General features: G+C 67.9%; 44 protein-coding genes and 1 tRNA gene (2 of these 45 running past the window's edge). 27 read left to right on the forward strand and 18 right to left on the reverse strand.

What is annotated here, in order from left to right; translation table 11 throughout:
* Positions 1–643, reverse strand: the 5' portion of a protein-coding gene (locus MRBLMD1_RS14940) for a TIGR03089 family protein (RefSeq protein WP_159632518.1). 59 nt of this gene lie to the left of the window's left edge; 643 of the gene's 702 nt are visible here — the first part of the coding sequence; it begins with the start codon at positions 641–643; its stop codon lies beyond the left edge, outside the window.
* 389 nt (positions 644–1,032) lie between these two features.
* Between MRBLMD1_RS14940 and MRBLMD1_RS14945 the strand changes: the two genes are divergently transcribed.
* The 3 genes from MRBLMD1_RS14945 to MRBLMD1_RS14955 are packed head-to-tail and all read left to right on the forward strand — an operon-like array spanning position 1,033 to position 6,717.
* Entirely contained in the window at positions 1,033–1,566 is a 534-nt protein-coding gene (locus MRBLMD1_RS14945) for a WhiB family transcriptional regulator (protein WP_159632517.1), read from the forward strand.
* 29 nt (positions 1,567–1,595) lie between these two features.
* The gene (locus MRBLMD1_RS14950) at positions 1,596–4,961 is read left to right on the forward strand and encodes a glycosyltransferase family 2 protein (protein WP_159632516.1); all 3,366 of its coding nucleotides are present in this window, start codon (positions 1,596–1,598) and stop codon (positions 4,959–4,961) included.
* Positions 4,954–6,717 (forward strand): DUF5719 family protein, encoded by a 1,764-nt coding sequence (locus MRBLMD1_RS14955; protein ID WP_159632515.1) that lies wholly within the window; start codon positions 4,954–4,956, stop codon positions 6,715–6,717. The genes MRBLMD1_RS14950 and MRBLMD1_RS14955 overlap by 8 nt, the downstream gene beginning before the upstream one ends.
* Positions 6,718–6,798: 81 nt before the next feature.
* Here the strand turns inward: MRBLMD1_RS14955 and MRBLMD1_RS14960 are convergent, their stop codons facing one another.
* Positions 6,799–7,311: a metallopeptidase family protein gene (locus tag MRBLMD1_RS14960; protein ID WP_159632514.1), complete on the reverse strand. Its 513-nt coding sequence runs from the start codon at positions 7,309–7,311 to the stop codon at positions 6,799–6,801.
* Positions 7,312–7,429: 118 nt separating this feature from the next.
* Here MRBLMD1_RS14960 and MRBLMD1_RS14965 point away from each other — a divergent pair, with 118 nt between their 5' ends.
* The 4 genes from MRBLMD1_RS14965 (at position 7,430) to MRBLMD1_RS14980 (ending at position 10,968) form a co-directional block, all read left to right on the forward strand.
* Positions 7,430–7,816, forward strand: coding sequence for a DUF3499 domain-containing protein (locus MRBLMD1_RS14965; RefSeq protein WP_159632513.1), 387 nt, complete (start codon positions 7,430–7,432; stop codon positions 7,814–7,816).
* Between the two features lie 79 nt (positions 7,817–7,895).
* Positions 7,896–8,123 carry a Trm112 family protein gene (locus tag MRBLMD1_RS14970; RefSeq protein WP_159632512.1) on the forward strand — a complete coding sequence of 76 codons (228 nt, stop codon included), beginning with the start codon at positions 7,896–7,898 and terminating at the stop codon, positions 8,121–8,123.
* Positions 8,124–8,198: 75 nt separating this feature from the next.
* A complete protein-coding gene (gene ahcY / locus MRBLMD1_RS14975) occupies positions 8,199–9,665 on the forward strand; it encodes an adenosylhomocysteinase (protein ID WP_364401006.1) in 1,467 nt (488 codons plus the stop codon).
* Between the two features lie 64 nt (positions 9,666–9,729).
* Entirely contained in the window at positions 9,730–10,968 is a 1,239-nt protein-coding gene (locus MRBLMD1_RS14980; RefSeq protein ID WP_159632510.1) for a L,D-transpeptidase, read from the forward strand.
* Between the two features lies 1 nt (position 10,969).
* Here MRBLMD1_RS14980 and MRBLMD1_RS14985 read toward each other — a convergent pair whose 3' ends face one another.
* The gene (locus MRBLMD1_RS14985; protein ID WP_159632509.1) at positions 10,970–11,770 is read right to left on the reverse strand and encodes an RDD family protein; all 801 of its coding nucleotides are present in this window, start codon (positions 11,768–11,770) and stop codon (positions 10,970–10,972) included.
* 88 nt (positions 11,771–11,858) lie between these two features.
* Between MRBLMD1_RS14985 and MRBLMD1_RS14990 the strand changes: the two genes are divergently transcribed.
* On the forward strand, positions 11,859–12,851 hold the full coding sequence (locus MRBLMD1_RS14990; RefSeq protein WP_275180406.1) for a stage II sporulation protein M: 993 nt from the start codon (positions 11,859–11,861) through the stop codon (positions 12,849–12,851).
* A gap of 124 nt (positions 12,852–12,975) precedes the next feature.
* Positions 12,976–14,208, forward strand: a complete 1,233-nt coding sequence (locus MRBLMD1_RS14995) for a TIGR01906 family membrane protein (RefSeq protein WP_275180405.1) — start codon at positions 12,976–12,978, stop codon at positions 14,206–14,208.
* Here the strand turns inward: MRBLMD1_RS14995 and MRBLMD1_RS15000 are convergent.
* Complete coding sequence (locus MRBLMD1_RS15000; RefSeq protein WP_159632507.1) at positions 14,199–16,028, reverse strand: AMP-dependent synthetase/ligase; 1,830 nt, start codon at positions 16,026–16,028, stop codon at positions 14,199–14,201. The two genes, MRBLMD1_RS14995 and MRBLMD1_RS15000, sit on opposite strands and share 10 nt — an antisense overlap.
* 67 nt (positions 16,029–16,095) lie before the next feature.
* A complete protein-coding gene (locus MRBLMD1_RS15005; protein WP_364401011.1) occupies positions 16,096–17,823 on the reverse strand; it encodes a dolichyl-phosphate-mannose--protein mannosyltransferase in 1,728 nt (575 codons plus the stop codon).
* Between the two features lie 45 nt (positions 17,824–17,868).
* Here MRBLMD1_RS15005 and rsmI point away from each other — a divergent pair, with 45 nt between their 5' ends.
* On the forward strand, positions 17,869–18,744 hold the full coding sequence (rsmI, locus tag MRBLMD1_RS15010) for a 16S rRNA (cytidine(1402)-2'-O)-methyltransferase (protein WP_159632505.1): 876 nt from the start codon (positions 17,869–17,871) through the stop codon (positions 18,742–18,744).
* A 193-nt stretch (positions 18,745–18,937) separates the two neighbouring features.
* A complete protein-coding gene (locus MRBLMD1_RS15015; protein ID WP_364401015.1) occupies positions 18,938–20,437 on the forward strand; it encodes an NAD-dependent succinate-semialdehyde dehydrogenase in 1,500 nt (499 codons plus the stop codon).
* Between the two features lie 61 nt (positions 20,438–20,498).
* On the opposite strand, the gene MRBLMD1_RS15020 is transcribed toward MRBLMD1_RS15015, so the two are convergent.
* The 3 genes from MRBLMD1_RS15020 to MRBLMD1_RS15030 are packed head-to-tail and all read right to left on the reverse strand — an operon-like array spanning position 20,499 to position 25,549.
* Complete coding sequence (locus MRBLMD1_RS15020) at positions 20,499–22,976, reverse strand: transglutaminase TgpA family protein (protein ID WP_364401018.1); 2,478 nt, start codon at positions 22,974–22,976, stop codon at positions 20,499–20,501.
* The gene (locus tag MRBLMD1_RS15025; RefSeq protein WP_159632502.1) at positions 22,973–24,439 is read right to left on the reverse strand and encodes a DUF58 domain-containing protein; all 1,467 of its coding nucleotides are present in this window, start codon (positions 24,437–24,439) and stop codon (positions 22,973–22,975) included. Before MRBLMD1_RS15025 ends, MRBLMD1_RS15020 begins: the two co-directional genes overlap by 4 nt.
* Before the next feature lie 9 nt (positions 24,440–24,448).
* Complete coding sequence (locus tag MRBLMD1_RS15030; RefSeq protein ID WP_159632501.1) at positions 24,449–25,549, reverse strand: AAA family ATPase; 1,101 nt, start codon at positions 25,547–25,549, stop codon at positions 24,449–24,451.
* A 163-nt stretch (positions 25,550–25,712) separates the two neighbouring features.
* On the opposite strand from MRBLMD1_RS15030, the gene MRBLMD1_RS15035 reads away from it, so the two are divergent.
* From MRBLMD1_RS15035 to MRBLMD1_RS15055, 5 genes are all read left to right on the forward strand, one after another.
* A complete protein-coding gene (locus MRBLMD1_RS15035; RefSeq protein WP_364401021.1) occupies positions 25,713–26,618 on the forward strand; it encodes a TatD family hydrolase in 906 nt (301 codons plus the stop codon).
* Between the two features lie 256 nt (positions 26,619–26,874).
* The gene (locus MRBLMD1_RS15040) at positions 26,875–28,065 is read left to right on the forward strand and encodes a ubiquitin-like domain-containing protein (RefSeq protein WP_364401024.1); all 1,191 of its coding nucleotides are present in this window, start codon (positions 26,875–26,877) and stop codon (positions 28,063–28,065) included.
* Positions 28,066–28,176: 111 nt separating this feature from the next.
* On the forward strand, positions 28,177–29,049 hold the full coding sequence (rsmA, locus tag MRBLMD1_RS15045) for a 16S rRNA (adenine(1518)-N(6)/adenine(1519)-N(6))-dimethyltransferase RsmA (protein WP_159632499.1): 873 nt from the start codon (positions 28,177–28,179) through the stop codon (positions 29,047–29,049).
* Positions 29,046–30,023 (forward strand): 4-(cytidine 5'-diphospho)-2-C-methyl-D-erythritol kinase, encoded by a 978-nt coding sequence (locus MRBLMD1_RS15050; RefSeq protein WP_224025475.1) that lies wholly within the window; start codon positions 29,046–29,048, stop codon positions 30,021–30,023. The genes rsmA and MRBLMD1_RS15050 overlap by 4 nt, the downstream gene beginning before the upstream one ends.
* 33 nt (positions 30,024–30,056) lie before the next feature.
* Positions 30,057–31,889 carry an ABC-F family ATP-binding cassette domain-containing protein gene (locus MRBLMD1_RS15055; RefSeq protein WP_224025476.1) on the forward strand — a complete coding sequence of 611 codons (1,833 nt, stop codon included), beginning with the start codon at positions 30,057–30,059 and terminating at the stop codon, positions 31,887–31,889.
* A 33-nt stretch (positions 31,890–31,922) separates the two neighbouring features.
* Here MRBLMD1_RS15055 and MRBLMD1_RS15060 read toward each other — a convergent pair whose 3' ends face one another.
* Entirely contained in the window at positions 31,923–32,549 is a 627-nt protein-coding gene (locus MRBLMD1_RS15060) for a TetR/AcrR family transcriptional regulator (RefSeq protein WP_159632496.1), read from the reverse strand.
* Positions 32,550–32,683: 134 nt separating this feature from the next.
* Here MRBLMD1_RS15060 and MRBLMD1_RS15065 point away from each other — a divergent pair.
* The 9 genes from MRBLMD1_RS15065 (at position 32,684) to sufU (ending at position 44,770) form a co-directional block, all read left to right on the forward strand.
* Positions 32,684–32,755 (forward strand) — tRNA-Gln (locus tag MRBLMD1_RS15065).
* Between the two features lie 103 nt (positions 32,756–32,858).
* Complete coding sequence (glmU, locus tag MRBLMD1_RS15070; RefSeq protein ID WP_159632495.1) at positions 32,859–34,337, forward strand: bifunctional UDP-N-acetylglucosamine diphosphorylase/glucosamine-1-phosphate N-acetyltransferase GlmU; 1,479 nt, start codon at positions 32,859–32,861, stop codon at positions 34,335–34,337.
* A 2-nt stretch (positions 34,338–34,339) separates the two neighbouring features.
* Entirely contained in the window at positions 34,340–35,320 is a 981-nt protein-coding gene (locus tag MRBLMD1_RS15075; RefSeq protein ID WP_159632494.1) for a ribose-phosphate diphosphokinase, read from the forward strand.
* Positions 35,321–35,611: 291 nt separating this feature from the next.
* Positions 35,612–36,235 carry a 50S ribosomal protein L25/general stress protein Ctc gene (locus MRBLMD1_RS15080; protein WP_159632493.1) on the forward strand — a complete coding sequence of 208 codons (624 nt, stop codon included), beginning with the start codon at positions 35,612–35,614 and terminating at the stop codon, positions 36,233–36,235.
* Between the two features lie 120 nt (positions 36,236–36,355).
* Positions 36,356–36,961 carry an aminoacyl-tRNA hydrolase gene (gene pth / locus MRBLMD1_RS15085; protein ID WP_364401031.1) on the forward strand — a complete coding sequence of 202 codons (606 nt, stop codon included), beginning with the start codon at positions 36,356–36,358 and terminating at the stop codon, positions 36,959–36,961.
* A 109-nt stretch (positions 36,962–37,070) separates the two neighbouring features.
* Entirely contained in the window at positions 37,071–39,806 is a 2,736-nt protein-coding gene (locus MRBLMD1_RS15090; RefSeq protein ID WP_414703695.1) for a helix-turn-helix transcriptional regulator, read from the forward strand.
* A 70-nt stretch (positions 39,807–39,876) separates the two neighbouring features.
* Positions 39,877–42,447: a LuxR C-terminal-related transcriptional regulator gene (locus MRBLMD1_RS15095; RefSeq protein ID WP_364401037.1), complete on the forward strand. Its 2,571-nt coding sequence runs from the start codon at positions 39,877–39,879 to the stop codon at positions 42,445–42,447.
* 524 nt (positions 42,448–42,971) lie between these two features.
* Positions 42,972–44,297 (forward strand): SufS family cysteine desulfurase, encoded by a 1,326-nt coding sequence (locus tag MRBLMD1_RS15100; RefSeq protein WP_364401040.1) that lies wholly within the window; start codon positions 42,972–42,974, stop codon positions 44,295–44,297.
* Between the two features lie 23 nt (positions 44,298–44,320).
* Positions 44,321–44,770 carry a Fe-S cluster assembly sulfur transfer protein SufU gene (gene sufU / locus MRBLMD1_RS15105; RefSeq protein ID WP_159632488.1) on the forward strand — a complete coding sequence of 150 codons (450 nt, stop codon included), beginning with the start codon at positions 44,321–44,323 and terminating at the stop codon, positions 44,768–44,770.
* 87 nt (positions 44,771–44,857) lie between these two features.
* Here the strand turns inward: sufU and MRBLMD1_RS15110 are convergent, their stop codons facing one another.
* Genes MRBLMD1_RS15110 through MRBLMD1_RS15120 form a run of 3 tightly spaced genes read right to left on the reverse strand, consistent with a single transcriptional unit; the run spans position 44,858 to position 47,131 of the window.
* Positions 44,858–45,079 carry an SCO4848 family membrane protein gene (locus MRBLMD1_RS15110; RefSeq protein ID WP_159632487.1) on the reverse strand — a complete coding sequence of 74 codons (222 nt, stop codon included), beginning with the start codon at positions 45,077–45,079 and terminating at the stop codon, positions 44,858–44,860.
* Between the two features lie 4 nt (positions 45,080–45,083).
* Positions 45,084–45,581, reverse strand: coding sequence for a DUF2505 domain-containing protein (locus MRBLMD1_RS15115; RefSeq protein WP_159632486.1), 498 nt, complete (start codon positions 45,579–45,581; stop codon positions 45,084–45,086).
* A 44-nt stretch (positions 45,582–45,625) separates the two neighbouring features.
* Entirely contained in the window at positions 45,626–47,131 is a 1,506-nt protein-coding gene (locus MRBLMD1_RS15120; protein ID WP_159632485.1) for an SDR family oxidoreductase, read from the reverse strand.
* 234 nt (positions 47,132–47,365) lie between these two features.
* On the opposite strand from MRBLMD1_RS15120, the gene mfd reads away from it, so the two are divergent.
* Together mfd and MRBLMD1_RS15130 are read left to right on the forward strand one after the other, a co-directional pair.
* The gene (mfd, locus tag MRBLMD1_RS15125; RefSeq protein ID WP_364401045.1) at positions 47,366–51,052 is read left to right on the forward strand and encodes a transcription-repair coupling factor; all 3,687 of its coding nucleotides are present in this window, start codon (positions 47,366–47,368) and stop codon (positions 51,050–51,052) included.
* A 6-nt stretch (positions 51,053–51,058) separates the two neighbouring features.
* Positions 51,059–51,871 carry a metal-dependent hydrolase gene (locus MRBLMD1_RS15130; protein ID WP_364401048.1) on the forward strand — a complete coding sequence of 271 codons (813 nt, stop codon included), beginning with the start codon at positions 51,059–51,061 and terminating at the stop codon, positions 51,869–51,871.
* Positions 51,872–51,951: 80 nt separating this feature from the next.
* Here MRBLMD1_RS15130 and MRBLMD1_RS15135 read toward each other — a convergent pair whose 3' ends face one another.
* The 6 genes from MRBLMD1_RS15135 to nirB form a co-directional block, all read right to left on the reverse strand.
* Positions 51,952–52,215, reverse strand: coding sequence for a hypothetical protein (locus MRBLMD1_RS15135; RefSeq protein WP_364401051.1), 264 nt, complete (start codon positions 52,213–52,215; stop codon positions 51,952–51,954).
* A gap of 52 nt (positions 52,216–52,267) precedes the next feature.
* A complete protein-coding gene (gene deoC, locus MRBLMD1_RS15140; RefSeq protein WP_364401054.1) occupies positions 52,268–52,987 on the reverse strand; it encodes a deoxyribose-phosphate aldolase in 720 nt (239 codons plus the stop codon).
* A 147-nt stretch (positions 52,988–53,134) separates the two neighbouring features.
* A complete protein-coding gene (locus MRBLMD1_RS15145) occupies positions 53,135–54,004 on the reverse strand; it encodes an FAD-dependent oxidoreductase (RefSeq protein WP_364401057.1) in 870 nt (289 codons plus the stop codon).
* A 224-nt stretch (positions 54,005–54,228) separates the two neighbouring features.
* A complete protein-coding gene (locus MRBLMD1_RS15150) occupies positions 54,229–55,377 on the reverse strand; it encodes a uroporphyrinogen-III synthase (RefSeq protein WP_324644597.1) in 1,149 nt (382 codons plus the stop codon).
* Between the two features lie 14 nt (positions 55,378–55,391).
* On the reverse strand, positions 55,392–56,423 hold the full coding sequence (cobA, locus tag MRBLMD1_RS15155) for a uroporphyrinogen-III C-methyltransferase (RefSeq protein WP_364401060.1): 1,032 nt from the start codon (positions 56,421–56,423) through the stop codon (positions 55,392–55,394).
* Positions 56,424–56,425: 2 nt separating this feature from the next.
* Positions 56,426–57,671, reverse strand: the 3' end of a protein-coding gene (gene nirB, locus MRBLMD1_RS15160) for a nitrite reductase large subunit NirB (protein ID WP_364401063.1). Its footprint extends 1,394 nt past the window's final position; the window shows 1,246 of its 2,640 coding nt (coding positions 1,395–2,640); the start codon falls outside the window, past its right edge; its stop codon occupies positions 56,426–56,428.

Below are 57,671 nucleotides of genomic sequence, written 5' to 3' on the forward strand. Positions count from 1 at the left end.
GGGTCAGCACCACCGACCCGTCCCGCAGCCAGGCACCCAGCGCACTGGACAACGCTGATTCGAGTCCCCGGTCTGCGGGGATATGAACCCTGGCGCCCTCCTCATGCTGCAGGGCAAAACCGGTCAACAAGTCCCGGTGGGGGATGGCATTCCCGTCGGCGGTCCGGAGGGCGCAGCCTGCCGGATCCGGATCGGTGTGCGGCATGAACACGTCCCCGTGGGAACGCACTTCGGCCGCGTAGTCGATCCAACCCGCGGGAAGACCGCCGGCCCACCGCATGGCGAGGGCGGGGAGCGCCACGGCGATGACAGCGTCATGCTGCCCGGTGGCCGCAGCGGGATCGTCTGTGGCGAGGAAGTCGGCCGGGCCGCCGTCGAATACTGTTTCCAGGCCAAGCTGCCAGCCGGCCAGCGCCCACACCATGGCTTTCCAGTGCGCCGGAAGGGCAAGCCGCAGCCGCATGCCCGGCTCCGCATCCAGTTCGTCCTGCAGCAGGTTGCTGGTCTTTGCCACCCAGTTGTCCAGGACCCGTCCGGACAATTCCACCCGCTCCGAGTCTGGGCCGTACCACGTGAGGCGTGGGGCCGTGGAGTTGCCCGAGCGAAGGGTGCCCATCAGGTCGATTGCGGGGGTTGTCGTCATGGGTTCATCCTGCCACTCCGGTTTGCCCCGGTCATCCGGCGGCAGCTGCCTTTTCTTCGCACGCAGCCATAAGTGATGTTAATCACCATGGTTGCTAAGCGTGCTTGCTATTTCCGCGAAGACCGGGTATTTTCCCCGCCAGCCTTGTGTTTTTGAGGGGTTTTGGGCCCTGGAGGCCGGGCTGCCGTCCACGCCACGCCGGGGCCGGGAAAAATCCCGGGCGTGGCGTGCGCAAGCTTCTGAAGCGGGACTGTCTATTATCCCGGCAACGGCTTGACTAGCCCTAGTTACACACGTGTAATTAGGTAACTAAAGCAATTGCGTAAATACCGGCACACAACCGAGTGTCCACGTATCCAGGCAGTGGCTGAAACATCAGGAGGGTCGCCGTGGGGCAAGCAGAGCGTATCCAGGAAGATGCCGTCGTGGCCGGTCAGGCAACGGCAAAGTACCGTGCGCGGGGGGTGCCCAGCGATTGGTACGTGGATCCCGCCGATCCTGATGCTGCGGAGCGGTACAACAGGAATTCCACCAGCGTCCTCGAAGACCAGGCTACGGCGTTCCTTGCAGCGCATGAAGCCCTCCTGGACGGCGGCGCGGAGCCGGAAGACGACCTCGATCCGCCCATGGAAATTGCTGCCGCCGGGACGGCCCAGCCGGTCTGGATCGGGCTGCCGCTCCAACAGGACTTCGACGACGAAGGCGAACTGGGCTGGCAGACGGACGCTCTGTGCGCACAGACGGATCCGGAAGCCTTCTTCCCCGAAAAGGGCGGCTCCACCCGCGATGCCAAGAAGGTTTGCGGCGCCTGCAACGTGAGGTCCCAGTGCCTTGAGTACGCGTTGGCCAATGACGAACGGTTCGGTATCTGGGGAGGCCTTTCCGAGCGTGAGCGCCGGCGGCTAAGGAAGCGAGCAATCTAATTCTTCAGGATGTCCATGTCACTGCCGTTGTGGTTGCCCACAACGGCAGTGCCTATCTGCCCAGAACCCTTTCAGCCCTGGCGGCCCAAACCCGCCCGGCTGACCGTGCCGTTGGCGTCGACGCCGGCTCCGGCGACGATTCCTGCAGCCTCCTCAGAGAGGCCCTGGGCGACGCCGCCGTTGTCAGCCAACCCCGGGGCAAAGGCGGCATGGGTGCCGCCGTCTCCGCCGCGCTTTCAGCGCTGGTGCCCTTCGACGGAAACGCTGACGGTGGCCGCACGGAGTGGATCTGGCTGCTGCACGACGACGCCGCGCCCGCGCCCGAAGCCCTCGCGGAACTTCTGGGCGCCGTGGAGCGCGCACCCTCGGTGACTGTTGCCGGCTGCAAGCAACTGGACTGGCATTCCCCGCGGAAACTCATGGACGTGGGCCTTTCCACCAGCAGGTGGGCCGAGCGGCTTACCCTCATCGACGCCGATGAGATGGACCAGGGCCAGTACGACGGACGCACCGACACCTTCGCCGTGAATTCCGCCGGCATGCTGGTCCGCCGCGACGTCTGGGAACACCTGGGCGGTTTCGATCCCGCCCTCCCGGGCAGCGGCGACGACGTCGACTTCTGCTGGCGGAACCGCCTGGCAGGACACCGCGTGGTGGTGGTGCCTGCCGCAAGAATGTTCCATGTGGCGCACCGGCCGCACGCCCTGGGCAACCCGTCCGCAGCCCGCAAGGCGCAGGTCCACCTGCGCCTGAAGCACAGTCCGCTGTGGATGGTTCCCATCCATGGCCTCGGCGCATTGCTCGGCAGCCTCTTCAAGCTGGTCCTGAGCATCGTGGTCAAAGACCCCGGCCACGGCATCTCCCAGCTTCTTGCCACGTCCGCCGCCCTGGGCCGGCCCAGGGCCGTGGCCAAGGCCCGGCGGGCAGCCAAACGTACGCGGCGCATCCGCCGCTCCGTCATCCGCAAACTCCAGACTCCGCGCCGTGAGGTGTGGAGCCACCGCCGGTCCTTGATGGAGGCGCTGGGATCCGACGGGTCGGGCGCCGACCACCTCGTGCAGGATCCGCTCGCGCACCAGCCCACCGGCGACGCCGCGGACGACTTCGCCGCCCTCGCCACCAGCAAGCGCGGCTGGGTGGGCAACGGTGCCCTGGCCGCCGTCATCATCGCATCAGTGGCCTCGCTGCTGGCGCTGGCAGGACTGTTCCGGGCCCGGGCTGTCACCGGCGGCGCCCTGATCCCCGTGTCTGCGGGGCTGGGGGACATCTGGCACAACGCCAACAGCTGGTGGATCAGCCTGGGTGCGGGCCTTCCCGGCCGCGGCGATCCCTTCGACTATGTCCTGTGGGTCATCGGCCTCGCCGGCGGAGGCGATGCCAACGCCGCCATGGCCTGGCTGCTTCTGCTCGGTGCCCCGCTGTCCGGACTCACCGCGTGGTTCGCCGCGGGCGGGGTGACCGAACGCCGCCGGCTCCGTTTCGCGGCCGCGATCTTCTGGGCCGCCGCACCGGCGCTCCAGGCCGCGCTGAACCAGGGCCGGGCAGGGGCGTTGATCGCGCACATCATGCTGCCGCTGGTGGTCCTGGGCCTGCTGCGCGCTACGGGATCGGCCATTGGACACGGACGGTTCAGCGCCACCGCGGCGTCCATCTATCCGGCTGGCGAGCAACTCCCGGCCAAGGCGGGCATCAACGGAGTGCCGTCGTGGACAGCGGCCGCAGCTGCCGGCCTGGCGCTGGCGGTCACCACCGCGTCGGCCCCCTCCCTGCTCATCCCCGCTACCGTGGTCATTGTGCTGTGCGGCCTCCTGCTGGGACGGCGCGGACGGACAGTGTGGTGGGCGCTGCTGCCCAGCGCAGCCCTGGTTGTCCCCTTTGCACTGTCCACACTCGACAGGCCGCGTGCACTCCTGGCCGACCCGGGACTCCCACTGGGATTCGACGCCGCTCCGCTGTGGCAGCAGATCCTGGGCCAGCCCCTGTCATTCGACCCCGCCGGCGGCCTCCAGGGACTGGCGGTCTTCACGGGCGGGACCGTGCCCTGGGCCCTGCTGCTGGCCGTGCTCATTGCAGGGCCGGTGGTGCTCCTTGCCATTGTGGGACTCTTCAGCGCCGGACGCCGCGCCCGGACAGCCAGATGGTTCTGGACCGGCTCCATCGTCGCCCTGGCCGGTGGATGGCTGGCAGGCCACGTTGCCACAGGGCTGAGCGCTGATGTCATGGTGACGCCATTCCCCGGACCCTCAGTGTCCGCCGCATCCTTTGCCCTCCTGGCTGCCGCCCTCCTCGGTGCCGAACAACTGCTGTCCGCGGCCGACCGGGCCTCCGGCGATGGTGCGAAGACCGCGACGGCGGCCCGCACCGTCCTGGCACTCGGCCTGGTGGTACTGCTGGCCGGGCCGCTGGCAGGCATGGCCGCCTGGTCCGCGCAGAACCTGCTGCGTCCGGCCACCACTGCCGCACCCGCAGCCCAGGCAGGCCCACCCGCTCCATCCGCGGCGGTGTCCGGGAACGGGGGAGCGCTGGGTGCTGCGCGACTGGTGGAGGCCGCGACCGGACGCTCCCTTCCCGCCACCGCCATCGACCGCGGAACCGGTCCGGAACAGACGCGCACCCTCCTGCTCAGCACCGGAGACGACGGCACCTTCAGCGCATCGCTGATGCGCGGGTCCGGCACCACGCTGGACAGCCTCTCCGCCATCGCCTCAGCCCGAAACATCGTCGGTGCCCCCGGTGCTGAAAAAGTGCGCGACGACGACGATGTCACCGCAGCCGTCCGACGCGTTGTCGCCACCATGGTTGCGGGGCAGGGCGTGGATCCCCGTTCCGACCTCGAACAGCTCGGTGTTGGCTTCGTGGTGCTCCGCTCCGCGGATACCGCAGCCCAGTTGACCGCAAGCCGGATGGACGCAGTCCCCGGCCTGGTGGCCGTGGGGCAGACCGACGTCGGCTGGCTGTGGCGGATCAGCCCGCTGAACCAGCGGAACCTCCAGGCTGCCGACGTGGCCCACCGTGTCCGTATTGTTGACGCCGGCGGTTCGGCCACAGCGCTGGTCGCTTCCGGCACCGACGACGTCGATGCAGCTGTCCCCGCGGGCCCCGAAGGCCGCCTGGCAGTGCTTGCCGAGCGGGCGGATCCCGGGTGGAGCGCCTGGCTCGACGGGCGCAAGCTGACCTCCACCACCTCCGGCTGGGCGCAGGCCTTCACCCTTCCCGCAACCGCCGGCCAGTTGACGGTCCGCTACGAGAACCCGTGGTCGTTCTGGGCTGCTGCCGGCCAAATCGTGGTGATAGGGCTCACCGTCATCCTCGCAATCCCCATGCCCGCCCGGCGGCCGCGGACCGGCCTCTCACGGGACGAGGGCTCCCTGCGTAAGGAACACCAACATGCATGAGCACACCCCACCGGCTGCCAAGGCGGGGGCAGGCGCCGGCGCACCGGATGCTGCCGAACCGTCGCTGCCCGCTGAACAGCCGGCACCGGCAGGGAAACCCGCTTCCGCCGTTGAGCCTGCCGTAGCGGAAACCGGAGCCGGGCAGGGCCGGAAACCGTCCGGCCGCGGCTCCACGCGCATGCCGGGCGGGAAGGGCCGTGCCGCTTCCGTCGCCGGAGTGGCGGCAGGCGTCCTGATTCTTGCCGGCGGCGGAGCTGTAGTGGCCGCCGGATCGCTGATGCCGGAGCCCGCCTCCAGCCGGACGGTACCGGCGGCCGAAGCCGCTGTTCCCGCGGGGGCCAGCCTCGGCGTGTGCCCGGGCCCTGCACGGCTGCTGGAGGGCACCGAGGCCGGCACCGATGCCCAGTTCCGGCCCGAGTCGGCCACTGCGGCAACCCGGGTCAGTGCGGCAGTGCTCAGCGCCGGAGGTGTGTTGCCGGGGAGCCGGCTGGCGCACCTGGATGGGACAGCCGCCGTCGACATCGCCAAGGACCCGGGTCCGGCGCCCACCCCCGGAGCCCCCCAGGAGCTCCGTGCCGCAGTGGTGGCGGACCGCACCGTGGACCAGGTGAACGTCCTGAGCGCCAACGCCGTGGCAAACCAGAATGCGTCCGCCGCGGGCGCCATGAAATACACGGCCACCGACGGCGACCTGCAGGGCAGTGCTGCGGCTACCTGCGTGCAACCCTCGAACGACCAATGGCTGGCGGGTGCCAGCACCACGGTTGGCCGCACCTCCATCCTCGCGCTGACCAATGCCTCCAGCACACCAGCCACGGTGAGCCTTGAACTGTTCGGTTCGGGCGGCCAAATCCAGGCGCCCGGCAGCCGGGGCCTGCTGGTGGCACCCGGCACCACACGCAGCGTAGTCCTCGCCGGCCTCGCACCCAACGAGTCCCAGCTCAGCGTGCACGTCCGCAGCGCCGGTGGACCGGTTGCAGCCTCCATCCAGCAAAGCTTCCTGCGCGGCCTTACCCCGGGCGGGGTGGACTACATCAGCCCCGGGACTGCCCCCGCGGTCCGCCAGGTGATGACAGGAGTGGACATCCAGGACCCCGCCGGACTCGCTGCCCTGACGGCACAGCCCGGCTACCGTGACGCCGGGCCGGCCCTCGAACTGACCGTTCCCGGCGCCTCCGATGCTGTGGTGGAAATCAAGCTGTACGGACGGGACGGCCAGCACGCGCTTCCCTCCGGCGGGGTCATCACCGCAAAAGCCGGTTCAACCACCGAGGTGTCGCTGGCCGGGGTTCCCGCCGGGCAGTACACGGTAGCCGCCTCATCCGACGTCTCCTTCCTCGCCGGCGCACGGATGAGCCGCGGGCTCCAGGCGGGACAAGCCTCGGATGTGGCGTGGGCGGCATCGGCAGTGCGGCTCGGCAGCCAGCACGTGGTTCCCGTCCCCAAGGGCGGCCAGCGCCAGCTGGTGTTCGGGGTCCTGGATACCAGGGCCACCATTACCTATGCCCCCATCACGGCTGACGGAAAGGTGCGTGCCGCGGCCTCGGCCGACATAGCGGGCGGCACCACGGCCTCCATCAGCATTCCTGCCCAGGCCGAGGGCGCGGACGTCGTTGGCTATGTGGTCTCTGCCTCCGGTGACGCCGCCTATGGAGCGGTGCTCGTGGGGCAGGATGGCCGCAACGATGTTTCCTCCCTGGCCTTCCTGGCTGCTGCTGCCGGCCAGGAAACGGTGCCGGTCACACTGGGTTACTAAGGCGGCCCCGGCTCCTAAGGCCGGGGCAGAGGTCCGGCTACTAAGGCCGGGGCAGAGGTCCGGGTTCTGCGTGGGGCCGGTTCAGTAGCGGCGGCGGTACACGGGATCCAGGGTCTCCGGTGCCACGCCAAGCATTTCCGCCGTGTGTTCCACCACCACGTCGTGGACCAGGTCCTGGAGCTCTTCGACGCTGGAGCACGCCTGTTCCACCACGCGCCGGTACACCGTAATCATGGGTCCGTCCTCGCCTGCGGCGGGGGTGTAGGAGCCCATGGGTGGCGTGGACGCATTCGCCGCCAGCTGCTCGAGGTCCGGCGGGATTTCATCCACGCCAAACCGTACGCCGTCCAGGGTCTTGCCCCAGATGTCGTGCAGCCGCTGGGCTGAGTCCAGCACCATGTCGTCGAAGCGGTCGGCGCGCGTGCGGTATCCGGGATGGGTGGGCAGCATCACCTCGCCGCGGAGGCCGCGGCCGTGCCGGTTCCGGCGCCGCCTGGAGAAGCTCCTGCCGGCGGTTTCCACGCCCGATGCCGCGGGGGCATCCGGGTCAGCCAACCGGACCGAAAAACCTGATTCATGGTTCGATGACTGCATACATCGACTGTAAACCCGGGGGAGCATTTACGCGATACATCCCCTCTGCTCCGGGGGCGCGTCGGGCCCTGCCCGCAATGCACGGGTTTTGGGTGCCGAAGGGGTAGTCTGTGATGTCGTGGGAGCTATCCGTCAATGTTCAAGGTCTGCCTGCCGCCAGTCGGCGGTAGCCACCCTGACGTACGTGTACGCGGACTCCACCGCCGTCCTGGGTCCGCTCGCCACCTATGCCGAACCGCACTGCTACGACCTCTGCGAGCAGCACGCTGATTCTTTGACGGTGCCCCGCGGCTGGGAGGTGCTGCGCCTTGCCATGCCGTCCACTCCGCAGCAGCCTGGACCCGATGACCTGCTGGCGCTGGCCAACGCTGTTCGCGACGCCGCAGCCCTCCCTCCGGAGCCCCAGGCGCCTGCCCAGCGGGCACACCATTCCGCCCTGGAAGCTCCGGCCGGCACCGAAGGCGCACGTCGGGGGCACCTGCGGGTCCTCCGGGAACCTTCCTGAGCCCCATCTGGCGGTAGGCTGGAAGCTGCACATCTTTTCCGCTACCGGCGCGAGCGCGCCCGCCAGGGAGCATGAACAAATGCCAAAGATCAGTCCCGAGCTGTTGTCCGTCCTGCGTTGCCCCGTGACCGGCTCGCCCCTGGTCCAGGAGGGGGAGGAGCTGGTGGCCACCGCCGCCGGGGATACGGGCGTCAGGAACCGGTACGCCATCGAGGACGGGATCCCTTTGCTGCTGCCTCCGGAGCTGCTGGCTGCAGCAGCCTCGGCAGGTTCCGACCAGCACGATCCCGCTGCAGCAGGGCACTAGTTCACCTGCCTCCGCACGCACAGAAACAGCAGCACGGGGACTGGACCAGGACCCGGACCAAGCAAAGGACCACCCATGACTTTTGACTACAAAGTTGCCGACATCTCCCTGGCGGAAGCCGGCCGGCACCAGATCCGCCTGGCCGAGCACGAAATGCCCGGCCTGATGTCCCTCCGCGAGGAGTTCGGCCCCACCCAGCCGCTCAAGGGCGCCCGCATTGCCGGTTCCCTGCACATGACGGTGCAGACCGCCGTGCTGATCGAAACCCTCACGGCACTGGGCGCCGAGGTCCGCTGGGCCTCCTGCAACATCTTCTCCACCCAGGACGAAGCCGCCGCGGCTGTGGTGGTGGGCAAGGGCACCGTTGAGGATCCGCAGGGCGTGCCGGTGTTCGCCTGGAAGGGCGAAACCCTTGAGGAATACTGGTGGACCGCCGAGCAGATCCTCACCTGGCCCGGAGCTGAGACCAACCCCGAGCTCGGTCCCAACATGATCCTGGACGACGGCGGCGACGCCACCATGCTGGTGCACAAGGGTGTTGAGTTCGAAGCCGTTGGCAACGTTCCCTCCGCGGATCCCCAGGATTCGGAGGAATACGGCATCTTCCTCGACGTGCTGCGCCGTTCCCTGGCCGCGGACGCGAAGAAGTGGACCCGGACCGCTGCCACGATCAGGGGCGTCAGCGAGGAAACCACCACCGGCGTCCACCGCCTGTACCAGCTGGCCGACCAGGGCAAGCTGCTCTTCCCCGCCATCAACGTCAACGACTCCGTGACCAAGAGCAAGTTCGACAACAAGTACGGCATCCGCCACTCCCTGCCCGACGGCATCAACCGGGCCACGGATGTGCTCATGGGCGGCAAGGTAGCCGTCGTATGCGGCTATGGCGACGTGGGCAAGGGCGCCGCCGAGGCCCTCCGCGGCCAGGGTTCGCGCGTGATCGTCACCGAGATCGACCCCATCTGCGCGCTGCAGGCAGCCATGGACGGCTACCAGGTGGCCAAGCTGGAATCCGTCCTGGCGCAGGGCGACATCTTCATCACCACCACGGGCAACAAGGACGTCATCCTGGCCGAGCACATGGCCGGCATGAAGAACAAGGCCATCGTGGGCAACATCGGCCACTTCGACAACGAAATCGACATTGCCGGGCTGGGACGCATCCCGGGCGTCAAAAAGGTCGAAATCAAGCCGCAGGTCCACGAGTGGGTCTTCGACGAAGGCACTGCCACCGAACGGTCCATCATTGTCCTGTCCGAAGGCCGCCTGCTCAACCTCGGCAACGCCACGGGCCACCCGTCCTTCGTCATGAGCAACTCCTTCGCCAACCAGACCATTGCCCAGATCGAGCTGTGGACCAAACGGGACCAGCACGAGTATGAGAACAAGGTCTACGTCCTGCCCAAGGTCCTGGATGAAAAGGTGGCGCGGCTGCACCTGGACGCCCTGGGCGTGGAGCTCACCGAGCTGAGCAAGGACCAGGCGGAGTACCTGGACATCGATGTGGCCGGCCCTTACAAGCCGGAGCACTATCGTTACTGAGACGTAAGGGCCCGGGCGCGTTCAAGCGCCCGGGCCGTTATTTTCTGCACGTAGGATCGAAAACATGGAGCCTGATGTAAAGCCCCGCCGCAGGGGGAGCGCCAAGAAAGTCCTTGCCGTGGCCGCCGTGTGTGTCCTGGCTGCCGTTGGCGGGGTTTTCGCAGCCGTCGCTCCAGGCCTTGCGGGCGGACCCCTGGAATCCGAGGCAGGCTCCGCACTGCGGACATCGCCGGGCATTGCATCGCCCGTTGTGCCGCCGGTCAAGCTTGACGCGGCCCCGGCCAACGGTGCCAAGCAGGTCAATCCCGCCGCCCCAGTGTCGCTGAAGGTAGGCAACGGGATCATCCAGCGCGTCACCCTCGCCAGCACCGCCGGGAAGACCATTGACGGCAGCATTGACGCCAGTGGGACGTCGTGGTCCGCCACGGCTCCCTTGGAGTTCAACACCGAGTACAGCTACACGTACGTGGTCAAGGACTCTGCAGGGCGCGAAACCAGCACCACCCAGTCCTTCAATACCGTCTCCAGCTCGCATGAGGCGGACGCCGCCATCTATCCGCTGAACGGCATGAAGGTTGGCGTCGGCCAGCCCCTGCAGATCATCTTCAGTGAGCCCGTGACCAACCGTGCCGCCGTCGAAAAGGCCATCAAGGTCACCACCACGGCAGGACAGGCCGGGGCATTCCACTGGTACAGCGACACCATGGTTCGGTACCGGCCCGAAAACTTCTGGGCGGCGAACTCCACCATCACCATGGACATGCAGCTCTTCGGCGTCGACCTTGGAAACGGGCAGATCGCGAACTTCAATAAGAAGGTGAACGTCAACATTGGGGACAAGAAGGTGGCCATCGCGGACGCCACCGCCCACACGTTCACGCTGAGCGTCAACGACCAGCCCGTCAAGACGCTCCCCGTCAGCATGGGGGACAAGCGCTTCCCGTCCGCCAAGGGATACGCGGTGCTGATGGAGAAGAACCGGTTCGATCACTTCAGGGCTGCCAGCATCGGCCTGAAACCGGATGACCCCGCCTACTATGGTGAGGCCGACGTCGAATACACCATCCGCCTCACGCTGAGCGGCGCCTACATCCACCAGGCACTCGAGTCTGCCTATCCGTATATCGGGAACACCAATGTGTCCCACGGCTGCATCGGGTTCCTTCCGGACGGGGCAGCCTGGGTGTTCGACAACATGGGAACCGGCGACGTCGTCCAGATCATCAACACAGAGGGTGACTACGCGGCGAACACCGACGGGTATGGCGACTGGAACATTCCCTGGAGCGAGTACGACAACTAAGTCACTCGGCGAAGGGCAGGCGCTGCAGCCGCTGGCCGGTCTCCGTGTTCCGCCGGCGTGACTGCGTCAACCTGGTGTACTCCCTGTTCCGGCGTTCAGCGACGACGGCGGCCAGGTAGTCATCGGGACCGGTCCCGGGCGGCGGGGCGGGTGCCACATGGGCCGAGAGTTCCTCGGCGATCGCCTGGGCCATTCCTGCCCTGGAAAACGGAGCCATCCGCCCGGCCTGGCGGATAAACTGGGCGGCCCTGCGCGCCGTGGCGTCGGGGATGCGCCCAATGTCCGCCGCGGCAGCCCAGGACTGCAGGTACGGCGGCACGAAAACCCGGACGGCCGCGTCCGCTGGAACCCGGCTGCGCACAGCGTACGTGCCGGCGAGCAGGTCGCCGAGCCGCCGGGATTTGTCGTTGAAGAGCGCCACGGCGAGGGCAAGGCCGCCAAACGTCAGGTAAATCTCAAGGAATCCGGTCAGCCCGCGGATCACGGCGTGCCGGAACCGGATGGCGCCCCCGTCCTCCCGCACCACCCGCAGGCCGGTGGCCAGTTTGCCGAGCGACCGGCCCCGGCTGAGTGTTTCCACCCCCACCGGCACCACCACCAGGCAAAAAACGACGGCGGCCAGGCCCAGGGCGCGCGCGGCAGCATCGTCCAAGTCAGCGCCGGCGGCGGACAGGCCAATCATGATCAGCACGAGCAGGACCACATGGACGACGACGTCGATGACCAGGCCAAGGGCCCGGGCCGCGAAGCTCGCTGGCCGCAGCTCGAGTACTACTGCCTCGCCGGTGATTATCTGGCTCACACTGCGTCCCCGCCCTTCGCAGCTGCTGGTATGGACCGTCCGATGGTGCGGACGGTCAAAGTCTAATGCCGGGCGCTAGGCTGTAGCCGTGGACATGGATGCCTTCGCCGCCGTTAACGCTGACAAATGGGCGCGGCTGCAGGAGCTCGCGGGAAAAGGCAGGCTCACCGGCGCCGAGTCTGACGAGCTGCTGGCGCTGTACCAGTCGACGTCCGGCCACCTGTCGCTGGTCCGTTCCGTGGCCCCGGAAAGCGGGCTGTCGGCATCCCTCTCAGCCACGCTGGCCCAGGCGAGGACCCGTTTTACCGGTGCACGGTCCAATGCCATGGCTGACCTTGCCAGGTTCTTCGTGGTGGCACTGCCGGCTGCGCTGTACCGACTGACCTGGCTGACGCTGGCGTGTGGAGCAGCCTTCGTCCTCATCGCCGCGGCGTATGCGGCATGGATCGGGACGTCACCGGAGGCACTCCGGGCCGTAGCCTCCGAGACCGATGCCGCCCAGTATGTGGAGCAGGACTTCATCAACTACTACTCGGAGAACCCTGCAGCGTCCTTCGCCGGAGCCGTATGGACCAACAACGCGTGGATCAGTGCTCAGGCCGTGGCCCTGGGGATCACCGGGGTCTGGGTGCCGATGATCCTGTTCGGCAATGCCCAGGGAGTGGGCATTGCCGCCGGAATCTTCGCGTCCGCCGGCAAATCGGATGTTTTCTTCAGCTACATCCTGCCGCATGGGCTGATGGAGCTGACCGCCGTCTTTGTGGCCTCGGCCGCGGGACTGCGGATCTTCTGGGCCATGGTCTCGCCCGGGCCGCGGACCAGGGGGCGGGCGGTCGCGGAAGAAGGCCGGTCGTTGGTCACGGTGGCCCTGGGGCTGGTCCTCGTACTGTTCGTCTCGGGGCTGGTGGAAGGCTTTGTCACGCCCAGCCCGCTGCCTGCCTGGGCCAGGATCGGCATCGGCGCGGCAGTCCTCGCCGCGTACTGGATCTACGTCCTGGTGTGGGGCAGGCGCGCATTCCTCGCCGGGGAACGCGGGGACCTCCGCCGGGAAGACGCGGGCTACACGGAAATCGCTGCCTGAATCGTTGTAATCCTGCCGGGGTGGTTCCTCGCCCAGCGGAAGTCCCTGACGGTAGGCTCGACAGCAGAATCAATCGCACCGGCGGCATGGGGCCGGTGCGGAACCCAACGGAAGTGACGCTGCTGTGAATGACGAAACACCGGTCCGCGCCAAAAGCGCTGCGCCGCAGCCGGAACCTTTGCTGGATACGTCCAGGGATTCCGACGAGCCCGCGTTCTCCTGGCTGACGCCCACTGATGGCGGCACGTCCGACGGCGACAACACCGACGGCGACACGTCCGGCGGAGAGAAGCCCGGCGGCGACAAGACCGACGGGGCAGAACCGCTCGGGGACAGGCCTGCGCGGCAGGAGTCCGCGGCAGAAGGCAACGCCGCCCAGCCCGAAAGCCGTGCCCACCGCAGGGCTGCGGAAGCCGCCGTCGAATCCTCCGCCACGGGGAATCCCGCCGCCGGTCCGTCCGCTGCCGGCCGGCCCGGCTCCGGCCCGTCGACCGCCACCGCCTCCACGGACGGGCATGCCGGCAGCAGTGCCTCGCCGGTTTTCAAGGAGCCCCTTCCCACCTCCGCCCTGCACGTCCGTCCCCCTGAGGAGGAAGTGGAGCGCCGCAACGCCCAGCGTGAAAGCGCCGCGAACGCCAAGCCTGTGGCACCCCGCGTCATGCAGGTCCTGCTGGCCATCATCTACCCGTTCATCCTCCTGATCCTTGCCGTCCGGGCGGTGACCACCCCGCTCTTCCTCTGGGTGGAGTACAACCGTCCCGGTTTCCCGGGCGATGGCTACGGCTTCAGCACCGACGACAGGATGACCTACGGCTCCTACGCCGTGGACTACCTCCTCAACTGGTCCGGCCCCAGGTACCTGGGCGATCTGGTGCAGCGCGGCGGCGATAAACTCTTCAAGGACGGCGAAGTCAGCCACATGGCCGACGTCAAGACGGTCATCCTGTCCACCTTCGGCGCCGGTGCGCTGCTGCTCCTCCTGGCGCTGATCGCAATCCTGTACCTGCGCAGGCGCAGCACCGGCGGAGTCCGGCGGGGCCTCTTCGCCGGCTCCATCATCACACTGGTCCTCATCCTGGGCCTGGGAGCACTGGCGGCACTGGGCTGGCAGCAGTTCTTCACCGAGTTCCACCGGATCTTCTTCGCTGACGGGTCCTGGACGTTCAGCCTGGACGACACCCTGATCAGGCTGTTCCCCAGCCAGTTCTGGATCGACGCGGGCATCGGCATCGGTGCCCTGGTGCTCCTGGCATCCATCGTGACGCTGGTGCTCACGTGGCCCACCCGCCGCCGCCGCGGTGTTGCGCCGCAGGAAAAGCGCGTGGACGGGGAGCAGGAAAAGGTGGATCAGCCGTAGATCTTGGCGATCTCCGCCTGGAACTCCTTGACGACGGCGGCCCGCTTCAGTTTCAGTGACGGCGTCAGGTGCCCGGACTCCACGCTGAATTCGGCGTCCAGGAGCCTGAACGTCCGTACCGACTCGGCTTTGGACACCATCTGGTTGGCAAGGTCCACTGCCTCCTGAAGGGCGGCCAGGACCTGGGGGTCGCCGGCAGCTTCACTGAGGGGGAGCGGAGGCAGGCCACGCTCGGACCGCCAGTCGGCAACGCCTTCCGGGTCCAGCGTCAGCAGGGCCGAGACGAACGGCTTGCCGTCGCCCACCACCACCGCATGGCCCACCAGCTGGTGGGCGCGGATCTTTTCCTCCAGCGGCCCCGGCGCCACGTTCTTGCCGCCCGCAGTGACCAGCAGGTCCTTCTTCCGGCCCGTGACGGTGAGGAAGCCGTCCTTGTCCAGGACGCCAAGGTCACCGGTGCGGAAGAAGCCATCCACGAATGCCTCGGCGTTCGCCGCCGGGTTGCCGTGGTAACCCCTGAAGACGCCGATTCCCTTCACCAGGATTTCGCCGTCTTCAGCAACGCGAATGGTGGTGCCCGGAATGGGGATCCCCACAGTTCCCACCTTGGTGCGGGACGGGGTGTTGGCGGTGCAGGGCGCCGTGGTCTCGGTCAGCCCGTAACCCTCCAGGACGGGAATCCCCACGCCACGGAAAAAGTGTGCATCCTCGGACGCCAGCGGGCTGGCCCCCGAAACGGTATATCCCACCTCTCCGCCCAGCGCCTGGCGCAGCCGCGGATAGACCAGGCGGTCATACACCGCATGCCGGGCCCGGACCAGCAGCCCGGGGCCCGGACCGTCGCCCCGGCTCTGCCGGTCCAGTTCCCGGGAGTACGCGATCGCGGCTGCTGCCGCGGCATCGAACAGCCTCCCCTTGCCTGCCGCGGCGGCCTTGTGCGCTGCCGTTGCCCGGACCTTTTCGAAGATGCGCGGCACCACCAGCAGGAAGGTGGGCCGGAACGTGCCGAGGTCTTCCAGGAGCTGCGCCGCGCCCGGAGTGTGTCCCAGGGTTGCCCCTGCAGCCAGGCAGACCACTTGGACGGCCCGGGCCAGCACGTGGGCCAGCGGCAGGAACATCAAGGTGCGGGCCTGGTCCTTTTGCAGGATTTCGGGCAGGAACGCAACGATGTTCCTGGCCACCAGGGCGAAGTTCCCATGCGTGATCTCGCAGCCCTTGGGCTTTCCCGTGGTGCCCGAGGTGTACACCAGCGAGGCGAGGTCGGCCAGCCCCGCGCGGCTGCGCTGCCGCTCCAGCTCGGCATCGCTGACTCCGGTGCCTGCAGCGGCGAGGCTGGCAAGGTCCGGGGCCTCGCCGTCGTAATCCATCCGAACCACGTTGACCAGGCGGTCGCTGAGCTCGGCGGAACCTGCCACCACGCCGGTGACCAGCTGCACCGTGGCGCGGTCGCCGGCGAAGACGCGGCGGACTCCTGCGTCCTGGATGATCCACTGCACCTGGCTTGCGGAGGACGTCTCGTAGATGGGTACCGTGACGCCGCCGGCGAACCAGATGGCAAAGTCCACCAGCGTCCACTCATAGGAGGTGCGTGACATGACGGCCACGGTGTCGCCGGGCTCCAGGCCGCCGGCGATGAGGCCTTTGGCCAGGGCGCTGACGTCCTGAAGGAACTTCTGCGCGGTGACATCCACCCAGCCGTTGGGGCCCTTCCGCCGGTACAGGGCGTGGGCCGGGTTGGCGGCGTGCTGCTCCAGCAGCAGGTCCGTTACGTTGCTGCCGGCGTCAAGCTCAACCAGCAGTTCGGTACTCGCTTCTCTCACAGCAGGTCTCCGTTTCCGCTGCCACGCCGCGGCAGCGGCTCCATCAGGTCTCTGTTGCCATCCTGCCCTAGATCCAGGATGGCATCCACATCCGGACTTTCCAGTCGACGTACGGGATCACTTCGGCGGTCCAGATCGGGTAGAAGAAAGCCGACAGCAGCAATACCGCGGCAAGGAACAGGCCCACCAGGTACAGTCCGGAGCGACGGCGCCACGGCGGATCCGAGGACCTTCCCAGCACCAGCCCCAGGCAGTACACCAGGGCCAGGACAAGGAACGGTTCAAAGGAGACCGCGTAGAAGTAGAACATGGTCCGCTCCGGATACATGAACCACGGCAGGTAGCCCGCAGCCACGCCGGCCAGCACGGCCCCGGCGCGCCAGTCCCGGCGGCCCGCCCACCAGAACAGCAGGACCACCAGCGCGATGGCCGCCGGCCACCAGATCAGCGGGTTCCCGACCGACAGGATGGCGGAGGTGCACTTCTCCACGTCACAGCCCGGGGTGCCCTGGGGCGGGGACTCATAGAAGAACGACGTGGGCCGCCCCATCACCAGCCAGCTCCAGGCGCTGGCCTGGTAGGGGTGCTCCGAACTCAGGCCCTGATGGAAGTTGTACGCCTCCAGGTGGTAGTGGACCAGGGACCTGACTGAGTCGGGGAGCCACCCCCATTCCGCCGAGGGGTTGCTTTCCGCCCAATGGCGGAAGTAGGCGTTGTCCGACAGGAACCAGCCTGTCCAGGTCGCCGAGTAGACGATCCCTGCCACGGGGACCATGCCGAGGAACGCCGGGATGCCGTCCCGGATGGCTCCGCCGCTGATCCAGCCCCGGATGCCCGCCACCCGCCGGGCATTGAGGTCCCAGAGCACGGTGAGGAGGCCAAAACCGGCCAGGAAGAACAGGCCCGACCATTTGGTGCCCACCGCCAGGCCCATGCAGACCCCGGCGGCAACCCGCCACCAGCGCACCCCCAGCCATGGGCCGGTCAGCAGCGTGCCGGCCGGTGGCTGTCCGCCGTTCGCGGCAGCGGCGCGTGCCAGCCGTGCGGCCAGGCGGCGGCGCCCGTCGTCGCGGTCCATCAGCAGGGCGCCGAAGGCGGCAAGGATCCAGAACGTGAGGAAGATGTCCAGCAGCGATGTCCGGGACATCACCAGGTGGTGGCCGTCGACGGCGAGGAGCAGCCCCGCAGCGCCCGCCAGGGGAAGCGAGCGGAACAGTTTCAGGGCGATCAGGGAGACCAGCAGCACGGTGAGCGTGCCCGTAAGTGCTGCCGCGAAGCGCCAGCCAAAGGGGTTCTCCGGCCCAAACAGCCACATGCCGGCCGCAATCATCCATTTGCCGACCGGCGGATGGACCACATATTCCGGAGTGTTCAGCAGGACGTCGGGATTCCCGGCGTTGAAGGAATCATTGGCTTTGTCCGGCCAGCTGCGTTCGTAGCCGCTGATCAGGTAGGAGTAGGCATCCTTGACGTAGTACGTCTCGTCGAACACCAGCTTGTGCGGCACTTCGAGGCGGATGAACCGGAGGAGGCCGCCGGCCACCGCCGTGAGCACCGGGACCAGGATGTACCAGAGCCGCAGCGACGGCGGATAGTCGCGCCAGGATAGTCCGGTACCGATCAGCCTGGTCGTCAGCGCCTCGGCGGTGAACGCTTCGTCCGGCCGGCTGATCCAGGGCCGGACTGCTTTCCCGCCGGGTTCCCCTGCAGTGGCGCCGGTGCCGGCTGGGGATGCCGCCGGGCTGGGTTTCCCGGCCCCGGCGGGCCGCGTCGAGGTCTGCGTCACGAGCCCCATGCTACCTTTTGCGGCTGGAAGACCCGGCAGCAGTAGGCTTGGTGGGTGGACCCGAACCCCAGCCCCCTTCCCGAGCCCGCCCCTTCGACGGCGGGACGGATCGTCCTTGCCGCCACTCCGATCGGGAACACCGGCGATGCCTCCGCCCGGCTGGTGGAACTGCTGGGCACCGCGGACATCGTGGCGGCAGAGGACACCCGGCGGCTGCACCGCCTGGTCCAAAGCCTGGGTGTCGCCGTTGCGGGCCGCGTCATCAGCTACCACGAGCACAATGAGGCCACCCGGACGGCCGAGCTCCTGGACCAGGTCCGTGCAGGCAGCACTCTTCTCATGGTTACGGACGCCGGGATGCCCGCGGTGTCCGATCCCGGTTTCCGGCTGGTGGAGGGGGCCATCGCCGCGGGGCTTCCCGTGACCGCTGTCCCCGGGCCGTCCGCGGTCCTCACGGCGCTGGCACTGTCCGGCCTGCCTACTGACCGGTTCTGCTTTGAAGGGTTCCTGCCCCGCAAGGCCGGTGAGAGGGCCTCGCGCCTCGCGGACCTTGCAGGGGAGCGGCGCACCATGGTGTTCTTCGAGGCGCCCCACCGGCTTGAAGCCATGCTGCGGGCCCTGCGGGAGAGGTTCGGCCCGGACCGGCCCATCGCAGTGTGCCGGGAACTGACCAAGACGTATGAGGAAGTCATCCGCGGCACCGTGGGCGAGCTCCTGCAGTGGGCTGAGGACAACGAGGTCCGCGGCGAGATTGCCGTGGTGCTTGGCGGCGCCCCCGAACAGGCAGCCGGCACCCCGGAGGACCACGTTGCGGCCGTCAATGAACTGGTGGCCCAGGGCATCCGGCTGAAGGAGGCCGTAGCCGCCGTCGCCGAAGATGCCCGGGTCAGCAAGCGGGAGCTCTACTCGGCGGTCCTGGCCGCACGGTAGCGGGCAGCGAAGCCGTTCGTGACGCGCTGCGCCCGTGCTGTGCAGCTGCACAGCACGGCGGCGATTCCGCAGTGCGCAACGGCGTAGACCATGGGGGTGGCCCGCAGTAGTCTGGCAGTTAATCAGCCCCATGATCCCGGTCACTCCGGCCGCGGCGACGGGCTGCCACAACCCTACCGACGAGGGAGTCATCGTGACTGTCACTGCACAGCCGGCCGTTACCGCCGAGCGCGAAACCCGGCTTTTGGCCTCCGTTCCCACTGGGCTGCTCATCAACGGTGAGTGGCGCGACGCCGCGTCCGGCAAGACGTTCGACGTCGAGGATCCTGCCACCGGGAAGGTGCTGCTGAGCATTGCCGACGCCGGCCCCGAAGATGGTGCGGCGGCCTTGGACGCTGCTGCGGCAGCCCAGGAGTCCTGGGCGAAGGTGCCGCCCCGTGAGCGGGGGGAAATCCTCCGCCGGGCCTTTGACCTGGTGACGGAACGGGCTGAAGACTTCGCCCTCCTGATGACCCTGGAAATGGGCAAGCCGCTGGCCGAAGCCCGCGGCGAAGTGACGTACGGGGCGGAGTTCCTGCGCTGGTTCTCTGAGGAAGCAGTACGTGCCTTTGGGCGTTACTCGGTGTCTCCGGATGGCAAATCCCGTCTCCTGGTGGCCAAGAAGCCGGTGGGCCCCTGCCTGCTGATCACCCCGTGGAACTTCCCGCTGGCCATGGCCACCCGCAAGATCGCGCCCGCCGTCGCTGCCGGCTGCACCATGGTGCTGAAGTCCGCGAACCTCACGCCGCTGACGTCCCAGCTGTTCGCCTCCGTCATGCAGGAGGCCGGCCTGCCCGCCGGTGTCCTCAACGTCATCCCCACCTCCACGGCCGGGGCCACCACGGGACCGCTGATCAAGGATTCCCGCCTCCGCAAGCTGTCCTTCACCGGCTCCACCGAGGTGGGCCGCCGCCTGCTGGCCGACGCCTCCGAAAACGTGCTGCGCACCTCCATGGAGCTGGGCGGCAATGCCCCGTTCCTGGTCTTCGAGGACGCCGACCTGGATGCTGCCGTCACCGGCGCGATGGCCGCAAAGCTCCGCAACATGGGCGAGGCCTGCACCGCTGCCAACCGGTTCATCGTCCATGAGTCGGTGGCGGCCGAATTCGCCGAGAAGTTCGCCGCGAAGATGAAGGAAATGACCACCGCCCGGGGCACCGAACCCGAATCCAAGGTGGGCCCGCTGATCGACGGCAAGAGCCGGGACAAGGTGCACGAGCTGGTCTCCGACGCCCTGGCCTCCGGTGCCAAGGCAGTCCTGGGCGGCGCTCCCGTGGAGGGGCCGGGCTACTTCTACCAGCCCACCATCCTGTCCGGCGTTTCCGAGGGGACCCGGATCCTGTCCGAGGAAATCTTCGGCCCGGTGGCCCCGATCATCACCTTCAGCAGCGAGGACGAGGCCGTCCGGCTGGCCAACAACACCGAATACGGCCTGGTGGCGTACGTCTTCACCAAGGACATCAACCGCGGTATCCGGATGGGCGAGCGGCTGGAAACCGGCATGCTGGGCCTGAACGCCGGCGTCATCTCCAACGCCGCGGCACCTTTCGGTGGCGTGAAGCAGTCGGGCCTGGGCCGCGAAGGCGGCCTGGAAGGCATCGAGGAGTACCTCTACACGCAGTACATCGGCATCGCCGACCCCTACGCCGGCTAGCCCCGGCAGTCCGCAAGACCACACGTGCCGGCCGGGACTTCCCCGGCCGGTACCTGTGTGTTCAGCCCCCGCCTGCCCTGCCGCCGCCGTCGTCCGGCGCTGACCTGAAGCGTGCCCGGGCGTGCGGCACCCGGCGGATGGCACGGCCGGCAGCGCTGAACGGCATCCTGAGCAGCCGGCCCAGCCGCAGGGTGACCGACGGCGGGACCCACGAAGCAGCCCAACGCCTTGGCAGCGGGGCATTGGCGCGCAGTGACGCCTCCACGGCGGCAATGCCGGCTGCAAGGTCCTGGACTGCTGCGTCGGCGGAACTGCCGGCGCCGGGACGTCCATACCTGTGGTGCTCAAAGGCTGAGGTGAGGGAGGCCACCGCCCCGTGGGCGTCCTGGTCCATACCGCCGGGTTCGCCCAGCAGGGTGCTGCGGAACCGGGCCGCGTAGGCCCGCGGCGTCTCGCTGTTCCCCGCGGGCAGCCCGTAGTCGGTGCCGAGGTCCCGGAGTTCGCTCCACGCCAGCGGGACGGCCAGGTCAGGGCGCTTCGGGTGCAGCCGCCGGGACCGGGCGCCGGCGCGTACCAGGTGCGGCGCGGCGGCCAGGAGTACCAGGCCCACCGCTCCGGCCGTCCCAAGGAGCCAAGGCATCAGGGGCACGCCGTCGCCGGAGCCGCTTCCGCCTGCGCCGGGGAGGGCCTGTGCCGTTGCGCTGGGGGAGGGTGCTGGTACCGGGACGGTGTCGGGAATGAGTCCGTCGTTGTTGCCCAGCGATTCCGCCACTGATGGTGCTGAGGTCTCCGTGGCGTAGTCAGGGACCACTCCCCGCGAAGGGGTCGGTTCGAAGGGCACCCAGCCCAGGCCCTGGAAGTACAGTTCCGGCCAGGCGTGGGCGTCGCGCGCGTCGGCCTCGTACTCAGGGAGGGACCCCTGGCCGGCCACCGTTATGGTGGCCCCTGTGAGCCTGCCGGGGGCGTAGCCCACGGCAATCCTGCTCGGAATGCCCTCCAGCCTGGCCATCACGGCCATCGCGGAGGCGTAGTGGATGCAGTAGCCGCTCTTCTGCTGCAGGAAATCTGCCAGGACGGAGAGCCCGTTGCCGTCGTAGCCGCCCTGCACCGGTGACTGCAGCGAGTAGGTGAACTCGGACGAGCGCAGGTACTTCTGGATGGCCATGGCTTTTTGGTACGGCGTCCCGGCGGATCCGGCCACAGTCTGTGCAGTGGTTTTGACGATGTCCGGCACATTGCCCGGAATCCTGGTGAAGACGTCGGGGATGCCGCGCGCCGGGGCCGAGGACTGGGCCAGCAGGGCTGCGGAGAGCTTGGGCACGGCAGAGGTCACCAGGTATTCCTGCCGCCGGGTGGTGGTGTCCGTGCCCTTGATGCTCAGCGTGGCCGGATCCCAGGTCCACTCGCCGCCCAGGCCGCGGACGGTTTCAGGGGCATAGGGGACCGGCAGGTAGGGGCTGGTGAAGGAACCGGCGTCGACGGCGGTGACCAGGCGCACCTGCTCGTCGGTGAGGACTTGATAGCCGGGGTCGATCCGGCCGTCAAGGGGGACCCGGGATGCGTTGCGGTCGTCGGGGCCCCAGGAGTCGCCGTCGAAGTTGTCCACGGTCACCGAGCGCAGGTAGAGGGGCGTGGGTGAATTGGTGGCGTACGTGATCCTGCCGCTTCCGTCGGGGGTGCGCAGGCTGTTGCCCAGCGTGATCATCGGGTTGAGGCCGGTGGAAGCGCCCCACGGATTCAGCCTGGACCCCTGGGGGAAGGTGCCGCGGTCGAAGCCTGGAATAGCCAGTGGCAGCACCAGGGTGGCGGCCAGGGCCACGGCCCCGGTCAGCGCGGCGCGGCGCAGCAGTCCGGGACTGCGTGCCGGTCCGCCCTGCAGCCTGCCGTCCGGGGCGAACCACTGGCTGACGGCAAGGATCAGCAGGTATCCCGCCGCGGTGGCAAGGAAACTCCCGACGCCCACGCTTTGGGGTTTGATCATGGCCGGGACCACCAGCAGGGCCAGCAGGCCGGTGCCGGAAGCGGCCGGCATCCCCAGGGGCACCGCGAGGGCATCGACCAGAATGACCGCCAGGCCGAGCACGGCGCAGACCACCATGACAATTCCGGCGTTGGGCGCCACGGGCGCTGTCTCCGCCAGCACGGTTTCGCTGGCGCGCTGGATCAGCCGGTCCAGCTCAGGCAGCGTGGCACCGGTGGGGACCACCCACAGGAAGCTGGAACTGCGGAAGAAGGTCATGGTCAGGACGCCGCCCAGCGCCACGAACCCTCCGGCGGTGACCAGCAGCGGCTGGGCGCGGACGGAACGGAGCGCGGCAAGCGTGAGGGCCACCGCCAGCACGGTGGTCATGGCGGGCCAGTACCAGTTCCAGCCGCGAAGGACACCGTTCAGGGACAGGGCCGCTCCGCAGACCGCCAAGGAGATTGCTGCCGCCATGGCCCAGGGATAGGCGCCGGCACCGGTGCGCCCCGCAGGAATCCGCGGGTTGTCCCGGGCCTGGTGTCCTGAACCCGTCGTCCGGGCCGGTGCGATGGTCATTTCGCCACCCCCGCTCCCCGGCGGACCTCCGCTGCGGGCGCGACGGGCAGGGCGGGGTCCTGGGCGAACTGGCCCCAGGCAGCAGCAAGCCGGGTCTTCGGCGCCGCGGCTACGGCCCGCCAGCCGCCCTGCCGCAGCACGTCGAGGACATCCTGGAACTCCGCGGGCCGTTCCACGGCGAGGAGTGCGAACGCATCGGTCCCGTACGCGGCAGCCGGTGCCAGGGCTGCTGCCTCCTCCTTGGTAATCCGGCCCAACACTGCGATCAGCGGCCCCCGCATGCGGTGCGCGGACAGCTTGTCCATCAATCGGTCATCAAATGCCGGCGGCCCCTGGTCGCTGCCCACGTGCGTCCGCGCCCCGGCAGCAGCCCGCCGCTCTATGTTCCTGCCGGGCAGCTCCGGGTGCGCTCCGTCCCGCCGCGGGTGGAGCGTGCCGGAGAGATGGATGGCCGCCAGGCTCTCGGCGATCGACTGCAGGCCGGATGCGCCGCTGTACTCCTCCGCCCCAGGCTCCGGAGAGGAGGGCGAGTGAAGGAATGCCGGGTCGCCGCCGGCATCCAGCAGTCGAAGGCTGTAATTGCGTTCAGCCAGGTGGGCGCCGGCGGACATGGCGGCAACCACGGACCACTCGAAGGTGTCGCTGGTGGCGGGCGCATGCCCATCGTGGCCGGGAAGCCCCGGCATGGATGTTCCAAGGCCGCCGGCGAACGTGCTGGAACGATGGTCAAGGATGATGGTCGCTTCCGGCGTGGTGACCGATTCCTCCTGCCGGACCATCAGGGCCCCGTGCCTGGCCGTCGCCGCCCAATGGACCCTCCGCATGGGGTCCCCATGGCGGTATTCGCGGGTCATGACATCGTCGTCGCTGGGATTCGCGCGCACGCGGGTGGCAGTGACGCCGTCGTTGCCCCGCGCTCCGCCCAGCCCGGTGGCAGGCAGAGCGACGGCGGCCGGCGTCACGGTGAGGACGTCGCCGTCGTCAATGGGCCGCCGGTGCAGCGAAAGGCCGAAGGGGTCGGTGAACTCTGCCGTTACCGGCCCAATCCTGAACTGCCCGCGATACCTGGACGTCAGGTGGTATTCGTAACGGCTGGTGCCGCCGGTGGCGGAACGGGACGGGAACCGGAACGCGGGTGCCTGGCCAAACTGTGCCGGCAGCCGCTCCTCCATGACCACCCGCCCGCTGCCCGGGCCGGTCCTGGCCACCGCAAGGTTGACCGTGGCCGGTGCCGACGTTTCCACCGGGGAGGGGTTGAATTCCCGGTAGACCCGGAAGCGGGGTTTCACCAGGCGAACGCCTGCGAGGGAGACGAGCGGAAGCACCAGCAGCAGCAGGGCCAGCGTCAGGAGGTCGCGGCGGCCCATGACCTGGGCTGCAGCCAGCGTGAAGGCACCGGCCGCCAGCATGCCCCATCCGCGCCTGGTGAACAGGTGCTTCGGGAGCTTGTGCAGGAAGGCCATGGTGTGCGCCTAGCGGTTCCTGCTGCCGGCGGCCGCCGCTGCCCGGTTGGGCTGCCCCGGGGCCGCCTGGGGCACGGGCAGCCGGGACAGGATGCTGCGCAGGATGCTGTGCGGGGTCTCGCCTGCGCCGGCAGCTTTCCGGTCAAGGATGATCCGGTGCGCCAGGACGGCTTCGGCCACATCACCGACGTCGTCCGGAAGCACAAAATCGCGCCCGTCCAAGGCGGCGGTGGCCTTGGCGGCGCGCAGCAGCTGCAGCATGGACCGGGGGCTCGCGCCCAGCCGCAGCAGCGGGCTTTCCCTCGTGGCCCTCCCTATCGAGACCGTGTATTCCTTCACGGGATCCGAGACGTAAACCTGCTGGACGGTGGCGATCATGGCGGCAACATCGGAAGCGGTGACCACGGGGGTGACGGTGGCCAGCGGCGAGACTGCCTGGTGCGTCTCCAGCATCTCGATCTCTGCGTCCTTGTCCGGGTAGCCCATGGAAATCCGGGCCATGAACCTGTCCCGCTGCGCCTCCGGCAGCGGATATGTCCCTTCCATTTCGATGGGGTTCTGGGTGGCCACCACCATGAACGGCTCATCGAGTTTGTAGGACGTGCCGTCCACCGTGACCTGGTGCTCCTCCATGCATTCCAGGAGGGCCGACTGGGTCTTGGCGGACGCGCGGTTGATTTCGTCGCCGATGACGATGTTGGCGAACACCGCGCCGGGCCGGAATTCGAAGAGCCTGGAGGCCTGGTTGTAGATGGACACCCCGGTCACGTCGGAGGGGAGGAGATCCGGGGTGAACTGGATGCGGTTGACGGTGCAGTCAATGGTCCGCGCGAGGGTTTTTGCCAGCAGGGTCTTTCCGACGCCGGGCACGTCCTCCACCAACAGGTGGCCCTGGGCGAGGAGGACGGTGAGCGCCAGCTTGGCGGCATCGGACTTGCCGTCGATGACGGTATTGACCGTGGTCAGGATGCGTTGCGCTGCTGCGTGGAAGGCACCGGAATCCATGGCTGCAGGCCGGTGGCCGTTCAGGTGGCTGACGGAATCGGCGACGCCGGCCAGGTTCAGGTTCGGTGCGCCTGCGTTGTTGGCAGTGCGTCGGTGGGGTTCCATCGGCAACCTTTCAGCCCGGGTTTCACCTGGACGTGACAGCAAGCCTGCCTTCGCCCCTCGGTGGGCGTGCGCGTGTCTTCGTTCCAGACTACTAACACAACTGCCGTGCCTGACAGAGAGTTCCGGCAAATATAGGGGAGCCTTGGGCCGTTAGGCTGGTTGGATGTGCAATTCGTCGATTCCCGCCGCCTACCGGGTGCCCGCCGCAGACGCGGAACCGGAAGCGGACGCCGGGCGCCGGAAGGATTTCCCGCCTGCGCCGGAGCCCCTGCCAGTACCGGTCATGGACAACCACACCCACCTGGACTTCCCGGAAGGAAAGGGTCCCGTCGGGATCAAAGCTGCACTGGATGCGGCAGAGGCCGTGGGCGTGCAGGGTGCGGTGCAGGTGGGCTGCGACCTGGAGTCCTCGCGGTTCACGGCGGAGGCGGTGGACCAGGACCAACGGCTCCTGGGAGCTGTGGCACTGCATCCCAACGATGCTCCGCACTACGCCGCCCGGGGCGGACTGGAAGCGGCCCTTGCCGAGATCGAACAGCTGGCCGCGCATCCCCGCATCCGGGCCATCGGCGAAACCGGGCTGGACTTCTACCGCACGGAGGGCGAGGGGCTGCGGCACCAGGAGTACTCCTTCAGGCGGCACATCGACATCGCCAAGCGCCTCGGCCTCACCCTGCAGATCCATGACCGGGACGCTCACAGTGACGTGGTCCGTGTGCTCCGGGAGGAGGGTGCACCGGAAAGGGTGGTGTTCCACTGCTTCTCCGGTGACGAGGACCTGGCACGGACGTGTAACGAACAGGGCTGGTGGATGTCTTTTGCCGGCACCCTGACGTTCAGGAATGCCGCCAACCTCCGTGCCGCGCTCGCGGTCGCGGACCGGGAGCTGGTCATGGTGGAAACGGACGCTCCCTTCCTGACGCCGCACCCACACAGGGGGCGGCCGAACGCGAGCTATATGGTCCCGTACACCGTGCGGGCCATGGCAGAATTGACAGGCTCCGACCTCGCCGCACTATGCAACTCCATCAGCGAAAATACCGTGCGGGCATACGGATCCTGGGCGTAATCCCACCCTGCCGCGGCACCCTCTATCGCATACCTGGTATGCAAAAATGTTGGCTGCTTTATAACGCTACGGTTACAGTGGGAAACTATTAGCCGGGGTCGGGGAAGGCCAACGGGTAATTTCACTCCACGTGCAGCCGGGCCGGCCTGTCCAACATCAGGCCTCGCCACTGCGCGGAGTGTGGCGGCGCACTGGTGCCCGGACTCTCCTTTTTGAGGTTGCTCCGGGCATTTTATTGCGCATTCCCCGTGCCCGGATGGACCGAGAGTTACGGGCAATCGTGATCAAGTTCTTCACATCGGACGGCAAGTTCAGCTTTATAAAGGTTGGCGCCCAGCTGCTGGTGCTTTGCGGCCTGGTCGCAGGCCTCGTAGCCTTCGTGGGCAATAACAAAACAATCACGCTCAACGTGGACGGCCAAGCGTCGTCCGTGCAGTCCTTTGGTGGAACAGTGGAACAGGTGGTCAAGAGCGCCAACCTGGACCTGAAGCCCGGCGACCGCGTTTCCCCCTCCCTTGACGCCGCTGTCCAGAACGGCACCGTCATCAACATCAACCAGGCCAAAGAAGTCAAGGTCAGCCTTGACGGGGCCGAAAAGACGGTCAACACCACGGCGCAGGACGTCGAAGACCTGGTGACTGAACTCGGTGTGGCCAGTGCCTCGTCCGTTTCGGCGCCCAAGGATGCCACCCTTTCGCTGGCCGGTTCCTACGTCTCCATCTCCACGCCCAAGACCGTCAGCATCGTGGCCGACGGCAAGGTGAACACCGCCACCACCACCGCCCCCACGGTCGGCAAGGTCCTCGAAGACTCCGGCGTGACCCTCGGCGCCAACGACCGCACCTCCCAGCCGGCCAACGCCAACGTGGTGAACAACATGGTCATCAAGGTTTCCCGGGTTGACACCGGCCAGACCGCCGTCACCAGCGAAGACGTTCCCTTTGACACCGTCACCGCCGAAAGCGCGGACATGCTCAAGGGTGAGAAGGAAGTGACCCAGGCCGGGGCCGCCGGAAAGATCGAGCGCACCTTCAAGCTGGTGCTCGTGGACGGCAGGGAGGCTTCCCGCACCCTGGTTTCGGAAAACGTAGCGGTCCAGCCGGTCACCGAGAAGGTCACCGTGGGCACCAAGGCCAAGCCTGCACCCCAGGCCGCCGCAGCCCCCGCGGCCGCCAACACCGGCGCAGCAGCACCGGCCATGATGAACGAAGCCATGTGGGACAAGATTGCCCAGTGTGAGTCCACCGGAAACTGGAGCATCAACAGCGGCAACGGCTACTACGGCGGCCTGCAGTTCGACATCCAGACCTGGATTGGCGCCGGCGGCGGCGCCTATGCGCCCAACGCCAGCCTGGCCACCAAGGCGCAGCAGATCGACATCGCCAACCGCGTCTACGCACAGCGTGGCCTGTCACCGTGGGGCTGCGGCTGGGCCGCCAGCCGCTGATCAGCCGGCATCAACGCGCAAAAAACGGCTGTGGCCGGCCCCGGGTACTCCGGGGCCGGCCACAGCCGTTAACGGGGGAGGGCAAAGTGCCGCGCGGGATAGGATACCTAGGTGACTGAACCGATCCCCGCCGTTCCCGCACCGTTGTTCGGTGCTTCCGACATACGCCGGATGGCAGAGGAAATCGGGGTCAGGCCCACCAAGACCCTGGGCCAGAACTTTGTCATTGACGGCAATACCATCCGCCGGATTGTGGCCGCGGCAGGCGTGGGGCCGGATGAAACAGTGCTCGAGGTCGGTCCGGGGCTGGGCTCCCTGACGCTGGGGCTGCTCGACGCGGCAGCGGCGGTCGTCGCCGTCGAAATCGATCCGGTCCTCGCCGCAAAGCTCCCCGAAACCGTGAAGGAATGGCGCCCCGCCGCCGCCAACGCGTTCCACCTGGTGCACGCCGATGCCATGAAGGTCACCGAACTGCCGGTGCAACCCACAGCGCTCGTAGCCAACCTGCCCTACAACGTGGCAGTTCCCGTGGTGCTGCACCTCCTGCAGCATTTCCCCAGCCTGCAGCACGGCCTGGTGATGGTGCAGGACGAGGTGGCAGACCGGTTGGCAGCCGGACCCGGATCCAAAACCTACGGTGTTCCCTCCGTCAAGGCCGCCTGGTACAGCCAGATGCGCAAGGCCGGCGTGATCGGCATGAACGTCTTTTGGCCGGCCCCCAAAATCCATTCCGGGCTTGTGGCCTTCACCCGCCGCGAACCCCCCGCCACCACCGCCACCCGCGAACAGGTGTTTGCCGTGGTGGACGCCGCGTTTGCGCAGCGGCGCAAAACGCTCCGGGCCGCCCTGGCAGGCTGGGCCGGGGGAGCGCCGGAAGCTGAGCGTTGCCTGCTGGCAGCCGGCGTCGACCCCACCGCACGCGGCGAGGTCATCGACATCGCCGCATTCGCCAGGATCGCCGAAGCCAGGGAAAACCGCCCGTGAACGCGGGACTTGAGAGGGCGGCCAGGGGGCGGTTCGCGGCCAGGACGGTGCGCGTCAAGGCACCCGGCAAGGTCAACGTGTCCCTGGCCGTTGGGCCGCTGCGGCCTGACGGCTACCACTCGGTGGCCAGCGTCTACCTCGCAGTGTCCCTCTATGAGGAAGTGGCAGCCACCAGCACCGCCGCCCCGGGAATCACCATCAGCCTCAGCCCCGAAAGCACCCTGGACCTCGACGCCGTCGACATTCCCCTGGACAGCAGCAACCTTGCGTACAAGGCGGCCGCCATCATGGCCGACGTCTCCGAACACGCCACCGGCGTGCACCTGGAGATCACCAAGCGGGTCCCGGTGGCCGGCGGCATGGGCGGCGGATCGGCCGATGCCGCTGCCACGCTCCTGGCCTGCGACGCCCTCTGGAACAGCGGTCTGTCCCGCGAGGAACTGGCACACCTTGCAGCGGAACTGGGTGCCGACGTCCCCTTCTCGCTCCTGGGTGGAACCGCCGTCGGACTTGGCCTGGGCGACGAACTCTCTCCGGCCCTGGCCAAGGCGCAGACCCACTGGGTCCTGGTGGTGGCCGACTACGGCCTCTCCACTCCCGAGGTGTACCGGACCCTGGACCGGTTGCGCGACGCCGAGGGAATCGACGCCGGGGAACCCACCGGTGTTGACCCGAAGATCCTGGCGGCGCTGCGGGGCGGCGACGCGGAATCCCTGAGCCGCGTGCTGGTCAACGACCTGCAAAGGGCGTCCATTGAACTCTCGCCTGCGCTGCGCGATACGCTGGGAATCGGCGAGTCCCACGGCGCCATGGCGGGCATGGTCTCCGGATCCGGCCCCACCGTGGCTTTGCTGGCCGAGGATTCCGTGGCAGCCGCTGCCCTCGCAGAGGACCTGCAGCGCTACGGCCTGACAGCACTCGCCGTCCACGGCCCGGTCCCGGGCGCGCGCATCATCTCCGACACCCTCCTTTAATACTTCCAGTCCGGCAGCAGAAAGCAGTTCCCTTTGGCACACCTTCTTGGCGGCGAAAACCTCACGGTTTCCTACGCAACCCGCACCGTCCTGGACGGCATCACCCTGGGACTGGAGGAGGGGGACCGGATCGGCATGGTGGGCCGCAACGGTGACGGCAAGTCCACCCTGATGCGACTGCTGTCCCTGCGCTCCACCCCGGACTCCGGCCGTGTCACCAAACGCGGCGACGTCAACGTGGGATACCTGGACCAGAGCGACGTACTCGACGGCGACCTCACGGTGGGTGCTGCGATCGTAGGGGACCAGGCGGACTACGAATGGGCCCGCAACCCCCGCATCCGGGAAATCATGGGCGGCCTGGTGTCCGACGTCGACTGGCACGCCAATGTCCACGCCCTCTCCGGCGGCCAGAAGCGGCGGGTGGCCCTGGCCAAGCTGCTCATCGAGGACCACGACGTCATCATGCTCGACGAACCCACCAACCACCTCGACGTCGAGGGCGTTGCCTGGCTGGCCCGGCACCTGAAGACGCGCTGGCGGCCCAACCAGGGCGCCTTCCTGGTGGTTACCCACGACCGTTGGTTCCTCGACGAAGTCTGCACCAAGACCTGGGAGGTCCACGACGGGATCGTGGACCCCTTTGAAGGCGGTTACGCCGCCTACGTCCTGGCCCGGGCCGAACGGGACCGGATGGCATCCGTGGTGGAGGGCAAGCGCCAGCAACTGGTTAAAAAAGAACTCGCCTGGCTGCGCCGGGGTGCCCCTGCCCGGACCGCCAAGCCGAAGTTCCGGATCGAGGCAGCCAACGCGCTCATCGCCGACGTTCCGGCTCCGCGTGACTCCATGGCGCTGAGCAAGATGGCCACCGCCCGCCAGGGCAAGGATGTCCTGGACCTTGAGAACGTGTCCCTGAACTTCCAGGGCGGCGACGACGGCAGGAAGCTCTTCGACAACATCACCCTCCGGCTGGCCCCGGGGGAGCGGCTGGGCCTGGTGGGCGTCAACGGCGCCGGCAAGACCACCCTCCTGAAACTGCTCAACGGCGAGATCGCGCCCGACGCCGGGAAGCTGAAGCGCGGCAAAACAGTGGTCACCGCGGTCCTCACCCAGGAGGTCAAGGAGCTCGACGACGTCGCTGACCTGCGCGTCATTGAGGTCATTGAGCGGGAAAAGCGTTCCTTCAACGTGGGCGGCAAGGAATTCACGGCCGGCCAGCTGGTGGAGCAGCTCGGGTTCACCAACCAGAAGCAGTGGACGCCGGTGAAGGACCTCTCCGGCGGTGAGCGCCGCCGCCTGCAGCTCCTCCGGCTGCTGGTGGGCGAACCCAACGTGCTGATGCTCGACGAGCCCACCAACGACCTCGACACCGATACCCTCGCCGCCGTCGAGGACGTCCTGGACGGCTGGCCGGGCACCCTGGTGGTGGTCAGCCACGACCGCTACCTGCTCGAAAGGGTGACCGACCACCAGATGGCACTGCTCGGCGACGGCAAGCTGCGCGGCCTGCCCGGGGGCGTGGACCAGTACCTGGAACTGCGCGAGTCAGCCTTGGCCGGCTCAACCGTGACCGGCGGCGGAAACCCCGTCACCAGCGCCGGGCAGGCGCAGGCTGCCGGGGGCACCGGTGCAGGCCCCTCCGAGGCCGAGAAGCGCGACGCCCGCAAAGCCCTCAACAGGATCGAGCGCCAGCTCAAGAAGCTCGACCAGGAGGAAAAGAAACTCCATGACGCCATGGTGAAAACCACCGAGGCCGGCGACTTCGACAAGCTCGCCGACCAGAACAAGCAGCTTAAAGACCTCACGGACGAAAAGGACGCCCTGGAACTGGAGTGGCTGGAGTCCTCGGAACTCCTCGGCGACTGACCCCCTTCGCCGCGGACGGAACCACGGCAAGGCTTAGGGTTCAGACTGCAGCTCAGGGTCCTTCTTGAGGCCGGTCAGGCCGTTCCAGGCGAGGTTGACCAGGTGCGCGGCAACGGTCTGCTTGTCGGGCTGGCGGCTGTCCTGCCACCATTGCCCCGTCATCGCCACCATGCCCACGAGCATCTGGGCGTACATGGCGCCGTCTTCGCCGCTGAGGCCGCGGCGGGAGAATTCGTCGGAGAGGATGTGTTCCACCCGGGCGGTGACGTGGGACAGCAGGGTGGAGAAGGCGCCCTCGGGCTGTGAGGGCGGAGCGTCCCGCATCAGGATACGGAAGCCCTCCGTGCGTTCCTCGATGTAGGTAAGCAGGGCCAGGGCGGCGCGTTCCACGAGGACGCGGGGCTTGGCTTCCTCGGTGAGGGCGGCGTTGACCGCGTCCAGCAGGATGTGGAATTCGCAGTCCACTACTTCGGTGTAGAGGCCTTCCTTGGAACCGAAGTGTTCATAGATGACCGGTTTGGACACTCCCGCGCAGGCTGCAATCTCCTCGATGGTGGTCCCGTCCAGCCCCCGGACGGCGAAAAGGCCGCGGCCGACGTCGATCAGCTGGCTCCGGCGCTGCAGGCCAGTCATCCGCATCCGCGGAAGGTTGTTGCTCACCTTCCCATCATGCCCCACCGCCGGCGGCGGTATTCAGCGGGGCGGGCGGGAGCGGAGCGCCCCGTGTCGCGCGGGGCCCTGAACCCGTGGCAAAATAGGGACTTGTGCCCCGGGCCTTGAGTCCTCCGGCACGGTCCGCTCTGGTGTAACGGCAGCACCCCGGCCTTTGGAGCCGTGGAGTATAGGTTCGAATCCTATGGGCGGAACTGCTGCGCGGGGCGCGATCATGAGGATGGCACCCGGTGCCCGGCGGCCTGGCCCGCCGGACGCCGTCAAGCGCCAGCACAACCAAGCAAGGAGAGCCCGTACGTGATCCCCGAGAATGCCGGCCCGGCCGCTGTAATCGTTCTGGCAGCAGGCGCCGGTACCCGGATGAAGTCGCGTACCCCCAAGATCCTGCATGAGATCGGCGGCCTCTCCATGGTGGGCCACGCCCTCCGTGCGGCCCGCGGCATCGCCCCGCAAAGGCTTGCGATTGTGGTGCGCCACGAACGCGACCTGGTGGCCGGCCACGTATCGGCCCTCGACCCCGACGCCGTCATTGTGGACCAGGACGACGTGCCCGGCACCGGCCGCGCCGTGGAAGCCGCCCTGCATGCCCTGCACGCGGATGAGGACTTGGCTGGAACCGTGGTGGTCACCTACGGTGACGTGCCCCTGCTGTCCGGCGACCTGCTGAAGGAACTCGTTGCCACCCACGAACGCGAAGGCAACGCCGTCACGGTCCTCACGGCGGTCCTGGACGACGCCTCCGGCTACGGCCGCATCCTTCGCGGTGAGGACGGCTCCGTCACCGGCATCCGCGAACATAAGGACGCCTCTGAGGCCGAAAAGCTGATCCGGGAAGTCAATTCCGGGATCTACGCCTTCGACGCCGGTGTGCTCCGCGAGGCGCTGGCCAAGGTGACCACCGACAACGCCCAGGGCGAGAAATACCTCACCGACGTGCTGGGACTCGCACGCGAGGCAGGCGGCCGCGTTGCCGCCGTCGTCACCGCTGACCGCTGGCAGGTGGAGGGCGCCAATGACCGCGTCCAGCTCGCCGCCCTCGGCGCCGAGCTGAACCGCCGCACGGTGGAAGCCTGGATGCGTGCCGGCGTCACTGTCGTGGACCCCTCCACCACCTGGATCGATTCCTCCGTCACCCTGGACGAGGACGTCCGGCTCCTGCCCAACACCCAGCTGCACGGCACCACCACGGTGGCCAGGGACGCCGTCGTGGGCCCCGACACCACCCTGACCGACGTCGAGGTCGGCGAGGGCGCCACGGTGGTCCGCACCCATGGCTCCGGCTCGGTGATCGGCCCGCGCGCCGCCGTCGGCCCCTTCACCTACCTTCGCCCCGGCACCGTCCTGGGCGAAAAGGGAAAGATCGGCGCCTTTTACGAAACCAAGAACGTCACCATCGGCCGTGGCTCCAAGCTGTCCCACCTGGGGTATGCCGGGGACGCCGAAATCGGCGAGGACACCAACATCGGCTGTGGCAACATCACGGCCAATTACGACGGCGAGAAGAAGCACCGCACGGTGATCGGCTCGGGCGTCCGGACAGGCTCCAACACGGTCTTTGTTGCCCCGGTCACCGTGGGGGACGGCGCCTACAGCGGCGCCGGCGCGGTGATCCGCAAAGACGTACCGGCCGGTGCCCTGGCGCTGAGCATCGCCGCGCAGCGCAACACCGAAGGCTGGGTTCCGGCGCACCGCCCCGGAACCCGCTCCGCCGAACTGGCCCAGGCGGCCACCAACGACTCCTCAAGTACCCCGGCATCTACAGAAGAGGGCAAGTAACAATGAGCGAAATTACGGCGCACGGCGAGAAGAAGCTGGTGCTTGCCTCCGGGCGGGCCCATCCGGAGCTGGCCCGGGAAATCGCCAAGGAGCTCGGCACCGAACTCCTCCCGCTGGATGCCTACGACTTCGCGAACGGCGAGATCTACGTCCGCGCCGGCGAGAGTGTCCGCGGCACCGACGCCTTCGTGATCCAGGCGCACCCCGCCCCGCTGAACAACCACCTGATGGAACAGCTGATCATGATCGATTCGCTGAAGCGGGCCTCCGCCAAGCGGATCACCGTGGTTTCGCCGTTCTATCCGTATGCCCGCCAGGACAAGAAGGGCCGCGGCCGCGAACCCATCTCCGCCCGGCTGGTGGCGGATCTCTACAAGACCGCCGGCGCCGACCGCATCATGAGCGTGGACCTGCACACCTCCCAGATCCAGGGCTTCTTCGACGGCCCGGTTGACCACCTGATGGCCATTCCGCTGCTGGCCGACTACATCCGGACCCGCGTGGGCTCGGACAACATCACAGTTGTGTCCCCGGACACCGGCCGCGTCCGCGTTGCCGAACAGTGGGCCGAACGCCTGGGCGGGGCACCCCTTGCCTTCGTCCACAAGAGCCGCGACCTCACCGTCCCCAACCAGGCCGTCTCCAAGACCGTGGTGGGCCAGATCGAGGGGCGCACCTGCGTCCTGATCGACGACATGATCGATACCGGCGGAACCATCTCCGGCGCCGTCACCGTCCTGAAGAACGCCGGCGCCAAGGATGTCATCATCGCGGCCACCCACGCCGTCTTCTCCGACCCCGCCGCCCGCCGCCTCTCGGAGTCCGGCGCGCGCGAAGTGGTGGTCACCAACACGCTCCCGCTCGGTTCGTCCCAGCGCTTCCCGCAGCTGACGGTCCTTTCGATCGCGCCACTGATCGCCAGGGCCATCCGCGAGGTGTTCGACGACGGTTCGGTCACCAGCCTCTTCGACGGCAAGGCCTAGGACAGTACTTGACGAAACCCCGCCGGCAGGAGCCGGCGGGGTCTGGGCCCACGCCGCCCCCTGAGCTTGCGAGCTCAGGGGGCGGTGCGGATTAAAGGAAATGGTCCCCGCACTGGTAGGCTTTTAGGCGATACCTTGGCGAGGGAGGGCATAACCTCCGTTATCGACTGGGTCTGCGTCCCTCCTGCGGGGACTGCCTTCTTGAAGGGCCGCCTTCCGGCCGCCCGGCGTTGAAGGTCACACCAGACCTCCGCCCTTGCTGAACCCCGTTTAGTCTTCAAGGAGATTTCCATGTCTGAGCAGAAGCTCGCAGCAGAACTGCGCACCGAATTCGGCAAGGGCTACGCCCGCCGCGCCCGGATGGCCAACCTGATCCCCGCCGTCATCTACGGCCACGGCGCAGACCCCATCCACGTGACCCTGCCGGCAAAGGCCACCACCCTGGCCGTCCGCACCCCCAACGCCCTGCTGTCCCTGGACATCAACGGCGAAGGCCACCTGGCCTTGGTCAAGGACGTCCAGCGCGATCCCGTAAAGCAGATCATCGAGCACATCGACCTCCTGACCGTCCGCCAGGGCGAAAAGGTCACGGTTGACGTTCCGGTCCACGTTGAAGGCGAATCGGCCCCCGGCACCGTCCACAACCTGGAACTGACGGTCGTCTCCCTCGAGGCCGAGGCCACCCACCTGCCCACCGCCATCGAGGTCAGCATCGAAGGCCGCGCCGCCGGCGAGCACATCCACGCTTCCGACCTGGTCCTGCCCAAGGGCACCGTCCTCCTGACCGACGCCGAGGCACTCGTGGTGAACATCTCCGAGGCCGTCGAAATCGCCGAGGAAGGCGAAGAAACCGAAGCTGCCGCAGAAGGCGCAGCAGAGGAAGCTCCCGCAGCCGAAGAAGAAGCAGCCGAGTAACCACTCCGCCGTTTCCCGCAGTGGCCGGACCTCCAGGGGTCCGGCCACTGCCATGTCCGCAGGCCGGCGTCCTTCTATGCGCTGCCATCCTGTCCACGCCGTCCCCCTAGGATTGAACCCATGACAGACACCTGGCTGATCGTCGGCCTCGGCAACCCCGGCGCGCAGTACCAAGGCAACAGGCACAACGTAGGCCAGATGGTGCTCGATGAAATTGCGGGCCGCATCGGGGCCGGCTTCAAGACCCATAAGGCCCGGGCCCAGGTCCTTGAAGGCCGGCTGGGCATTGGTGGGCCCAGGGTGGTCCTGGCGAAGCCGATGAGCTACATGAACGTTTCCGGTGGGCCGGTCTCCGCCCTCGCCAACTTCTATGGCATCGCCGCAGACCATGTGGTCGCGGTACACGACGAGATCGACATCCCGTTCAACACGGTCAAACTCAAGCTCGGCGGCGGGGAAGGCGGCCACAACGGTTTGCGGGACATCTCCAAGGCGCTCGGCACCAAGGACTACCTGCGGGTCCGTGTAGGGGTGGGCCGTCCGCCCGGCAGGATGGACACCGCCGACTACGTATTGCGCGACTTTGGCACCGCGGAGCTCAAGGAACTGCCCTTCCTGCTGGACGACGCAGCCGATGCCGTAGAGTCCCTCCTCCATGACGGGCTTACCGCCGCCCAGCAGAAATTCCACCCTGCCAAAGCGGCCTCACCACAGACAGAAACGTAAAAGTTCCCTCCGGCCCTGTTTCCGTGTCTGTGGCACAGGGTACTCTTCTTCCTATGCGGGGGAGCAATGGGGCTACATCCCGCTATTGCAGGATGTAGGGGAAAAGTTCATGTCGATCGAGCCACTCAGCTGGGGACGTGGGTCAACGCCGCAAGGTGACGGGCTGCCCACGCCGACCTCCGGGGCCCCGGAGGGCCAGCAATGGTCCATGCCTGCACGAAGCGCCAACCTCGACGCCGTCCGCGCCGCCCTGACCAGCGAAAACTCCCTGGGTGTTGTGATCACCGGTGCCAGGGGAGTGGGTAAGTCCTCCTTGGCCCGCGCAGCAGTTGCGGACCTCGGTCCGGACGTCTGGTCATTGCAGCTCCGGAGCGGGCCTTCGGGCTCCACCACCCCCTACGGCTGCCTGTCGTTCCTGCTGGCCAGGCTGCCGCAGGCCTACATGGGGTCGCCCACCGCCATCCTGCGCGGCATCACCTCGCTTATCCGCAGCGACGCCGCCGGAAGGCCCTGCGTCATCACGCTGGACACCTCCACCAGCATCGACGACATGAGCGCCGGCGTGCTGCTGAACGTCCTGCTGACCGGCACGGCGAAAATTGTTGCAGTTGCCCCCAATTCCAGTGACTTGCCGGCGGACTTCCACTGGCTGCTCACGGACCGGAAGCTGACCGAAGTACGGCTCAGCAACCTCAACGAGCTGCAGACCAGGCAGGTCCTCCTGTCCCTGCTGGGCCACCGCGTCGCTTCCTCACTTGTCAGCACCTACCACCAGATGGTGGGTGGAAATCCCTTGCTGCTCAAAGCCCTGGTCACCGAACAGCAGCTCTCCGGAAACCTTGTCCTGTCTGATTCCGTCTGGACGCTGCGGGACAAGGTGGTCCTCGACGGCGCTGCCAGCCTTGATGACATCGTCCGCTCCCGGTGGTCGCGGGAAACACCCGGAACCCGGGAGGTCATCGAGATGCTCTCCTGCGCCCGGCGGGTGGAGCTCTCCAGCCTTACCGCCATTTACGGCGCGGACGTGGTCGCTGACATGGAAGACGGCGGACTGCTGGAGATTGATGACTCCGAGCACCGCTGGGTGTCGCTGCGGGAGAAATACATCGGGGACGTCGTCAGGACCTGGCTGAGCATTTCCCGGCGGCGGGAGCTTCGCAACGTTTTGCTGGGCGGCCGGGAGCCGGATCCGGCAGCCATGACGGTGGAGGAACTGATGTCCTTTGCCGCCTGGACCCACGAGTGCGAGGCCGAGCTGGCTCCGGCGCTGGCGCTGGCGGCGGCCCAGGCCGCGGTCCAGCTCTTCGATCCCCGTTTTGCTTTGACCTACGCGGAAATGGTGCAGAGGACCGACGCCGGGTGGGCGTCCGCGCAGCGGCAAAAGGCCGCGGCGTACCTTCAGTTGGACCTGCCGGTCCAGGCCCTCTCCGCCCTGGAGGATATTTCCCAGCCAGAACTTGAAGCCCTGGACTTTGAGGAATATGCCCAGGTAGTTGCCGCCAAAGCGCGGGTCATGCGCTCCCTTCCGGAGCAGGCGGCCAAGGTCCCGGAACTGCTCGCCTTCGCCCGGGAACGGCTGGACCGGACGGCCCAGGGTTCTTCCTGGCCCGCGCCGGCAGCAGTGGCGGCGAACCGCATCTCCTTGAGTGAATTCGAATACCAGGCCCATGCCGGTGAGTACGCTGCCATGATCCCCGCGCTCGAACGTGCGGCCGATCCCGCCGTCAACCCGGACACCGAGTTCCGGCTCCAGTCCGCGATCACCCTGATGAGCGCCCTCGCGCTGACCGGTCGCGAGATGGACGCCCTGGGCCTTATGCGGCAGCTCGGCGGCCAGCTCACCGACGCCTCGCACATCGTCGGCCTCCGTGAGCGCTACATCAGGGAGGCCTACTTCGTCCTGCTGGTGGCGGGGCAGTGGCGGCGCTGCATCGATCTCCTCACCCCCTTCAGCGCCGGCCAGCCCCACCGGCTGCCGTACCGCAGCGCCGCCACCGAGCTCGCTGCCGGGGTGGCCTTTGCTTTTTCCGGCCGCGGCGAAGCCGCCCTGGAGCCCCTGATCTCCGCTGCAGCCCAGCTGGAGCTGCAACCGGTCCAGGCGGCGCTGCGAACCGCGTACGCGGCCACGGCCCTGGCTTATGCGCAGACCGGCAACGCTGCGTTCGCCCGCAAGTACCTCACCAAGCTGCAACGGACTTCCGGCAAGGCAGGATTTGCCACGGAGAGCATCATCGAATTCTGTGCGCTGGTCGCCGGCCGGTGGCTGGGAGACTCGGAAGCGGTGGCCGGCCTCAAGCAGGGTGCCCGCCGTAACCTGGAGGCGGGCAGGCACACCATCGCCGGCCTCTACCTGCTGGCAGCAACCGTGAACGGCAGCGATACCGACTTCCGTCTTCTGGAGGACATCGCCGGTCACCGGCAGGGCCCGCTGGCGGAAGTGTCACGGCTGATCGCGGTCGGAAGCAGGACAAAGGATGCCAAGGCCCTGCTCGCCGGCGGCGAACTCGCGGCCACGCTCGAACTCGACGCCGTGGAAGCCCGATGCATGGCACTTGCGGTGGATTTCGCCCGCCAGGAGGGGGACGCCCTCTCTGCTCGGACGGCGCAGGCACGGCTGGACATCCTGGCCGCCACAGTGTCCAACCTGCCGATCGTGCCCAGCAGCGGGAGCCCGCTGCTGACCAGCCGGGAACGGCAAATTGCCCGGATGGCCGGCCGCGGCGCTTCAAACCGCGACATCGCCATGGAAATGGGTGTGTCAGTCCGCACCGTTGAAGGCCATCTGTACCAGGTCTTCACTAAGCTGGGCGTGACTTCAAGGGGTGATCTGACTGGACTCGTCTAATGGCCACAAGCCGCCGGCTGCGCACCGGCTCCTGACCGGCCGCCGGGAGCCGGTGGACCGGATCTGCAACATGGTGCGGAACGGCACTCACCAGGCCGTCTTCATCATGGCCGGCGCGGGCATTGGAAAGTCGGCAGTGACTGACGCCGTGACGGAGCGCCTCGCCGGGAGCATGAGCATCCTGCGCATCCACGCCAGCTCGGCCCTGGCAGGGGTGCCGTTCGGGGTCCTGACTCCCTATACGGGGGAGCTCACGGCGGAGGAGTCCGTCTCACCCGTCGCGGTGCTCCGTTCCATGTGGTCATACTTCGAGAAGCTGAAGGGCGGCAACGGAGCTCCTGTCCTGCTTGCCGTGGACGATGCCCACCACCTGGATGACGCATCGGCCGGCGTGCTGGCCGAGGTGATCTCGGCCGGCTGGGCCACCGTGGTGGCGGCCGCCCGTCCCCGGCCCGGCCTGCCCCAGCCGTTGGACCAGCTGTGGTACGACGGTCTTGCCGAGCGCGTGGATCTCCGTCCCCTCAACCGCGAACAGATTGAAGAGGTCCTGGCCCACGCCCTTGACGGGACAGTCCCTGGAGCGACTGTGGACGCCATTTGGAATGCGTCGGGAGGCAACCCCCGGATACTCGATGCCCTGCTCCATGACTCTGCTGAGGCCGGCGTCCTCGCCAAACGCAACGGAATCTGGATGCTGCTGGGCTCCCTGCCCGCGGACGGGCCACGCCTTGCAGCGGTGGTGGCCAAGGACCACCTCCGGCGCGGGCCCGAGGAACAGGAAGCCCTGAAGCTCATCGCCCTGGCAGGGCCGGTGGGCAGGAAAGTCATCGAAGACATCAGCGGGGCTGCGGTGGTCCGTTCACTGCTGGACCAGCAAATGATCGTTGAAGCGCCCGGAATCCCGGCCGAGCTTGCCCTCTGGAACGGGCTCTTTGCCGGCGCCATCAGGAATACTGTCTCCGTCTCCCGCAGCCTCCAGCTGCTGGAGAAGGTCAAGGCCCACCAGGACCCCACCCTGCTGCAGGGGGAGGGCCGGCTGCGGTCCGTGGAGTGGGCCCTGGAGTGCGGACTCCGGGTCAGTGACGACGAGCTGCTGTCGGCAGCCAAAGAGGCCCTGCTGAGGTTCCGCAACCACAGTGCGCGTTCCATCGCGGCACGCATCCACCATCCTCCGCTGGTTCCGATGGCCCAGGCCATCCAGGCGCGGGCACTGTACAACGAAGGCTCCTATTCGGAGGCCGCGGCCCTCCTGGACGCCTGCTGGCTCCCGCTGGCGGGGGACACCGAGGGTCCGGCGGTCCTGCTGCTCCGGGTTTCGGCACACCAGGCCCTCGGCCACACCCTTGGCGTGGTGGCGGATGACGTCGAAAAGCACGCCGCACCTTCCGGCGGCGAAAAGAGCTGGCAGGAAGAACTCCTGCACCTGCTGCAGCTGGCTGCCGAGGCCAACGTCCAGGCGTTGAACGACTACGTGGACGCCATGCGGAAGCGCCGCGCAGGCTCCGGCGGCGAACCCCTCCGTGCCATGGCCGAGGGGCTGCTGGCCCATGCCCTGGCTTCCGCCGGACGCCCCGTACAGGGCCTGGAGGCTGCCCTGCTGGCAGCCTCGGAGCTTCCCCCGTTGCAGGGCAGCCTTTTTTTCTTCCCGGAGTTCGTGCTGGGGCGGCTGGTCTCCGACTACCTGGCCATGGGTGAATGGGAGTCGGCTGAGCGGGAACTCAACCACTACGCCGCCGGAAATGCGCCCGGGGCCGCCACCTTCAACGGAAGCCTTGAGCTGCTCCAGGGCTACTCGCTGCTGCGGCAGGGGAGAATGGAGCGCGCCTACCAGGTGCTGCTGCCCGCCGTCGAGGCGCTGAGGCTCAACGACCCGCTGCAGCTGTACCGGTTCGGCACCGCACTGGGCTTCTACGCCGCGGCCAGGCTGGGGGACTCGGAACAGGCAAAGCGCCTGGAACAGGATCACAAAGATGCCGGTGCCGGCTGGCCCGCGCATGATCTCCTTGCCGAAGCCTACGTGTCCGCGGCTGCCGAATACCTTGCCCGGGACGGCAAGGGCCTGGCCGCCTTACAGACGCTGATGACCACCACGGAGGCGTCCGCCCGGACCGGAAACCTCCTTGAAGTCTTCGCCATGTGCTGGGACCTCGGTGACCCCTCGGTTGTCCCCATGGTGCAGACGGCCGCCCGCGGCGTGGAAGGCCGCTGGGCGGAAGCCCTGCTGACCCTGGCCACCGCTTGGGAAAACGCCGACGGCGATACCCTCATGGCAACGGCTGCCTCGCTGGAGGAGGCAGGCTTTGTCAACCTGGCCCGGGAAGCGTATGCCCGCGCCAGCACGGTACTGGAACAGGCCGGCGAACGCCGCCGGTCCCGGCAGGCCGTTGCCCAGCGCGAGAAGTGCGACCACGAACTCGGGGAACGGTTCCGGGAAGGCCGCTTCATTGCAGCGGCGCCGGCCGTCCGCCTCACCCGGCGGGAACAGGACATCGTGGAGCTGGCAGTGCAGGGGCTGACCGACCGGGAGATTGCGCAGCGGCTGATGGTCTCCGTACGGACGGTGGAGGGCCACCTGTACCGCACCTACGTCAAGCTTGGGGTCCGAAGCCGCGATGAGCTGGAGTCCGCCCTCCCCAAGTAGGTCCCGGCCGCCGCGCGCGCTGTTTTCCGCCTAGCTGTCCGTTCCCAGGTCCTGTGCGCCCTCGTGCGGGTAGCCGCTGCCCGCCGGACGCAGTTACCCGCTGCCCGCGGGACGTAGGTTCCCGCGGGACGCAGTTACCCGCTGCCCACGGGTCGCCGGCCGCGTAGGAGGGCCGCGCCCCGGTAGTTCTCCCCGGGGGATTCGAGTACTTCCTACTCGTGTACGGGAGGCCGCCGCAGGCTTTACTTAAGGAGGCAAAGCAAAGCGGCCGGCTGGAAGCCGCGGAGCAGGCCGAACAGGACATTGAGGCCCTCTCAACTTCCGGTCCCCTCGGGGCCCGGGCATAGACGGGGCCGGCGACGTCAGAGTCTTCTGAGACCGAGACTCTCCCCCCAGCCGTCGCCGGCCCTCTGCTCCCTCGGCTGAAGCCCGGGGCAGCGGTGGCGGCTGCCCCTCCCGGGCGGCCGCCACAGCCGTGTGTGGGACAATTGGGTGTCAGACATTGGCAGCCCAAGGAGTTCGTTTTGGCCGTAGTATCAACGCCAGCCACACTGGAACATGCCGTCCCTGTCATGGACAACGCCGAGGTGCTGCGCATCCGCAATGACTTCCCGGTCCTCAACCAGCTGGTCAACGGGCAGCCGCTGGTCTACCTCGACTCCGGGGCCACGTCGCAGAATCCCTTGAGCGTCATCGAGGCGGAGCAGGAGTTCTACGAGCAGCGCAACGCTGCCGTGCACCGCGGGGCCCACCATCTTGCCGTGGAGGCCACGGAAGTCTTCGAAGATGCCAGGCAGACCATTGCCGACTTCATCGGTGCGGACTATGCCGAAACCATCTGGACGTCCAACGCCACAGAAGGACTGAACCTCCTGTCCTATGCGCTGTCCAATGCCGGGCTGTGGGCTGCCCAGGGGCGTGGCGACCAAGCCCTCAGGGGACTGGCCCTGAAGCCCGGCGACGAAATCGTGGTGACGGAAATGGAGCACCACGCCAACCTGATTCCGTGGCAGGAGCTGGCATTCCGTACGGGGGCCACACTCCGCTACATCCCCATCGGGGATGATGGCAGCCTCCGCATGGAGCAGGCGGAAAGCATCATCGGCCCGCGCACCAAAGTCCTGGCCTTCACCCACGCCTCCAACGTCCTGGGAATCATCAACCCCGTGCAGGAGCTGACGGCCCTTGGACATGCCGCGGGCGCCCTGGTCGTCCTGGATGCCTGCCAATCCGCGCCGCACCTGCCCTTGGATGTCAAGGAGCTGGACGTGGATTTCGCGGTCTTCTCCGGCCACAAGATGCTTGCCCCCACCGGGATCGGAGTGCTGTACGGGCGCCAGGAGCTCCTGGACATCCTGCCGCCGTTCCTGACGGGCGGATCCATGATCACCACTGTCACCATGGAACGGGCCGAATACCTTCCTGCGCCCCAGCGTTTCGAGGCCGGGACCCAGCGCATCTCCCAGGCGGTGGCCCTGGCCGCCGCCGCCAACTACCTGACCGAGACGGGGCTGGACCGCATCCACCGGTGGGAGGCAGAGCTGGGCCAGCGCATGGTGGTGGGACTGGAGGGCATTCCCGGTATCAGGGTCTTGGGTCCGGCCGCCGGGCAGGAGCGGATCGGCCTTGCCGCGTTCGACGTCGAAGGTGTCCACGCCCACGACGTCGGCCAGTTCCTGGACTCACGGGGAATTGCCGTCCGCGTGGGGCACCACTGCGCCCAGCCGCTGCACCGAAGGCTTGGCTTGACCGCCACCACCCGCGCCAGCGCCTACCTCTACAACACCACTGACGACGTGGACCGCTTCCTCGAAGCCGTCGCGGGCGTCCGGGCCTACTTCCGCGCCTAGCGGAGAAGACGAAAGGTGACACCATGAGCCTTGACCAGCTGTACCAGCAAATCATCCTGGATCATTCCAAGGCCCGCCACGGCAGCGGGCTGGCCGCCACGGAAGCACCCGAAGGCACTTCCACAGGGCAGTCCCACCAGCTCAACCCCGTGTGCGGAGACGAAGTGACCCTTCGGCTCGCCGTCCAGGAGGGAAAGGTGGCCCAGATTGCGTGGGACGGGGCCGGGTGCTCCATCTCCATGGCCTCCGCATCCGTCCTCACCGACCTCGCCGAGGGCATGACAGTGGCCGAGCTGCATGAAGTCATCGACAGCTTCCGGGAGGTGCTGCGCTCCCGGGGCAAGGTCCACGCCGATCCCGAACTGCTGGGGGACGCCGCTGCGTTCGAAGGAGTGGCCCGCTACGCAGCCCGGGTGAAGTGCGCCATGATTTCCTGGGTGGCGGCCGAGGACGCGCTCAACCAGGCGGCCTGAGCCGGACAGCAAACAGCCCGGGCCTTCTCCAGCAGGAGGAAGGCCCGGGCTGTTTCGCGCAGACGGCGCCTGGCGTGGTCCGGCAGCCTAGCCGAGCAGGCCGAGGACGCCGATTACGGCGGTGGCCAGTCCGAGCACCATGGAGATGCTTACCAGCACCACGTGCACGGTCAGGAACCTGGTTGCCTTGCCGGCGGCATCCCTGGCGCGCGGATCCTTCATGACCCGGCGAAGGAACTGCGGCCAGACCACCAGGGACCAGACGCCGGCGATGATCAGGACCAGCGCGGCGAAGACGGGAAGCTGCATGGGGCTAGTGGCTTTCCAGCCAGGCCTGCGCCTGGGCAGCCTGCAGGTTCAGTGCCTTGGCCACCATGGGCTCGGCGGCGTCGGCGATCTTTCCGCCGAGGAACGGTACCGAAGACTTCACGGCGCCTTCCAGCTCAACGCGGGTTCCGCCGGCGTCGGCCACCAGACGCTGGACAGCGGTGACGTCCACCGGGGCGCCCGCGATCTTCAGCGAGATGTTGCTCTGGCGGGAGCCGTCCGCCGCGGGGGCTTCCCAGTTCTCCACCTGGGTCACCTTGAGGTGCTCACCCACGAATTTACGGGCGATTTCGGGCAGCCGGGTGGTGGGGAGGGTGCGTACGGAGGTGGCGTTGAAGGCCCCTGCGATGTCGCCGTCCACGGTGAATGATTCCAGGGTGCCCCCCACCAGCTGGCTGACGTGGCGCTGGAAATCCTCGTTCACCAGCACAGCGGCAACGCTGTCAACGGAGTGCGGAAGGGTGGTGGTTGCGCTCAGCGCCATGGGTCCTCCTGGGACGTCGGGAAAGGATTTACGCCTCCAACATCCTACGGGGTCAGCTGGGCGCGGTCCGCATCGGCCAGTTTCTGCGCGGCCGTGGTGATGTTCCGTGCCATGGCCGGGAAGATCAGGCTGTGGAAGGGGAGGACGGCGAGCCAGTAGAGCCGTCCGCTCAGGCCCTTGGGAAAGAAAATGGCGCGCTGCCGGTAGCGGCTGCCACCGCCGTCGGGCTCAACGGACAGCTCCAGCCAGGCCCGTCCCGGCGCGCGCATCTCCGCCCGCAGCCGCAGGAGGCTGCCGTGTTCGATCTTCTCCACCCGCCACCAGTCCACTACTTCCCCCGCCACCAGCGTGTGCGGGTGCCGGCGGCCGCGGAGCAGGCCTGCGCCGCCGGTGAGTTTGTCCAGCCAGCCGCGGACCTGCCAGGCCAGGGGCAGCGAGTACCAGCCATTGCGTCCGCCGATGCCTTCGATGATGGTCCAGACATGGGCGGGATCCACGTCGCCGTGGAACGTCCGCTCGTCGATGTACACCTTGTGCCCGGCCCAGTCGGGGTCGCTGGGCAACGGATCGGAGTCGGCGCCGGCATTGGCCCACGTGGTTTCCACCTGGCCGTCCCGCTCCTTGCCCAGTGCCAGCGCCACCGCTGTCCGGTAAGGGGTCAGGCCGCCGTCGGGCTGCGGGATGTACTCGTCGACGTCGTGCTCGTTGGACACCGCGTCATGCTGCAACGACTGGACCAGCGGGACCGCCATGGACCACGGGATGGGCGTGGTCAGCGCCACCCAGATGCCTGCCAGCTTGGGCGCAGGGATGGGCAGCGCCAGCACCACCCGGTAGGGCAGGCCTGCTTCCGCAGAGTATTCCTGCATCATCCTGGCGTAGGTCAGCACCTGCCGGCAGCCGATATCGAACGTCCTGTTGATGGTGCCCTCCAGAGACGCGGCAGCAACCAGGTAGTACAGGACGTCCCGTACGGCGATAGCCTCGATCCGGTTGCGCACCCAGCTGGGCGCCGGCATCAGCGGCAGCGTTTCGGAGAGATGGCGGATCATTTCGAAGGATGCGGAGCCGGAACCGATCACCACGCCTGCCTGGAACACCACGGCGTCCACGGGGCTGTCCAGGAACACCTTGCCCACCGCCTCCCGGGACCGCATGTGGGTGGACAGCTCGACCCCTTGCGGGTGCAGGCCGCCCAGGTACACGATCCTGTGCACTCCCGCGTCGGCGGCAGCGTCCGCGGCGGTCCTGGCCATGGCCTTTTCCTTCGCTTCGAACCCGGCCCCGGCAGCCATGGAATGGACCAGGTAATAGAAGACGTCGACGCCGGCCAGGGCTTCGCGGAGGGCGTCGCCGTCGTCGAGGCTGCTTTGCACGACGTCCACGTTGTCCCGCCACGGGACACCGGCGATTTTCTCGGGGGAGCGGACCAGCACCTTCACGGTGTGGCCTGCCTCGAGCAGCCTGGGCACCAGCCGCCCGCCGATGTAGCCGGTAGCACCGGTCACGAGGACGGTCTTAGGTGTTGGCTGGGCACTCATTGCGGTCATGCTGGCTCCTGTTCGTCCCAAGCAATTCGCAGCGGCCGCCCATGAGGACGGCTGCCCGGCGAAAAGGCTGCGGAAATGGATCGGCATTGCCAGCCTAGATCCATTCCGGCGGTGATAGGCGCCGTGCCGCCATGTCGTTCCTGCGCGGTAGGCTGGGAGAACCCGGGATTCGCAGCGAATTTCGGGTTTTCGCGTTGCCTGCTTGTTTCGATGAACACCACAGGAGCTTCTGCCATGAGTCTTCCCGGCCAGTCCGCCGCCGGCACATCCAGCACGGGCAAGTCCGCCGCGCTCCCGACGCTGGACGGACTCCGCCGCGCCCTTGAACCGGACCAGACGTTCGCCCGGGTCCAGGCCGAGGCCGCCCGTGGCTTTGCCGTCCGCGGCCAGGATTACCAGATCAGTGCGCCCGCGGGCCTGCGCCCCGTGCTGCTGGCGGAGATGGCGGACGGCCTCGCCGCGGCCGCGGCAGAACAGTCCGCGGAGCCGGGCGTCGTGCTTGCCGTCACCGCCACCGGCCGTGAGGCGGAGGACCTGTCCGCAGCCCTGCGGGCCTACCTGCCTGCCGATTCGGTGGCCGAGTTCCCCAGCTGGGAGACCCTCCCGCACGAGCGGCTTTCGCCGCGTTCGGACACGGTGGGCCGCCGGCTGTCCGTGCTGCGCCGCCTGGCGCATCCGGAAAGCTCGACGGCGGCCCGGCTGCGCGTCGTCGTCGCGCCCGTCCGCGCCGTGGTCCAGCCCGTGGTGGCCGGCCTCGGCGACCTGGTCCCCGTCACCCTCAAGGTTGGCCAGGACGTTCCGTTCAGCAGCGTGGTGAAGAGCCTGGCGGACGCCGCCTACGCCAGGGTGGACATGGTGACGCACCGCGGCGAGTTCGCTGTCCGCGGCGGCATCATCGACGTCTTCCCGCCCACGGAGGACCATCCCATCCGCGTGGAGTTCTTCGGCGACGAGGTGGACCAGATGCGCTGGTTCGCGGTGGCTGACCAGCGCTCGCTGTCCGCCCCCGGCATCCACCACCCCACCGAACTGCACGCCCCGCCGTGCCGTGAAATCCTGATCACCCCCTCGGTGATGTCCCGCGCGGCCACGTTGAAATCCCAGCTTCCGGCCGCCGCCGACATGCTGGAGAAGATCGCCGGCGGCATCGCGGTGGAAGGCATGGAATCGCTGGCACCTGTCCTGGTGGATGCGATGGTTCCCTTCGTGGACCAGTTGCCGGCCGATTCCATCGCCGTGGTGATCGAACCCGAGAAGGTGCGCACCCGTGCGCACGACCTCGCTGCCACCAACGAAGAGTTCCTTGAGGCGGCGTGGTCCACCGCGTCCGACGGCGGGGCGGCACCCCTGGACCTCAGCTCACAGGCGTCGGCCGCGCTGCATTCGGCGAGCTTCCGGTCGCTGGCCGAAACCCGCGGCTCAGCCCTGGCGCACGGGGTCTCCTGGTGGTCCATCACCTCGCTGGCCCAGGATGCGGAGCTGCTGCCTGAGATCGACGTCCTGAACCTGCACGCCCGGGAACCCCGCGGCTACCAGGGCGACGTTGCGGAGATGATGGACTTCATCGGCTCCCACGTCCGCGACCAGTGGCGGATCGTGGTGGCTACCGAGGGCCCGGGGCCCGCGCAGCGCCTGGCGGAACTCTTCCACGAAAACGACATCCCCTGCGCCCGGGTGGACAGCCTGGACCACGAGCCCCAGGCCGGTATCATCGAAGTGACCACCGCCGCCGTCGGCCGCGGCTTTGTCCTGGACGGGCTCAAACTTGGCCTGCTCACCGAGGCCGACCTGCTGGGCCGTACCTCTGCCGGGTCCACCAAGGACATGCGGCGGATGCCCTCCAAGCGGCGCAACGCCGTCGACCCCCTGCAGCTGGTGGCGGGGGACCACGTGGTCCACGAACAGCACGGCATCGGCCGGTTCGTGGAACTCATCCAGCGCAAGGTGGCCGGCGGCGGCGACGGCGTCCGGGAATACCTGGTGCTGGAATACGCGCCCGCCAAGCGCGGCGCCCCCGGCGACCGTTTGTTCGTCCCCACGGACCAGCTGGACCAGGTGACCCGCTACGTTGGCGGCGACGCCCCGGTCCTGAGCAAGATGGGCGGCGCGGACTGGGCCAGCACCAAGTCCAAGGCCCGCAAGGCCGTCAAGGAGATCGCCGGTGAACTGATCCGGCTGTACTCGGCCCGCATGGCCTCCCGTGGGCACGCCTTCGCCCCCGACACCCCCTGGCAGCGCGAGCTGGAGGAAGCCTTCCCGTACGTGGAGACGCCGGACCAGCTGACCACCATCAACGAGGTCAAGGCGGACATGGAGCGGGAAATCCCCATGGACCGGCTGGTGTCCGGCGACGTGGGCTACGGAAAGACCGAAATTGCGGTGCGCGCTGCATTCAAGGCCGTGCAGGACGGCAAGCAGGTGGCCGTGCTGGTACCCACCACCCTGCTGGCCCAGCAGCACTACGAGACCTTCACCGAGCGGTTCTCCGGTTTCCCCCTGCGCGTCAAGCCGCTGTCCCGGTTCCAGTCCGCCAAGGAGTCCAAGGAAACCGCCGAGGGCGTCAAGAGCGGCGCCGTGGACGTGGTGATCGGCACCCACCGGCTGCTGTCCAAGGACTTCGAGTTCAAGGACCTGGGCCTGGTGATCGTTGACGAGGAACAGCGGTTCGGCGTGGAACATAAGGAAGCGCTGAAGAAGATGCGCACCAACGTGGACGTCCTGGCCATGAGCGCCACCCCGATTCCCCGCACACTGGAAATGTCCCTCACCGGCATCCGGGAAACCTCCACGCTGGCCACCCCGCCGGAGGAGCGGCACCCGGTGCTGACCTACGTTGGTCCGTACACGGACAAGCAGACCTCTGCCGCCATCCGCCGCGAGCTGATGCGCGAAGGGCAGGTGTTCCTGGTCCACAACCGGGTGTCCACCATCGAGCGGACCGCGGCGAAGATCCGCGAACTGGTCCCGGAAGCACGGGTTGAGGTGGCGCACGGCAAGATGTCCGAAAGCCGCCTGGAACAGATCATCGTGGACTTCTGGGAACGGCGCTTCGACGTCCTGGTGTGCACCACCATCATCGAGACCGGCCTGGACATCTCCAACGCAAACACGCTGATCGTGGACGGGGCGGACAAGTACGGCCTGTCCCAGCTGCACCAGCTCCGCGGCCGTGTGGGCCGTGGCCGGGAACGTGCCTACGCGTACTTCCTGTATCCCTCAGAGAAGCCCCTGGGTGAGGTGGCGCTGGAACGGCTCAAAGCCGTCGCCGCACACAACGAGCTCGGTGCCGGCATGCAGCTGGCCATGAAGGACCTGGAGATCCGCGGTGCCGGCAACCTGCTGGGCGGGGAACAGTCCGGCCACATCCAGGGGGTGGGTTTCGACCTGTACATCCGCCTGGTGGGCGAGGCCGTGGCGGACTTCCGCGGCGAAGCCGAAGAGAAGGCCGCGGAGATGAAGATCGAGCTGCCGGTCAACGCGCACCTGCCGCATGACTACGTTCCCGGCGAACGGCTGCGCCTGGAGGCCTACAGGAAGCTCGCCGCAGCCCTCACCAACGAGGCCATCGACGAGGTCCAGGCCGAGCTGGTGGACCGCTACGGCGAGCTGCCGCTGCCTGCCCGGAACCTGGTGGAAGTGGCACGGTTCCGTGTCGCCGCCCGCGAGGCCGGCCTCTCCGACGTGGCGCTGCAGGGCAACTTCATCAAGTTCTCCCCGGCCTCGCTCCCGGAGTCCAAGACCATGCGGCTGAACCGGATGTACCCGGGATCGCAGTCCAAGCCGGCCATGGACGCCATCCTCATTCCCAAGCCCAAGACGGCACGGATCGGCGGCCGGGACCTCCAGGACGCCGAGATCCTGGAATGGGCCAACGGCGTCATCCGGAATATCTTCTCCGACGCCCCGCTGGCGGTGAGTTAGCACTTGATGGGAGGACACCACGCCGCGTCGGGAGCCGCGGCGTGGGTAGCTGTTGCGTCCACCGGCCCGTACACCCTGGGCTGGTACCCGCTGGATCCCACCGGCATCCTGATCGGCGGCATGGCCACCGCGGGCACCGCACTGGTATGCGACTGGGACCACCGGTCCAGCACGGTGGCCCATTCGCTGCCGCCGCTGTCCAACATGATTGCGCGCGGCATTGAGAATGCCAGCGGCGGGCACCGGCAGGGCACGCACTCCATCCTCGGGGCGGCGTTCTTCGTCTTCCTGGCCGGCCTGGCATCGCAGATCCACATGGACACAGGATGGGGGCGCCTGTCCGTCGGCGCCGGGCTGTTGTGCATGTTCCTGATCAACATCGCGGCGAAGGCACTGAAACTCTTTCCCAAGAGCGGCTTCATCTCCAACTGGATCTTCGCGCTGGTCATGGCCGGCCTGGTCACGGCCTACGCGCCGGAACAGTGGACCTGGCTGCCCACGTCGATGCTGATCGGGGTGGTGGTGCACATCGTCGGAGACCTCATCACCACCGGGGGAGTGCCGCTGCTGTGGCCGCTCGTGGTCCGGCCGCCGAAAATGCTCCGCCGGCTGCCCTTGCTGCGGAACATCTGGCGTGCCAACGGCGCCCTGTCCGTGCCGCTGCTGGGCCGCGCGGGTTCCAAGCGGGAATGGCTGGTGCTGATCCCGGTGAGCGCCTACGCCATGGTGGGGATGACCATGGCCGGCTGGGCCATTGCCCAGCACCACTGGGGCCGCGTGGCGGCAGCCGCAGGCGCCTGGATCAGGCTCTGGTTCTAGCCGGCGGCACCATTATCACCAGACGAAGAAGGGACCCCGGACAATGTCCGGGGTCCCTTCTTGTGCTGCTGATCAGGCCTTTAGTGCTCGCCGGCCGAGTCCGAACGGCCAAAGATGGTCTGCGGAAGCCAGAATGCCAGGGCGAAGAGGCCCAGGCAGACGGCCATGGGCCACGGGTTGCCCAGGGTGAGGAAGGACAGTGAGTAGATGGCGCCCAGGAACAGGGCGAAGCAGATCAGGAACAGGACCACGCTGGTGGCGAGGTTGTTTTCGTTCTGCGGGGTCCGGACCGATTCCTGGCTGGACGCCGAGTCCCTGCTGGACGCGTTGATCTGGCTGGACATGTGTTCCTCCTCGGCCCCGCGGGGCTTGATCTGTGGCGGCTTCCGGCCAGGGTCAGTAAGCGGCTGAACCCTGTTCACCCTTGACGATGGCAATTCCGGAGCTGGCACCAATTCGTGTTGCACCTGCTGCAATCATAGCCTGCGCATCGGCAAGGGACCGTACGCCCCCGGAGGCCTTGACCCCCACCTGCGGGCCCACGGTCCTGCGCATCAGGGCCACGTCCTCGACGGTGGCGCCCCCGCCGTTGAACCCCGTGGAGGTCTTCACGAAGTCGGCTCCAGCCTCCACGGCAGCCTGGCACGCCAGCACCTTCTGCTCATCCGTCAGGAGGGCTGTTTCGATGATGACTTTCAGGATGGCACCGCCGGCGTGCACGGTCTCAGCCACGGCGGCGATGTCCTCCGTCAGGGCGCCCTTGTCACCGGCCCTGGCGGCAGCAATGTTGATCACCATGTCCACCTCTTCGGCGCCGTCCAGGACTGCGCCGCGGGCTTCGAACGATTTCACGTCCGTGGGAGTGGCCCCCAGGGGGAAGCCCACCACGGAGCAGGTGAGGACGCCCGAGCCCCTGAGGGCGGTGGTGACGGTCTTGACCCAGATGGGATTGACGCAGACCGACTTGAACCGGTACTCGGCCGCCTCGGCGCAGACCTTCAGTACGTCAGCTTCCGAGGCCTCGGGCTTGAGCAGCGTGTGGTCAATGTAGGAGGCGATGTCCGCGCGGCCGGCCGGGTGGGCGGTGCCTGCGTGAACGGTGGCTTCGTTGCTCATGATGGTCCTCTCGGAGTGCCTTGTGGGCCCGGCGTTGACTCGGTTTCGGGAACCATCTTGTCACAGCGGGCCGCACCGCAGCATGCCCCACCCGGAGCGCCGGGAGCGCCAGGAGAGCCCGGCGCCCCCGCAGCGGGGCACGGCCGCTCAGGCCGCCTGCAGGGCCGGCGCTTCCGCTGCCGCCGTCAGCAGCTGGGTGGCGCAGGCGCCTGCCGCCGAAGCCGCTGCCACCAGCAGCCCCAGCCGCACGCCGTCGAACGCTGCCGCGTCCCCGATCGCCCAGATCCCCGGAACAGACGTGCGGTAGTCCCGGCTGATCACGATGCCACCCCCGGCTGCGGTCTGCAGGCCTGCGCTGGCGGCCAGCCCGTCGCGGGAGACCCGTTCCTCGGCCAGGACAACAAGGTCACCGGTCATGCTGCTGCCATCCTCGAAGACCACGGCGGACGCGGGCGCCCGGGAGGCGGATGCACCGGACACGACAGCAGGGATGACGGCGGCAGGGCGGGCGGTGGTGCGGATGGGCCGGACACCCTTGGCCCGCAGAACCGCTTCGGCCTGTCCCGCCGCGGCTCCGGTGCCCACCAGGATCCCCACCGGGCGCCGCCCCAGCTCCCGTGCCACCTTCTGTACGGAGTTCGCGATGCGCGGTGCGTCGTCGATGGTGGCATAGCTCAGGCATTGCGCGGCCCCGTCCACCGGGTTCGCCACGGGGGCGGAGCCGGTGGCGATGACCAGGTGGTCGTAGGCGAACTCCATGCCGTCAGCCGTGGCCACGGTGCGGTTGACCGCGTCGAGGTGGCTGGCAGGCTGGCCAAAGCGTACGGAAACCTGGGGCAGCAGGGCCAGCTCCAGCAGCTCGGCGGGAGTGTCATCGCGGTTGCTCAGCACGGTGATGGTGCCGCTGAACCGGGCGCGGTCCAGCTGCGCCACCAGGGCCTGGGCAGCGGGGCCGGCACCGGCAATGACAATGCGGGTTGCGGTGGAGGTGGACGGTGAGGGTGCCGGAGCGGACATGTGCTGGCCCTTTCGGTGGCGGCCGGTAAGCGGCCGGAACTTCGTGATGGAACACAGCGTAGGCGCGCGTCTTTTCCGGGGTGTTTCCCTTCAGTTGCTGTTTAGCGGACTCGTGTTCGCCAGTATTTACCCGCCGGTAACAGAACCCGTGACGCACCTCTCATTCGTCCGTCCGCCGACACAAAAGCCGCCGCGCCGGGCGCTGGGCGCCCGGCCGCAGCCACCTAGACGCGGATCCGGTACCCGCGCTTGACCACGGTTTCGATCAGCTTGCCGTCCGGCAGCGAGGACCGTAGGCGGCTCACGGTCATGTCCAGCGCGTGGACGGAGCCGCGCAGTTCCAGCAGGTCGGACAGCGATTCGCGGGACAGGACCGCGCCGCCGGCGCCCAGCAGGGCGCGCAGGAGCAGCAGGGGAGCCGGTGCCAGTTCCACCTGCCGGCCGTCGATGCGCAGGCTGCGGCCACGTAGCTCGAGGCTCCCGGAGCGGGTCTCCAGCCGCCGGACGTGGTTCAGTGCCAGGTGCTCGCATACCAGCCGGATGAGTGCGCCCATGCGGAACCGCTCGGGGATGAGCGGCGTGATCCCGGCGTCCAGGAGGGGCTGCGCCGTGACAGGACCCACCACGGCCGTGGTGACGTTCAGTTTCAGGCTCTCCACCAGCTGCTTGTAGAGCCCCATCTCATGGGCCGTGCTCCACATGGCGTCCACGGCGGGGGCGCTGGTGAAGGTCAGGACGTCCAGGTTGCCTGTGCAGGCGGCGTCGATCAGCCGCGGAAGCCTGTCCTCGCCGTCGGGCTTGACCCAGCGGTAGGGCGTGACTGTGAGGACCGTGGCACCGGACATCCGCAGGCGCTCGATCTGGCGGACGTCGGTGTAGCCGTGCAGCTGCATGGCGACAGTCTTGCCCCGGACGCCCTCGGTGAGCAGCATGTCCACCAGGGTGGAGGTGGTTTCGTCGCTGCTGATGCCGACGTCGGCAAGGCCCGCCGCGCGCACCGCACCGCGGGCTTTCGGTCCCCGGACGAACATGCGGCAGCTGCCCAGCGTCTCCAGCAGCTCGTCGCCGATCCCGAAGGAATCCGCTGCCTCGCACCAGCGGCGCATGCCATACGCGGTGGTGGCGATGCAGAGGTCGGGCTTGGCCGCGATGATGGCCCGGGTGTCCTCGATGAGGCGCATGTCCTCCTGGACGGGGGCGATCTTCAGTGCGGGGGCGTGCAGCACTTCAGCGCCGCGCCGTTCCAGGGCCTCGATCAGGTCGCGGGACCGCCGGTCCGAGGTGACGCCGATGCGGAATCCCTCCAGCGGCGACTCCGCGGCGTCTGTGGATTCTTCAGCCTGCGGTGATTCGGCCGGTGCAAGTGCAGTCATGGGGGTCAATCCTTTCATGATCCCAGCAGCGAGGCCGCCAGCCGGTCCAGGTCGGCGGCGGCAGCGGCGTGCTGCTGGTTGGCTTCAGCCACCCGCACCACCTCACCGATCACCAGCACGGCCGGGTTGCTGCAGCCGGCCGCGGCGGAGGTGATGGTGCCCAGATCGGCGATGGTGGTGCGCTGGCCCGGCCGGTATCCGCGTTCCACCACTGCCATGGGCATGTCCGGGCGCATCCCGGCACGGCGGAGGCCGGCGGCGAGCTGGTGGAGGGTGCCGATGCCCATGAGCACCACGATGGTGCCGCCCAGGCCGGCCAGGTGGTGGTGCTCTTTTTCGGTCAGCGGGGCGTGCCCGGAAACCACCGTGAACATATGGCTGACTTCCCGGTGGGTGACCGGGATGCCAGCAGCGGCGGGCACCGAGATGGCGCTGGTCACGCCGGACACCACCTGGACCTGGACGCCGGCGGCCACGCAGGCGGCTACTTCCTCGCCTCCGCGGCCGAATACGTAGGGGTCCCCGCCCTTGAGGCGGACCACATTGTTCCCGGCCAGCGCGCTTTCCACCATCAGCTTTTCGATATCCGACTGGCTGACCTTGTGGTGCCCCGGCTTCTTCCCCACATCCACGAGTTCCGCGGACGTCAGCAGCGGCAGTTCCTGGTACGGAGCGAGGCGGTCATAAAACACCACGTCCGCATCCCGCAGCGCCTTGACGGCGGCCACGGTGAGGAGGTCGCTGGTGCCCGGCCCGCCCCCTACCAGGGTGACGTGCCCGGCGGCACCGGCGGCAGGTTCGGCAGCGACGGGAATGCCTGCGTCCCGGCAGCGGTCCAGGAGTCCGGCCCAGCCGGGCTGCCCGTCCTCGACGGCGGCCACCAGGAACAGTCCTTTCGGCAGCGGGGCGCCCTGGGCGGCATGCGGGCTGGTGAGGCGGTGGACGACGGCGCCCGCGGCTTCGTACCGCTGCACCGCCTGCCGCGCGGCAGCAGGGGTGCCGGTCACCAGGACGTCCCGGCCGGTGAGGTCGATACTGAGCTGCATGGTTATGCCTCGTTTCCAGGGGTGGTCGTGGCGGTGCGGACCGGGATGGAGGACCCGATCAGGACCTTTCCCTTTTCTTCGGGAGTGGCGGGGCGCATCTGGCCGCGCTCGTCCGGGACGAAGGTGATGGAATCGTCCTTTTGGTCGGGGGCGTTGACGAAGGAGCGGAACCGGCGCAGGCGCTCGGGGTCCTTCAGGGTGTCGGCCCATTCGTCGACGTAGGTGTCCACGTGCTTGGCCATGGCAGCCTCGAGCTCCGCGGCGATGCCCAGCGTGTCCTTGACCACCACGTCCTCCACGTGCTTGATGCCGCCGTCGAGCTCTTCCTGCCACCGGGCGGTGCGCTGCAGGCGGTCGGCGGTGCGGATGTAGTACATGAAGTAGCGGTCGATGTACTTGATCAGGGTCTCGTCGTCCAGGTCCTTGGCCAGCAGCTGTGCGTGCGCCGGCGTGGCTCCGCCATTGCCGCCCACGTAGAGGTTCCAGCCGTCGGCGGTGGCGATCACGCCCACGTCCTTGCCGCGCGCCTCGGCGCATTCGCGGGCGCAGCCGGAGACGCCCATCTTGAGCTTGTGCGGGCTCCGGAGGCCGCGGTACCGCAGCTCCAGCTGGATGGCCATGGCCACGGAGTCCTGGACGCCGAACCGGCACCAGGTGGAACCGACGCAGGACTTCACCGTGCGCAGGCTCTTGCCGTACGCCTGGCCGGACTCAAAGCCGGCGTCCACCAGTTCCTTCCAGATCTCCGGGAGCTGTTCGAGCCGGGCGCCGAACATGTCGATCCGCTGGCCGCCAGTGATCTTGGTGTACAGGCCGTACTTTTCGGCGACGGCGGCGATCACTCCGAGCTTCTTCGGGGTGATCTCGCCACCGGCGATGCGGGGGACCACCGAGTAGGTGCCGTCCTTTTGCATGTTGGCCAGGGCGCGGTCGTTGGTGTCCTGCAGGGTTCCGCGGCCGGCGTCCAGCACGTAGGCGCTGTTCTGGCTGGCCAGGATGTTGGCAATGGTGGGCTTGCAGATGTCGCAGCCCGCGCCGGTGCCGTACTTGGCCATGATCTCCTCGAAGGAGGTCAGCCCCAGGACACGGATGGCGTCGAAGAGTTCCTGCCGGGACAGTTCGATGTGCTCGCACAGGGCCTTGGAGACCTCGACGCCGGACTTGGTCAGCTCAGTTTCCAGCAGCTTCTTCAACATCGGCACGCAGGAACCGCACTGGGTGCCGGCACGGGTGCAGCCCTTCAGCTCG

Origin of the sequence: Pseudarthrobacter sp. LMD1-1-1.1 (genome assembly GCF_040676255.1) — a bacterium.
Taxonomy (GTDB): domain Bacteria; phylum Actinomycetota; class Actinomycetes; order Actinomycetales; family Micrococcaceae; genus Arthrobacter.

Excerpts from the sequence above, each read along its gene's own strand:
- MRBLMD1_RS15030 (WP_159632501.1), bottom strand. The coding sequence starts at position 25,549 with ATGGAACCCCACCGACGCACTGCCAACAACGCAGGCGCACCGAACCTG.
- MRBLMD1_RS15150 (WP_324644597.1), bottom strand. The coding sequence starts at position 55,377 with ATGACTGCACTTGCACCGGCCGAATCACCGCAGGCTGAAGAATCCACA.
- MRBLMD1_RS15135 (WP_364401051.1), bottom strand. The coding sequence starts at position 52,215 with ATGTCCAGCCAGATCAACGCGTCCAGCAGGGACTCGGCGTCCAGCCAG.
- MRBLMD1_RS14960 (WP_159632514.1), bottom strand. The coding sequence starts at position 7,311 with ATGCAGTCATCGAACCATGAATCAGGTTTTTCGGTCCGGTTGGCTGAC.
- MRBLMD1_RS15145 (WP_364401057.1), bottom strand. The coding sequence starts at position 54,004 with ATGTCCGCTCCGGCACCCTCACCGTCCACCTCCACCGCAACCCGCATT.
- MRBLMD1_RS15040 (WP_364401024.1), top strand. The coding sequence starts at position 26,875 with ATGGACCGAGAGTTACGGGCAATCGTGATCAAGTTCTTCACATCGGAC.
- pth (WP_364401031.1), top strand. The coding sequence starts at position 36,356 with ATGACAGACACCTGGCTGATCGTCGGCCTCGGCAACCCCGGCGCGCAG.
- mfd (WP_364401045.1), top strand. The coding sequence starts at position 47,366 with ATGAGTCTTCCCGGCCAGTCCGCCGCCGGCACATCCAGCACGGGCAAG.
- MRBLMD1_RS15005 (WP_364401011.1), bottom strand. The coding sequence starts at position 17,823 with ATGGGGCTCGTGACGCAGACCTCGACGCGGCCCGCCGGGGCCGGGAAA.
- cobA (WP_364401060.1), bottom strand. The coding sequence starts at position 56,423 with ATGCAGCTCAGTATCGACCTCACCGGCCGGGACGTCCTGGTGACCGGC.
- MRBLMD1_RS14980 (WP_159632510.1), top strand. The coding sequence starts at position 9,730 with ATGGAGCCTGATGTAAAGCCCCGCCGCAGGGGGAGCGCCAAGAAAGTC.
- MRBLMD1_RS15020 (WP_364401018.1), bottom strand. The coding sequence starts at position 22,976 with ATGACCATCGCACCGGCCCGGACGACGGGTTCAGGACACCAGGCCCGG.
- MRBLMD1_RS15110 (WP_159632487.1), bottom strand. The coding sequence starts at position 45,079 with ATGCAGCTTCCCGTCTTCGCCGCGCTGGTCCTGATCATCGCCGGCGTC.
- MRBLMD1_RS15035 (WP_364401021.1), top strand. The coding sequence starts at position 25,713 with ATGTGCAATTCGTCGATTCCCGCCGCCTACCGGGTGCCCGCCGCAGAC.
- sufU (WP_159632488.1), top strand. The coding sequence starts at position 44,321 with ATGAGCCTTGACCAGCTGTACCAGCAAATCATCCTGGATCATTCCAAG.
- MRBLMD1_RS15075 (WP_159632494.1), top strand. The coding sequence starts at position 34,340 with ATGAGCGAAATTACGGCGCACGGCGAGAAGAAGCTGGTGCTTGCCTCC.
- deoC (WP_364401054.1), bottom strand. The coding sequence starts at position 52,987 with ATGAGCAACGAAGCCACCGTTCACGCAGGCACCGCCCACCCGGCCGGC.
- MRBLMD1_RS15090 (WP_414703695.1), top strand. The coding sequence starts at position 37,071 with ATGTCGATCGAGCCACTCAGCTGGGGACGTGGGTCAACGCCGCAAGGT.
- MRBLMD1_RS15095 (WP_364401037.1), top strand. The coding sequence starts at position 39,877 with ATGGTGCGGAACGGCACTCACCAGGCCGTCTTCATCATGGCCGGCGCG.
- MRBLMD1_RS15130 (WP_364401048.1), top strand. The coding sequence starts at position 51,059 with ATGGGAGGACACCACGCCGCGTCGGGAGCCGCGGCGTGGGTAGCTGTT.
- MRBLMD1_RS14970 (WP_159632512.1), top strand. The coding sequence starts at position 7,896 with ATGCCAAAGATCAGTCCCGAGCTGTTGTCCGTCCTGCGTTGCCCCGTG.
- MRBLMD1_RS14955 (WP_159632515.1), top strand. The coding sequence starts at position 4,954 with ATGCATGAGCACACCCCACCGGCTGCCAAGGCGGGGGCAGGCGCCGGC.
- MRBLMD1_RS15025 (WP_159632502.1), bottom strand. The coding sequence starts at position 24,439 with ATGGCCTTCCTGCACAAGCTCCCGAAGCACCTGTTCACCAGGCGCGGA.
- MRBLMD1_RS15115 (WP_159632486.1), bottom strand. The coding sequence starts at position 45,581 with ATGGCGCTGAGCGCAACCACCACCCTTCCGCACTCCGTTGACAGCGTT.
- MRBLMD1_RS15080 (WP_159632493.1), top strand. The coding sequence starts at position 35,612 with ATGTCTGAGCAGAAGCTCGCAGCAGAACTGCGCACCGAATTCGGCAAG.
- MRBLMD1_RS15120 (WP_159632485.1), bottom strand. The coding sequence starts at position 47,131 with ATGACCGCAATGAGTGCCCAGCCAACACCTAAGACCGTCCTCGTGACC.
- ahcY (WP_364401006.1), top strand. The coding sequence starts at position 8,199 with ATGACTTTTGACTACAAAGTTGCCGACATCTCCCTGGCGGAAGCCGGC.